The following is a 41,909-nucleotide window of genomic DNA, read 5'->3' on the forward strand; positions in this document are numbered from 1 at the left end:
TACTTTGTCAGCAGTCTGAAATAAAAATACCGTTTATAAAATAAACGGTATTTTTATTTATATCTATTCTAACCTAATAATCTATTTACTATATCACTGGCATCTTGAGCTATTGGTATTATATTTTTCACAAAAGAAATAGTAGTATTAATGCTTGTAAGCAAGCTTAAAATTTTTTTTATATTTTCTTTAAAACTTTTATTTTTATACGCTTCTTCACAAATATTTTTATTAAGCATTATACTTCCTAAGCCTTGTTCTATAGATGATTTTAGGCCATCTATTCCATATATTTTGTATTCTTCTATCTTATAGTATAAATTACTAAGTACATCATTCAAAAATAACTTCAGTTCCTCATTTACCTCTAATTCTTCAAGTTCCTCTACTAAAGTTTGTATCTTTTCTTTAAACTTCATCAAATTTTCTTCTTCAACATTTCTATATTGATTACATACATCTAAAGCTAATGCTAAGCCATTTATAGATATCAATATTTCTTTTGTAATTATAATATCTAACTTGTGTGCATCATCATCTAATCCTATAGCCATAACTTTTTTTTCAAAATTAGTAAGAGATCTTACTAACTCATCTTTCGAATTGCTTTCAATCTTGTTAGTTAGTTTTTTTATATTTTCTATCATTTCAATAATTTGTATGATAGATCTAAATATTTTCTCGTCATCGTTAATATCTAAGTCAAAAACTTGAGCAAGAACTGATTCTACCGTCCTAAATCTGCTTTGTTTATTAGCATTATTACTGCAAAATTCTTTTGATTCACTTAAAATTTCGTATAGTCTAACTGCCGGATTAGTTGATAATACCATACTACCCCCTCCATAAAGTTTGATACAGTTACTAATTCTATACTCTACTAAAGTTATCCTCTTTTTATCATTAATATTAATAATTTTTTAAGTATTAAATATTATTAAATTTAAATTTATATTTAAATATCCCTTTATTATATATAATGCTTTAATTGTTCATTTTATGTATATTTTTAAATTATTTATATATTTTCTTTATTTCTTATTTTAAATTCATTAAAATTTATATTTTTTTATTCGTTATAATCATATTTTTTATATTTAATGCTAATATATAATTAAATGATAATTATATATTTTATGGAGGATTTTATATTGATAAAAAAATTTAATATTAAAGGAGTTGCTCATATGTGGGTTGTTTATGCATTACTCTCAGCTTTCTTTGCCGCCCTTACATCTATTTTAGCTAAAATAGGAATAGCAAACATAAATTCAAATTTAGCTACTGCAATTCGTACCGTTGTAGTCTTACTAATGGCTTGGGGAATAGTTTTTATAAATGGTAGCTTAAACCAAATTAGTAATATAAGTCAAAAAAGCTGGATTTTCTTAATTTTATCTGGTATAGCTACTGGATTATCCTGGTTATTTTATTATAAGGCATTACAAATAGGAGAAGCCTCAAAGGTTGTTCCCATAGATAAGTTTAGTGTTGTAATAACTATGATATTAGCTTTTGTAATATTAAAAGAAGCTATTACTACTAAAACTATAATAGGTGGAATTTTTATTACTATTGGAACTTTTGTTTTAATTTTGTAAATTGCAAAATTTTGCGAAGCAAAATGTTATAAGTGAAAAATGAAAGAGTGAAAGAGTTGAATAAAAAAATTCTTACAGGATTTTTGAATAAAAGGTGATTTGCACCAATTGGAATTTAAGTTTTGCGTAGCAAAACACCCTCAACTTTTCACTTTTTCACTCTTAACTTTTCACTAATAAATTGCTTCGCAATTTAAATCTATCACAAATGTAGTATCTTTCCCTAATTCGCTTTCTGCATAAATTCTTCCATTATGACTTTCTATTATAGATTTCGCTATTGAAAGACCTAATCCATATCCACCTGTTTCTCTAGCTCTTGAGCTATCTATTCTATAGAATCTTTCAAAGATTTTATCTAACTCCTCATTCTTTATACCATCTCCAGTATTTTTAACTATTAACTTTATTCTACTTTTGTCTAAATTAAGAAATACAGATATTTTCCCATTAGGATTTGTGTATTTAATTGCATTATCTAATAGTATTATACATACTTTTTTTATACTTTCCTTATCTCCCCTTACAAATATATCATCTGAAATATTTGTCTCTAATTCAATTTTGCTCTCAAATATAACTGCTTCAAATGTTAATAAAATATTGTTTAATAATTTACTTAAATCAAATATCGAAAACTCTATAATTTCTCTACCAGTATCGAGCTTAGCTAATGATAACATTTCATCTATTAATTTCGCCATTCTTTCAGTTTGATTATTTATATAATTTATCCATTTAATTTGGCTATTTACAGTTCCATCTTTATTAGATAAAACTAAAGATGTATTAGTTCTTATAATAGCAAGAGGAGTTTTTAATTCATGTGACGCATCTGCAATAAATTGCTTTTGTTTTTCAAAGCTTTCTTTTATAGGCTCTATAGTTTTATTAGTTAAATAGATACTTATTAATAATAAAATCACTAAACTTATACCAACAATAGCTATAAATACTTTTAAGAGACTTGAAAGAGTATTTATTTGTGGTTCTCTATCCATTAATATAATCTTAGTTCCCTTAAGAGTAGTTTCCTTCAGATACCCATAGCTATTATCCGCTAATTTTATCCTGTCAAACTTTTTATCTCCTTTAATAATTTTATCTATTGTATTATTTAAATCTTCGCTATCAATTTCTATGTATTTTATTACTGTTGATATTGTATTGTCAGAATTCAATTCTATGATTATGCTTCCTGCCATCATTGGAGAATCGGGTGCCGGTTTACGTGGATTAAACATTGTACTCCTTAATTCTCTTTCTAAATCTTTATCCATGCTTATTGCTGTAAAAATATATATTGTTCCAAAAATTGCTATAAACACTAATGTTAACAAAGACATATTTATAAATATAAATTTTTTCTTTAACTTATCAAACAAAATTACTCCTCCATTCTGTAGCCTACACCTCTTATTGTGATAATGCTTACTTTAGAGTTTAAATATGCTAGTTTTTTCCTTATAAATGAAATATATACTTCTATATTGTTATACTCAACCTCTGAATCAAATCCCCATAGTTTAGTTATTAAATCGTCTTTACTAACTACACATTTAGGTCTTTCCATAAAATACTTAATTATCTCAAATTCCTTTAAAGTTAACCTTATACTTTCAGAGTTAACATCTAAATCATAAGTTTCTATATTTAATCTTATGTCACCATAAGTTAATACATTGTCATTTACTACATTTCCTTTTCTTCTAGTTATAGACCTTAACCTTGCAAGTAACTCCTCTGTTGCAAAAGGCTTTGTTAAATAATCATCTGCTCCACAATCAAGCCCCAGTACCCTATCTTCAATTTGGCTTTTAGCTGTAAGCATAATTACTGGAGTAGATATCCCTGCTTTTCTTAATTGTTTCAATAAACTTATTCCATTCAACTTTGGTAACATAATATCTAAAATTATAACATCATATATTCCTGTTAAAGCATAATCCAAGCCTTCTTCACCATCATAAACTGAGTCAACTGAATATTTATTATTCATTAATATTTGAAATAATGCTTCTGATAATTCTTTTTCATCTTCTACTAATAATAATCTCATACTTATCCTCCTGTATGTTATAAGTAAGGAAATTAGCTCCTAAATTCTATTTGTTTTTATTTATATAATACGATTTTATCATAGAAACCTTAAAATAAAATTAAATATAATTATCTATAAAATAAAAAATAGCTATATCAAAATCGATATAGCTATTTTTTATACCCATGGACATATTTTCTTTTCTAATAAATCTATAATTTTAAAGATAATAAGAGACATAATGCTAAGAGCTAATACTCCTGCAAACATTCCTTTGTAATCAACCATTGACCATGCATTCATTATATAATACCCTATACCATATTTAGTTGCATAATTTTCACTAAAAAACAAAGCTGAAATTGCGATTCCTATACTTACTCTCAAAGCTGAAAATACTTTTGGAGCTATTGATGGAATTATCACTTTTATTATTGTATCAATTTTAGTAAATTTCATAACTCTAGCTGATATTAGTACATCCTTATCTGTTTCTTTCACTGCATCTCTTGTTACTATTAAAATTTGAAAAACAATTATAGTAACCATTAATATTATCTTAGATTTATCATCGATTCCAAACATTACCATAAATATAGGTAAGAATGCTATCTTTGGTATTGGATATAATAAATATACTACTGGTGATATTATTTTATCTATTAAATCACTCATTCCAATAGCTATACCAACAGGAATTCCTATAATTAATGATATCAATATTGCTCCTAATATTCTATACATACTATATAAAATATGATATATAAAATCATTTTTTAATAATCTTAATAATTCATATATAGTAGTTTTAGGAGATGGAACCATGTTACTTCCTATTAATATACTTAATAAATGCCATAATACTACTATAATTACTACTCCATAAAACCCCTTTATTATTTTTAATAATATATCCTTAATCATAAAGCTTCCCTCTTACTTCATTACATATCTCCATATATTCTTGTTTTTTTCTTATATCCTTGTCACCAAAATATTTATTATTAATTAGACTATGAATTCTTCCATCTTTCATGACTATTATATACTCACCTAAAAAAACAGCTTCTTCAATACTATGTGTAACTAAAATCATTGTATTTTTTCTTTTATTTCTTATTTCTAAAAGTAGCTCCTGAATTTTCTCTTTATTTATAGAATCTAAAGCTGATGTTGCTTCGTCTAATAATAATATCTCCGGATTTCTTATTATTGTTCTTGCAATTGCAACTCTTTGCTTTTGCCCTCCGCTTAGTTCCTTGGGATATTTATCTTTTAAACTTATTAAATCTAACTCTTTTAATACATCATTAACTAATTTCTCTTTTTCCTTTTTGGTACAATTATATTTATTTAGTCCAAGTTCTACATTCTTATATACTGTAAACCAATTAAATAACCCTAAGTTTTGTAATATTAAAGAAGTCTCCCCTTCTATTTCTAATTTCCCTTCATAATTAGAAATAAGCCCTGCTATAGTGTATAGCAGGGTTGTCTTTCCACATCCTGATTTCCCTATAATTGCATAAGTTTTCTCTTTTTCAATAGATAAGCTCATTTTATCTATTGCTATTTCATTCTTATACTTAACGGTTAAATCACTTATCCTTATCATATTACTTTACAAATTTTCCTTCTAATAAAGCATCTGGCTTTACTGATAAATCCTTATTTAAAGTTTTTTCAGTCCAGTCTATTATACTTTGTAAATATTCGTCACTTGGAAGGGCTGCTTTTTTATATGTTGGTAATACCATAATATCTTTTACAGCAGGATTTGTATTTGGTATTTTTTCAATTAATATCTCTTTTGCTATTTCAGGGTTTTTATTAATTTCATCTACAGCTTTATTATAAGCTTCATGGAAAGCTGTTATAGTTTTTGGTTTTTCTTTTATAGATTTCCCAGTAAATACTAAGCAATCAGGTGAAAATTCATCATCCATTCCATATATATTCTTTTTTAAACCTTGTAACTCTCCATTTGAAGCTACTGGCTCTGGGAATAAACTCATATCAACTTCACCACTTTTTAAAGCCGCAAGTCTAGCTGGTATCTCATTTATAAATACCTTTTCCACATTATATTTATCTCCAAGCCACTTATCTATTAAATAATTGGAAACACTTACTTCCATCATACCTACTTTTATCTCTTTTTTATCAGTTGCTCCTTCATTTGCTAGTACAGGAAACATTCCGTCTGTCATTGTTGTTGCCTTTATGTCAAACCCACCATCAACATTAGTTGCAACTGCTATAAAATCTGTCATTGCTCCATCTATAGCATTACTTTGAAGAGCACTTTGTCTATTTTGAGCATTAGTATATATTTCTATTTCTACATTTATTCCTGCTTCTTCAAAATATCCATTTTTTTCTGCAATAAGTATTGGGGCTGTGTCCACAGCTGGCATTAGACCTATTTTTAATGTTGTATCTTCTACTAAAACTTCTTCATTCTGTTCATTACCTTTACATCCAATTAAAATAATTGAGAACATTGATATTAAAATTATTGATAATAATTTCTTAAAATTTCTCATTTGTTAATCCTCCTACAAACTTTTAATCATACTTATTATAGTTAATCAGACAAACTATTTCAATATTTTAAAAAATATTATTCCCTAAACTATCAATTCCTTCATTTTTACTTCTTATTAAAATAATTAATACCTATTACATCTCTTACTTCATTAAGAAAAATCACTAATATCCCATAGATATTAGTGATTCTTTTATTACTTCTTAAATTTCAATGTTACTTTAAATAAATCGCCATCTATTTCTACATTTAAATTTCCACCTTGAAGCTCAACAAAACTCTTTGCTATTGCTAATCCAAGCCCTGACCCTTCTGTATTTCTTGATTTATCTCCTCTAGCAAATCTTTCTACTATTTCTTCTGATGTGAAGTCTATTTCATTTGCTGACATATTTTTCAATGTTACATAAACCTCTTCATTGCCATCTACTATATCTATAAAAACTCTTGAATTTGGCATTGAATATTTGACTATATTTATTAATAAATTTTCAAATACTCTAAAGGTTTTTTGACTATCTAAAGGTACTATTACTTTATTTTCTGGGAAATTCCATTTAAACTTTAATGATGATTCTTCAATTTTATCACTTAATTCAAATTGTGTTTGCTTCATAAGCGAAACTATATCCACATTCAATATATTTAATTGCACATTTTTACTTGTTGCCTTACTTACTTCGAATAAGTCTTCTATCAAATTTTTAAGCCTTTGAGATTTCCTATCTAATGTATCTAAATAAAGTTTTCTATTTTCTTCACTTATATTTTCATCCTTTAGTAAATCTATATAAGTAATTATTGATGTTAATGGTGTTTTTAAATCATGAGAAACATTAGATATAAGATCTGTTTTCATTCTTTGACTTTTCACCTCCTCATCAACTGCATTTTTAAATCCTTTTTGTATTTTTTGAAGTTCATCTTTTAATGGTTCAAAAACCTTTAAGTCTTCTTTTATCTCTACATCTAAATTTCCTCCGGCAATTTTATTTGTAGCTTCTAATAAAATATTATATTTTTCTTTTATTTCACTCATATACTTTCTTAATATGAAGAACAGTACTATTGAATATACTATAGCTCCAAATATTCCTCCAAACCATAGAAGACTACAAAACATTACTATTACAAAATTAATTGCTACTAATTTTAAAAGATATTTATTGCTATTTTCATTAAAATCAATTTTGGATAAATTATTCATAACACTTCTTGATTTTCTAATTATAAATAATGTAAATCTACCAACTAAAGTATTTTCTTTTATATACTTTATAATTCCTTTCTTAAATATATGCTTTAATAAAGAAATTGCTATGAAAGCTGAAAATAATAAAGCTATCCAATATATTACATTAATGATATACAAACCATATCTAGAAACTGATTCGCTTAATCCATATATCTTAAGTCCATTAATAACTTCTGTATTATATAATGTTCCATATATAATTTCTGGTGATAAACTGACACATGCTGTTATTGATATTATTAAAGTTGCCAGTATTTCTAAAGGGATGTTTAACAACTTTGATATTATCTTATCTTCCTTAGATTTCTTATAAGAAATTATTAAGGACATTAATATTACTACTGCATAAATAATAATTGCATAAGGAGCTAGCGCATCTCCATAAACCCAATTTCCTATATTTAATGAATTATAGTAAATATCGTCATCGGAATATGATAAGTTTTTAGGTATTCCATAAACTATAGTCACATTTTTAGGATTTATTATTTCTTCTTCATAATCTAATCCCAAGTAACCTTTTAAGTTTCCATTTTTATTACTGTAATAGTTATATCCATATTGATTAGTATTTTTAATATTTACATTTCCTTCACTATCAAATTCAATTACTATATAATAATTGTAATAATTTAATATGTCTTGATTTTTTATGTTACTATTTATGAGTAATGATAAGTCTTGTTTGGTATTTGTTAATTTTTCATTATTTAGATTATCTATTATTAGATAATCTAAATTTTTCAAATCATTAGTTAACCTTGTTTTCAAATTTTTAAATTGTTCTTCATATACTAATAATGTATCTGTATTTTTTTTGACTTTTTCACTTAAATACAAATCACTGTAATTTACTGATTTTCCTGTTTCTTTTTCAATAAGAAGTTTATTCAATACAAAATTACTTTTATATAAATCATGTTGTATATATTCATATCTTGTTCCTTGATTGCTATCTTTAGCTATACTATCTATTCTTTCATATAAAGAAACCATTATTATCGAAAGCATCATAATGATTAAAATAACTATTCCACTTATATAATATTTTTCTTTAGAGTTTTTCAATTTTGTATCCAACTCCCCACACCACCTTTAAATATTTCGGATTTTTTGGATCGAATTCTATTTTTTCTCTTATGTTTCTTATGTGTACCATTATTGTATCTGTATTTATTGCTTTTTCATTCCATACTCTTTCATATATTTCTTCGGAAGAAAATACTCTTCCAGGGCTTTTCATAAGCAATTGAAGAATTTTAAATTCTATAGGGGTAATTTTAACTAAACTGCCATCAACAGTAAGCTCAACTTTGTTAACATTAAGTTCAAGTCCTCCTATACTATAGATATCCTCTTTATTAACTTCTTCTTTTTCTGTGCCAACTAAGTTTAAGTATCTGGAATATCTTCTAATTTGTGAGTTCACTCTAGCGATTAATTCTAGAGGCGCAAAAGGCTTGGAAACATAATCATCTGCTCCTATATTTAGTCCCATTATCTTATCAATTTCTTCTGATTTTGCAGATAACATTATAATTGGAAAATCATACTTTTCTCTTAGTTTAATTGTCATCTGTATTCCATCCATTAATGGCATCATTATATCAACAATAGCTAAGTGTATTATTTGTTTTTCTATTATTTCTAGCCCATCTATACCATTATGTCCTACAAAAACCTTATATCCTTGATTTTTCAAATATATTTCTACTGCTCTAGCAATCTCCTTATCATCCTCAACAACCAAAATATTATATGAATTCATAATTTTTCTCCTTCATTTCTTAATATATAACTATTATATCCTATAAGAACTTTTAATAAAGTTACATCTTAACTTAATAGTATTTCTAAATAATTAAGAAAAACTCTTTATATTTCTAAAGAATTTCTAAAGACCTTTTCCCTTAGTATTCTTCTTTTAAGCTTATTTTTTTGATTTTTAGTTGATAAATGCTTTATATTGCTTTAATTATCTTAGTTAATTTATCTTCTATTTTGTTGCTATTAATAATTAAAACTATAGATACGGCTATTATTATTCCCCATATCCATAATGGTACTGTTATACTTGCTGACCCCATTGCTGATGCTATTAAGATTTCCCATGGCCTTGTAAGTATTAATATAATGAAATATTTTTTAAAGCTCATTCCACTAAGCCCTACTAAAAAATTAATTATATCATCAGGAAAAAATGGAAATAATAACATTAAAGCTATAGTAATTTCTCCCTTTGAAGAATTTATTAAGTTTTCATACTTTTTCAAAGACTTCTGGCTCACAAACTTTTCTGTAAATGCTTTTCCATATATTCTTGATAATGAAAACACGATAGCTGAACCACAAATTATAGCTAAAGTAGTTATAATAAACGAACCCCACATTCCAAATATCATAGCACCTGCTACTGCAGTTACATTACTTGGTATTGGAGCTATAATAATAGATATTAATTGTAATATAAAAAATACTATATAAGCCTTACTACCAAACCCTTCTATATAGGCTTTTAATTGTTCTAATGAAGTCATATATCCTAAAATACCACTATATTTTAAGTATACTACTATTGTTATAACTAAGAGTATTATTAAACTTAAACCTATCTTTTGCTTTGTTTTACTTTTATTCATTAACTCATTCCTTCTTAAAATGATTTTTCTTATTTAAAGATAAATAAGAATTTATTAATTTTAGTATAAGATGAACTTCTTAAAATATTTTTCATATAAAAATAAAGATTTCCTAAATTTAAGCTTAAAAAATCCTTATAAATGAATAATTCATGCAAACTTTTACTTAACCGTAAAATTATTCTTCCAAATCCTTTTTTAATTTCTAATATTTAAAAATTTTTGTTGCTTATTTATCTATTTAATGTTATTCTTATTAGGCAGTTGGTACGTAAAGTGCTAATTACCGTGGAGCTTGGTTTGTCTTTCGCCGGATTACCAAGCTCCACTTTATTTTTATAATTTTATACAAAAGTGGACACATGTAAACTTACTTATTCTGCCGCTTTACTCTAAGAAAATTTAATCTTACATATTTCTACTTAAAAACTGAATGTAGGAAAGGATATAAATATGGATTTTAAAGATTTAAAAATAAATAGTAAACTAATTGATTCATTAAAAAATAATGGTATTATAACACCTACTAAAGTTCAAATGGATGTTATTCCTGAAATAATTAGCAAAAAAGATGTTATAGGAAAATCAAAAACTGGAACTGGAAAAACCCTAGCATTTTTATTACCTATACTTCAAAGAATAGATAATACTTCTAAAAACACTGAGGTTCTAATTTTATCTCCAACTAGAGAATTAGCAATCCAAATAACTGAAGAAGCTAATAAATTTAATATAAATGATATAGGAATTTTAGCTGCTTACGGTGGAAAAGATGTTGGTTCTCAATTAAAAAAACTTAATAAAGGCATTAATTTAATTATTGCAACTCCAGGAAGATTACTTGATCATTTAGAAAGAAAAAGTATAAGTTTAAGTAAGCTAAATACAGTTGTTATTGATGAAGTTGATCAAATGCTTTTAATGGGATTTAAAAATGAAATTGAAAAAATAATGTTTTACGCTCCTAAAAAGCTTCAAACTCTTTGCTTTTCTGCAACTATAGACTCTAAAGTAAAAAAACTAGCTTATAGATATATGAATAATCCAGCTATCATAGATATTACAGAAAATGAAGAATCTGAAATTCCCAATATTAAACAAGAAGTAGTTAAAACTACGGATAGATGGAAGGTAGATGCTTTAGTTAAGATTCTAGAAGAAGATAATCCTTTTATGTCTATTATCTTTTGTAGAACTAAAAGAAGGGCTGATGAACTAGAAGTAAAACTTGCTGCCAAAGGTATAAAAGCTGCTAAAATACATAGTGATGTTCCTCAAAATAAAAGAGAAAAGATAATGAAATCTTTTAGAGATTGTGAGATTCAATATTTAATTGCAACTGATGTTGCCTCAAGAGGAATAGACGTTACTGGAGTTACTCACATATATAATTATGATGCACCAGAAAGCGTTGAAAGCTATATTCATAGAATAGGAAGAACAGCTCGTGCTGGAGATAGTGGTTATACTTGTCTTATTACGGATCCTAAAAATTATAATATTTTAGAAGAAATAGAAAACTATTTAAAATATACAATTCCTGAACGTGAAGTTAATTTTAAATAAAAAAAGCTGCAATTGCAGCTTTTTTTACTTGTAGTTGTAATTTATAATGATCTTCTACTTTAATTTCCAGATTTCATTATTGTATTGTTCAATAGTTCTATCTGAAGAGAAGAATCCGGCTTTACTAATATTAACTAAAACTTTTTTATTCCAAGTTTCTCTATCTTCATAAGCTTTAAATACTATTTCTTTAGTTTTGATGTAATCTTCAAGATCTAGTAATGTCATGAACCAATCCTTATTGATTAATTCTTTATGAAGTCTTGTTAAGTTTTCTTCATCTCCAACTGCTATCATTTCATCGCTTACTATAAAGTCAACTAATTCCTTTATTGCAGGCTTTTCATAATATTTCTTAGAAACGTAATCTGCTTTTTTATAATGCTCTATAACAGTCTCACTACTTTCTCCAAAGATATAAATATTCTCATCACCAACTAATTCATGTATTTCAACATTAGCTCCATCTTCTGTACCTAAAGTTAATGCTCCATTTAGCATAAACTTCATATTACCTGTTCCAGAAGCTTCTTTAGATGCTAGTGAAATTTGCTCTGAAACATCGCAAGCTGGAATTAGTTTAGATGCCTTTGTTACATTATAGTTTTCTATCATAACAACCTTTAAGTATTTATTAACTTCAGGATCATTATTTATAATTTCTTGTAAGCATAAGATAGTATGAATTATATCTTGAGCTATTATATAAGCTGGTGCAGCCTTTGCTCCAAATATCATTGTTATTGGAGTCGTTGGAATATTTCCCTTTTTAATATCTAAATACTTATGAATAATATAAAGTACATTCATTTGTTGTCTCTTATATTCATGAAGTCTCTTAATTTGAATATCAAATATTGAGTTTTCATCTATTTCAACACCTTGAGTTTCTTTTAGATAATTCTTAAGAGCAATTTTATTATTCTTCTTAATTTCTCCTAATTTTTTTAAAACCTCTTTATTATCTATATATTTTAATAAGTTTTCTAATTTAGTAGCATCTTTTTTAAAGTTTTCTCCAATTAATTCACTTATAAACTTAGTAAGTTCATTATTGCAGTGGATTAACCATCTTCTAAATGTTATTCCATTTGTCTTATTATTAAACTTTTCTGGATAAATATCATAAAATGGCTTTAATTCTTCTTCTTTTAATATATCAGTATGAAGAGCAGCAACTCCATTTACGCTAAATCCATAGTGAATATCCATATGTGCCATATGAACTCTGTTATCTTTATCTATTATAGCTACTTTTTCATCATCATATTTAACTTTTACTTTATTATCTAATTCTCTTATAATAGGCATTAATTGTGGTACAACTTTATCTAAATATTCTATTGGCCACTTTTCTAATGCTTCTGCTAATATTGTATGATTTGTATATGCACAAGTCTTTGTAACTATTTCAATAGCCTCTTCCATTCCTATTCCTCTTTCTCCTAAAAGACGAATTAATTCAGGAATAACCATTGATGGATGTGTATCATTTATTTGAATAACTACATGATCATATAATTTATGCAAATCATATCCATTTTCTTCAGCTTCTAATAAAATTAATTGAGCTGCATTACTTACCATAAAGTATTGTTGATATATTCTTAATAAATGTCCTGCTTTGTCGCTATCATCTGGATATAAGAATAAAGTTAAGTTTTTCTTTATTTCTTCCTTATTAAAATTTATACCATCCTTTACTAATGTTTCATCTATTGTGTCTATGTCAAATAAACGAAGCTTATTGCAAGCCTTATCATAACCTGTAACATCTATATCATAAAGGCTTGATATAACCTTAAATCCTCCAAATAAAACTTCAAATTTTATATCTGATTTATTTAACCAACTTTCACTAGTTATCCATGGATTTTTTACTGCCTTTTGTTTATTATTTTCAAATACTTGCTGGAATAATCCAAAATGATAGTTTAAACCTACTCCGTCCCCATTTAATCCTAAAGTTGCAATTGAATCTAAGAAACATGCAGCTAATCTTCCAAGTCCACCATTACCTAATGATGGTTCTAACTCTATTTCTTCTATTTCAGTTAATTCTTTGCCATTAGCAGATAATACTTCTTTAACTTCTTCATAAAGTCCCAAATTAATTAGATTATTTGATAATAACTTTCCAATTAAAAATTCAGCTGAAATATAATAAAGCTTTTTATTTCCCTTATTAGTTCCCTTTTTATTAATAGTTCCTTTTGTTAATTCTAATAAAGCTAAATAGATTTCTTCGTTGCTTGCTTCTTTTATTGTCTTGTTAAATCTCTTTTCTAGAATTTTTGTTAAGTTTTCTTGCACCATTGTTCTATCCCACCCTTAAATAATTAATTTGATTTTTAATAATATTATTTATATTCTTTTAGATTTAATAGGTTCTTTAAACCCTTTACACTTACTATAATATCAATTTTAGATATATTAATTTGTAAATTAATTCTTTTATTTGTATATTGTTTATTCAACTTTATAATAATTTATATTTTTATAAAAAAAGAAAGTCACTAAGACTTCCTTTTTACTTATTTCTAATCCAAGATATAACATACTTATACTTACTTTCTATATTAGGATTTGTAACTTTAAACTCTCCTGAAATTCCTTTTTCATTCATATATAAATTAAGATGACAAAGTGCTATTCCTATATCTATTTTATTCATATCTATTTTTCCGCTATTATATATATGAAGATCATCCTTTACCTTAACGATTCTCCAAGGTTGCTTATTCATTGCTGATGGTGCCAACCTCACCATTTCTAATGCTTCCGAATATTCCTCTGCCACTTCACTTGAAAGTGGGGTATTAAAATCTTCATAAAAAAATATTTCAGAATAACTTTTTCTTTTATTCTTATGATCAGCCATAAGTGATGCTAATAATGATTTCTTTCCTCCTTCATATCCAACCGGAGATACTATTGGTAGTATTTCATTTTCTTTAAGATTAATAGCTTTTGCATACTCACCTTTACTAAAAGTTCCTCCAAGCCATACTGTACCAAGACCTAAAGAAGTACAATATAGTATTACCTTTTCCAAAGTATATCCTAAGGCCTCTAATGCAAATTCTTCTTTTTCACAAGCTGATACTAAATAGTAATTGGCTCCTTTTATAACTCCATAAGTTCCAAGCTTAATTACATCTTTATACGTATCTTTCTTAATTAAATGTATTCTTACCTTTACTTTAAAAGGATTATCTACTTTGCTTATATAATTTTCTATTTCTTCTGTTAGATTTTTAGGTAAAGCTTTATCTTCATAATTTCTAACTGAATATCTATCTTTTATTATTTCTGTTAATGGCTTATTAAATATTAAACTCATACTAACATTACTCCTAAACTTTAATTAATATTTTATACTTTTTAATTGTTTAAAATAATATTATAGCATTTTTCCTCTAATTCTTCTATATATAGTAACATTAGAAATCATTTTACATAAATTATAGTAAGTAATATAAATAATTATTTTGAAGGTGGTTTAATTGAGTAAAATAATTACTCCAGATAATCCTTTATATAATGAGGCCAGGCAAATATGGAATCGCTCAATTCAAAAATATCCTGATTCAATCTTTTATTGTAATAATTTTGATGATGTAAGCAAAGCTGTTTGTTTAGCTAGAAATGGTAAAAACTCATCTTATCTTAAAGTTGTAAAAGAATTATATGATCCTTTGAATATATTTAACTTTCAACAAAGTATAAAATAGAAAAAGACTATATCATAATTAATCCTAATCTTTAATATGATATAGTCATGCTTATTTTTATATTATTTTTTAAATAATGGCTTCCTCTAGGAGACTCAAATTATTTATTATTATTTTTTTATTTCCAACTATACTTATACATCCTTCATTCTCTAATAAAGTAAGTTTTCTGCTTAATGTTTCTCTAGCGATTCCACAATAGTTTGCCATTTCTTCTCTATTTAATGGCAAAGTTATTTCCACCTTCTCATTCACTTCTTGTCCATACTTTTCCGCAAATTCTAATAACATACAGCTTATTCTTAATTCAGGATTATTATTAGATAAATTACTAGTTAAATTTTCTACTTCAATTAACCTCTTATTTAATTCTGAAAGAAATTTTAAAGCTATTGAGGGGCTTTTAAATAATATTTCTTTTAAATCTTCTCTTGAAATTGTGCATAAGCTTGTATTTTTAACTGCTGTTGCAGATACATTACTTGGATGTGGATCTCCTAATATATTATTTTCTCCAAGAAAATCTCCAACAGTTAATATATTTATAATTTGTTCTTTACCAGTAGCTGTATTTTTAGTTATCTTTATCATCCCATCACTTATAATAAAAAGTTTTGAAACCTCATCTCCTTCCAAAAATAAAGTTTCTCCTTTTTTTAGATCCATATGCTTTCTAGTATTTATTATTCTCTCTAATTCCTCTGCTGATAAGGATTCAAATATTGGAACTTCATGTGCATATAATCTACTTGCACATTTTTCACAACAGAAATCACATTTCAAAGTAAAACCTCCTTAGTAAATAGTAACTTATACTTATTATACTACAAATTTGTATAATGAATAGTTTATATCTTTGCTAAGGAGGTAAATATTATTTTGAATTCTCTGGAGTAAATGTACAATATCCTACCATATCACACTTTTCTTTCATTTCTTGCCACTTTCCTTCATCTGTGATAGTTTCTAAAGATGTTGGATATAATATATAATTTTCCTTAAATATATGATCTCTTAACTCATAGCAAATAGCATTTGAAATATCTTTTAATTGCTTTTTATATTCTTCAAATTCCATATTTCCTACAGACCTTCCTAAATCTCTTAATGCTCTTTTCTTCTTTCTTAATTCTTCGTGCTCCATTCTCATTATTCTAGTTGGACCTGTAACACCTAATTCTTCTACTTCTTTAAATAATACTTCTTCTTCTCTTTTATGATGTGGTTCTGCATTTAATAAATTTAAAGCTAATTCTGGAATTTTATTAAATTCTGCTCTTTCTACATCATATTTATCCATAGCTAAAATTACTTTTGTAGTTTCTTCTATTTCATCTAAGAATTTTAATAAGCATTCATGTTCTTCAACCATTGTGTATAAAACATGGCCTGTTGATATATTGCCCTTTAATTTTTCAAGTTCATCTTTTAAAACCAACATATGAATTTCACATAAATGCCTTAATTCACTTGCATTCATTCCATCATCTATTAAACTTTGTTCTGCCATAGATAATTCTAAAGGACTTATTGACTTAACAAGCTTTAACCCTTTTTCCTTTAATTCTTCTGTTAAACCTTGTTCATTTAATTTTGATAAAAATACAGTTAATTCTTTTATTCTATCTTCATTAACAGCTCTATTTACACCATTATCTAAAATAAATCTTTTCTTTTCCATATTATTCACCTCTATACTTTTCTCAAACTTTCTATTAATATCTTTTAAATAAAATATTATTTTCTTTATGAATATGAACAAATAAATCTTTTTCAAGGTCATGCATTTTCATATATAATAATTTAAAACTTGTACATGCCCATTCTGGGGAATTATAGTCATCTGTAATTTCTGCTAATTCCTTTAGTATGTCCCCTGCAGCTTCATGTTCTGATATAAAGCTTTCTATTTCCTTCTTTAACTTTTCTTTTTCTTCTTTATCTTCAATATTTTCAAATTTAATCATTTTTGGAAATAGTATTTTTTCCTCTTTTATTAAATGTTCTTCTAATTCACTCTTTAATGAACCAAAAAGCTTATGAACTTTAGTTAAAACCTCTGGTAAATGATCATAATGTACTTTAAAAACTTTTAATAATAATGGATCTATATCTCTTAATAATTCAAATGTCTTTGCATGATGAGTATTAACTATGTGATTAATTAATTCCTCTGAAGATTTTTCATTCCAATTTACATATGAAGAATTCTCAAATATAAATTCTTCAAGCTCTTTATTTATATCTTTAATAAATGTATCTACATCAATGTTTTTTTCTTTCAATGCTAGTTCTAAATTTTGATTTCCTCCACAACAGTAATCTAATTGCATATCATTAAATCTTTCTACTATTGCTGGATAAATAATAACACATTCTCCTAAAGTTAATTTATTATTTATTTCATTTTTCATATTAATTCCTCCAAACATTTCATATCTTATCTATGAATAGATTATATAAAAAATATAAAAATAAAAATGTGATTTAAATCAAATTTAAAATTTTTAGATATTTATTAAGGAGCTGTAAAAAACAGCTCCTTTCATTTGAAAAGTTATATTTTTATACTATTTGTTGAAGGCATGTTTTTAAATCCTCTTCTGGAGTACTTATTGGTTTAAGTCCAAAGGTATCTACTAAGTATTGTAAAACATTTGGAGATATAAATGCAGGAAGTGAAGGTCCTAAGTACATATCCTTTACTCCAAGAGACAATAATGCTAGTAAATCTGCTACTGCCTTTTGTTCATACCATGATAGAACTATTGATAATGGTAAGGAATTTACATCTGTATCAAAAGCATCCGCTAATGATGTAGCTATCTTTACTGCAGAATAAACATCATTACATTGACCTACATCTAGAAGTCTAGGTAATCCACATACTTCTCCAAATTCTAATTTATTAAACCTATATTTTCCACAAGCAAGGGTTAATATTATGCAATCTTCTGGGACTTGCCTAGCAAAATCTGTATAATAGTTCCTTCCCGGTCTTGCTCCATCACAACCTCCAATTACAAAGAAATGTCTTATATCTCCATTCTTTACTGCTGATACTATTTCTTCCGCATGACTTAATGTTGCTTTATGTGCAAAACCTACTAATATTTCATGTTCCTCTTCATCTTCCTCAAAGCCACCTAATTCAAGTGCTTTATTTATTATTTCTGAGAAATCCTTATATCCATTTTTATCTCTACCTATATGTACTATTCCATCCCATCCAACAACTCCAGTACTATAAATTCTATCTTTATAGCTTTCTCTAGGTCTCATTAAGCAGTTTGTGGTCATAAGTATGCAACCCGGTATATTATCAAATTCTTTTTGTTGATTTTGCCATGCTGAACCAAAGTTACCTACTAAATGTTTATATTTTCTTAGCTCTTCATATCCATGTGATGGCAGCATTTCTCCGTGTGTATATATATTAATTCCCTTTCCCTCAGTTTGTTCAAGTAACATTTCTAAATCTCTTAAATCATGTCCTGAAACTATTATAAATGGACCTTTTTTAATATTTACATTTACTTTATGTGGAGTAGGATGACTATATCTTGTTGTATTAGCATCATCAAGAACTCTCATAACTTCTACAGCAATTTCTCCTGTTCTCATTGTCCAGCGTATTAATTCTTCTACTCCAATATTATCATTAGTTGTTGCTTCTAAAGCTCGAAAATAAAATTGGTCTACTTGATCACTATAAAATCCTATAAATCTTGCTTGATGTCCATAAGCTGATATCCCTTTTAATCCATATAAAATCGTGTACCTTAAAGATCTTACATCCGCATCCATATCTTGATCATACATTATTCCAGCTTTAACTGCATCTTCTAACATTTGTTCTTTAGTTGCACTTAAATTATAAGTAGCTTGCTCTGAGTAGTTACCCTTAGGAGCCTTACTTCTTAGTGATTCTTTTATCTTTTGGGAATCTTTAAGCATTTGTATGTGAACCTCAACATCAAAATTAACATTAGTTAAGGTTGTAAAAAGTCCATTTTCCACGAACTCCACTACTGTTTTATCTATGATCTCTCCTTTATCAATTAGTGGCTTAGCATAACATGCTATTCCTTTTAATTGATATATTAATAGGTCTTGAAGGTTTGCAACTTCTGGAGTCTTTCCACAGACACCCATCTTAGTACATCCCTTTCCCCCCATTGTTTGTTCACATTGATAACAAAACATTGCATTATCCATATTCCTATCTCCTTTCCATATATGAACTTATTATTAGTTATTTCAAATCATTTTATTCATATTTACTATTTTCCTATTAAAATAGTAAAATTCACGATTGCTAAAAACACTCGTGAATTACTTATACTTAATTTTTCTTTGTTCCTATTATCTTTTTAAATCCCATGATTGAAATAATACAATTAACTATAAATATAGCTATACAAATTAGTAAGCTCAATAAATATACAAAATTTAAATTCTCTTTCATAAAATCAGCTAATACATTAATTGCAAAATAACTATGAATTGAGCCAACTGCTAATGGAATGAAATAAAATAATGCAACTTCTCTACTTATAGATTTACTTATATCTTTCTTGGAAGCTCCTATGTTTAGAAGTGTTTTATATTTTTGCTTATCTTCATTTGCATCACTATAAATTTTTATATAAATAATACTAGCTTCTGCCAATACCATTACTAAAAATAAGAATCCTCCAATTGCGTAAACAAATTTCACCCATTCTATTGTTTTTAATTCATATTGTCCATAAAATCCCTGAGTAGTTTCCAAATTAAGATTTTTCCCTATTTCCTCTATTACATTAATTATATTTTCTTCATTTTCTATTTTGATTCCATAGAAGTTTATTTCAGTAGCTGTTTCTCTAAGTTTTTCATATTCATCATTATTTACAATTATCGTAACATAATTTAATGCTTCACCAAAAATCCTGATTCTAGTACTTTCACTTATATTAAACTTAACATCATTTAATGTAACGTCTTTGATATTTGATAGCAGACTCATAAGTGTACCAGGTCTTTCAATATATATAGCATTATTACCTTGCACCATTTCTTCATTAAACTTAACTAAATCTTTTTCATCACCATTTTCTTTTAATATATTAGATAAGTTATCATAAGAAACCACTATATATTCATCATTTTGATATTGAGGGACATCCTTCAATGTACTTTTAATTTTTAACACTTTAGTTTCTAAAGAATACTTTTCTTCTCCAATTTCTTTTAATTTATTAGCTACTTCCTCTGAATTAAACTCATCTTTAGATGAAATTGCTAAAGAATATAAAGTAATATTTCTTTGACTATTTTCATATGTTTTCTTCATTGAAAAAGCTGTTCCAAGAACTGTAGTAGTTGTTGCTGTTAGTATAGCTATAGTAGCGTAAACTGTATAATTTTTCTTAAATCTATAAGCTAAATTATTTATAGTTATAATATTTGCTCCTTTGTATAATATAGATTTTTTATTAATTAATAAATTAAATACTACTTGGAAAACAGCTCCAAACAATCCATAAGTACCAATGCACACTAATATTAAAGTCTTAAGCGCATCAGTTGCTTCTTTATTTACTAAATAATACCCATAACCAATTAAAACTAATGATATTATTGCAACTATATATATAAGAAAATTAACTTTAGGCATCTTTTCTTGCTTTTTACTTGCATTTAAAAGATCTACAATTTTACTTCTAACTATGCTTATAAATCCTTTTATACTCATAAATAAAAAGATACACATAAAAATTGATACAGTATAAATTATAGAATTTATACTTACATTGAATGTCACATCTATATTAAAATCTGCAATTTTAAAAACTATTATTTGAAAAAATTTTGATAAAACAACCCCAATAATTGTTCCAATTAATGATGCACTTACTCCAATCAACATCATTTCAATAAAATATATTTTCCCTATTACTGATGAATCAAGTCCCATAAATGCATAAATACCAATTTCTTTTTTTCTATTTCTTAAAAAGATATTAGATGCATACCAAATAAAGAAAAACATAAATATAACTAAAATGACAGTTATAACTTGCAAAATAAGCTTACTATATTCTTCATTCATATCACCAAGAACCTTCATTGCATCCCCATTCATCATAATTAAGAAATTACTTAAAACAACTACAGAAAATATCATTGAAATAAAGAACATAGTATAAACTTTAATATTATTTTTGAAATTATTATAAGCTATATTGAATACGCTCATTATTTAGCACCTCCTAAAGATGCTAACATATCGATTATCTTACCATAAAACTCTTTTCTACTTTCTCCTTTATTTAATTGGCATTTTATTTCTCCATCACTTAATATATAAACTTTATTAGAATAACTTGCAGTAATAGCATCATGAGTAACCATAACAATAGTAGCCTTTTCTTCTTTATTTGCTCTACTTAATGATTCTAGCAAATCTGATGATGATCTTGAATCTAAAGCTCCAGTAGGTTCATCTGCAAAAATTACTTTTGGATCAGTTATTAAAGCTCTAGCTGCTGCCCCTCTTTGCTTTTGTCCTCCAGATAATTCATATGGATACTTCTTTAAATGCTCCTTAAGACCGAATATCTCTGCAATATTAATTACTTTGTTTTCTATATCTTTAGTTTTCTTTTTTCCTAATGCTAATGGCAATGCTATGTTATCCATTAAATTCATATTATCTAACAAATTATAATCCTGAAATATAAAACCTATTTTATCTCTTCTTAAATTAGATAAATCCTTATTCTTAATCTTTGTTATATCTTTTCCATCAAGAATTATTTCACCTTTTGTTGGTTTATCTAAGCTTGAAATTAAATTAAGCAAAGTAGTTTTTCCTGCTCCTGATGGCCCCATTATAGAAATAAAATCACCTTCATTTACAGTAAAATTTATATTATTTAAAACCCTTGTTCTAAACCCTCTAACTCCATACTCCTTAGATACATCTTTTAACTTTAAAATTTCTTTCATAACTAATTCCTCCAAAATTAACTTTAACTTTAATTTTATTTTAATAGTTTTTTAATTTGGATTCCTTCACTTAACCTTACCTTTTTTATTCTAATGTTACATTTTAGTAACCTTTAAATAATCGGAGATTTTATAAAAGTATATATTAAATAAAGTATATTCACCCTTAATTGATTCCACAGAAATTTCATGTTCTAATTTGTTTAATACCTTCTTAGTAAAATAAAGTCCCATGCCAGTAGATTTATATACTTTATTTCTACCATTACTCCCTGTAAAACCTTTATTAAATATCCTTTCTATATCTTCTTTTTCTATGCCAATGCCATTATCCTTAATGCATAGTTTTATATATTCTCTATTATCCTCTGCATAAAACTCTATCTTTCCTTTTTCTTTTGAGTATTTAATAGCATTATTGATTAATTGATCTATAACATAAATAATCCATTTTCCATCACTATAAATATTATAATTTAAATTACTTGTAACAACTTCCATCTTATTTTTTATTAAGAAAAATGAATTATTTTTTATAGATTTCTTAACTATATTACCTAAATTTTCTTCCTTAATAAATATATCCTCTGAAGCTACCGTAGCTCTACTTCCATAAATAATTGAATTAACTAAAAAATTTATTTTTTCTGTTTCATTTTTTACACTGCTTGCTACAGTATAATCCTCTATATCTTCCGAAATTATATTTAGTGCTGTTATTGGCAATTTTATTTCATGAACCCATTTAGAAATATATTCTTCCATATCACTTAATTTTTCGTCATATTCTTTAGTTTTAAAATCATACTTTTTATCTTTATTATCTATAACTTTATAAATTATTTCCTCTTCTAAAGAGCTTTCTTTAATATCTTCTATAGAAATATCATTTTTATCTAAAATAGATTTATATAAATCGTAGTATTTCTTTTTCCAATTAAAATAAGTAGTATATATCCATATTAAATATATAGCAATTATAATAAAATCTAGGTAGATTAAATCACTTGCTCTACCATTGAATGAATTTATTGAAATCAAATATATGTTTATTACTATTAATAAGGCTATTGAAAATATAATATTTATATTCTTTTCTTTTATAAATCTTATTAAGCTCATTAAACCATATACCCTATGCCTTTCTTAGTTTTTATAAAATCATTCAATCCTAATTCATCCTTAAGTCTTCCTCTTAACCTAGTTACATTTACAGTTAATGTGTTATCACTTACAAACTCATCATCGTTCCATAAGCTCATCATAATTTTATCTCTTGATACTACTTTGCCTTTATTTTTAATAAGTATTGATAATATTTTCATTTCATTTTTTGTTAAATCAATAATATTATCCTCATATTTAAATGTACATTTTTCCACATCTAAAATAGTATCCTTATAATAAATAACAGAGTCCGAAAAAGTATAATCATAGCTTCTCCTTAGTAATGCATTTATCTTAGTTATTAAAACTTCTATAGAAAAAGGCTTTGTTATATAATCATCACCACCATTATTTATTCCCATAATTAAATCCATATTTGAATCTCTAGAAGATAAGAAAATTATTGGCACCTTAGATATTGCCCTAATTTTTTCGCACCAATAAAATCCATCATAATATGGTAAATTAACATCCATTATTATTAAACTTGGATTCTTTTCAGTAAACTCTTCAATTATATTACTAAAATCATCTATTATCTCTACACTAAACCCCCATTTATTCAAAGATAGTAAAAGTTGTTTTGATAAATCTAAATCATCTTCTATTAATAATATTTCTCTCATAATAGCTACCTCTCAGTTATTTTTATGTAAATTATAACATTATGTAAATTTATATTAAACATTATAAAGTATAAAAAAGCTATAACTAATATTATATAGTTATAGCCTTAATTTTATTAAAAAGTACTTTGGTTACGCTAGCCAAAGCTATTACGCCCTCTATACTAATAACCTTATATTTAATTTCTAATTAACTTAACTTCTTTATTTATTAACCTTAATGATTGTTCTTTTATTCCTTCTAATGAATAATTGCAATTTTTTTCTTGTATCAATATTTTCGTTTTTATGCTGAATTCTCTAGTATACATATCAATTATCCTATTTTTGATATAATACTTAAAATTACTTCCACCTAAAACAACTACACTAGGGTTAATTATTGCTGATATTATTTTAATAGTATTTATAATTACTTGAATATACTCATCATCATCTAAATTGCTAATCATCATTGCATTTAGAAAAGTATTTCCAACAGGAATGAATCCAATTTCTCCAGCATATCCATTATCACCTTTTAAAACATTTCCATCTAGTACTATTCCAGCCCCCACCCCTAATGAAGTAAAGCTTACATATACAAGACTAATAGGGTCACATTTATTTTTTTCTATATAATCATTATAAAATGCTAAAGAAGCAGAATTTATATCATTCTCTAATAGTATAGGAACATCAAATCTTTCTTTAAGATATTTTCTTATTTTTATTTCTTTCCAATCTTCCATTCTAATTCCAGATAAATATCCATCATCAGTAACAACTCCTGGAACGCTAATACCAATACCTTCTATATTGTTATAAACTCTATATAAGGCTTCTATTGTATTTATTATAATTTCAATATCTTCTAAACTTCCTATTATTTTAGTATTTTCTTCTAAAACTTCTCCTAAAGTGTTTACAATTCTATAGATTATTTTCTCTTCTTCTATTGATATTGCTATTAAATATCTTTTATTAGGATTTATCTTATATCTTTCAGCTCGTCTTCCACCACTAGATTCATCTAATCCTACAGATATTATTTCATTCATTTCCATTAACTCATTTAAAATAACTCTTACTGTTGTATGACTTAAACCTGTATCCCTAGTAACTTCAGCTCTGGTTGCATTACCTCTAGCCCTTATTGAGTTCATTATTAATGAAGTATTCACATTTTTAAGTTCTGTTGGTTTTCCTGCAATTTTTTTCATTATACGAAATTTAGCTCCTTTAAAATATCACTAGGATTTTTAAAGTTATAATCAGCATCTATTCCATCTAAGTCATCGGCACCCCACATAGCTATACCAAAATCCATACCTGCAGCCTTAGTTGCTTTAAAATCAAATATAGTATCTCCAATATACATACAATCCTTTGGACTTATATTTAATATTTCACTTACTTTTAATAAAGGATCAGGATATGGTTTATGTCTTTTTGTATCATCTGCTAAAACTTCACACTGAATATATTTTTTTAATCCAGTAGGTCCAAAATCTATTTCATATTGGTCTTTCATTTTAGAACTTGCTATAGCACATATGATTCCTTTTGAATTTAGTGTTTTCATAACTTCATCAAAGCCCTCATATAATACAGCACCTTCTTCAAAATCATTTACATACTGTACCCACTTCTTATAAGATTTATCTATGTCCTTAAAACCAAGATCTTCTAAAGTTCTCTTTCCTGCATATGCTTTATATTTAAGCAAATCTTCATAAGAAATGAATTCACCTAGCTCTTCTTTTATTAACCTTTGAAGTGGAATTAAATTCATTCTCTCTGTATTTAAAATTGTTCCATCTAAATCAAAAATAATACATTTATACTCTCTCATATTTATAACCATACCTCTATACTATACTTTTGAAAGTTTCTTTCAAAAGTATAGTAACATATTTATATAAATTAATCAATAAAATTAATTTATATAAAATAAACCAAGCCACAATAAAATGGACTTGGTTTAAACTTGTATATAAATATATTATAATAATTTAATCAATAGTATTAATTATTTCTTATATCTAATCCGTCTCTAAATAATTAGTCCTAATAATAGCTTGTTCTATTCGAAAATTAAATATTCCATAATAACAAACAACAGCATCAAATAAAAACAATTACATCTTATTTAGTGCTTTTTATCTAGAAAATTTAAAAATAAAATACTAAATTATTGTATTGATAAATCCTATTTAATCATATTATTTCATTTTCTAGATAGCCATTTTTTAAATAGTTTTCTTTTAATATTTTTTTCCACAATTCCTTCATATCCTTGTTAGGAACTTCATATTTTTTATGCTTATTTATATATTTAAATTTATACATTTTTGTTAGACTATGATAAGGCAATATATCAACATATCTTATATTTTCATAATCATTAGATATTTTACATATAGCCTTAAAGTGGTCCTCATAATCATTAACACTAGGAATTATAGGGCATCTTAGTATAGTACTCTTGTTATGATTTTTTAATACTTCTATTACTTTATAAAAATCAAATTCTCTTTTTATATTCTTTTTATAGCTTTCTTTTTCAGTTAATTTGTAATCTAACAAATATTCATCTATAAACTCAATTGATTTTTCTATTTGATTTTCAGGATCATATCCACTTATATCTAGACATATATGAATTCCAATTTCTTTTAATTTAATTGACACTTCTTTAATAAACTCAAATTGATTTATAGCTTCTCCACCACTAAAGGTCACTCCTCCACCTGAAACATTATAGTAATCAATATCTTTTATTATAATTTCAATTAATTCATCTGAAGAATATTCTTTTCCATATGTTTCGTAAGCATTGTTAGGACATACATTTACTAATTCAAAGTTTTGATCATGTTTATTAAAGTCTATACTCAATTGGTTATTAATAATTTTTATTCCATCTCCATTTACATGTTTAACACACTTTCCACAAGCTGTACATTTCCTTGGATTATACTTTAATTGAATTTTAGGAGAAATAGACTCTGGATTATGACACCACGGGCATCTTAAATAACATCCCTTCATAAAAATTGTTGTTCTTATTCCAGGGCCATCATTAACAGAAAATCTTTGTATATCAAATACTATTCCTTTTCTACTCATTACATGTCCTCTCCATTATTTCTCTTTGAACATCATCATCTAAATTTACAAATCTTGCACTAAACCCTCCAACCCTTACTGTTAAATTCTTATATGCTTCTGGATTATTATATGCTGCCACCAAATCTTCTTGATTTACTATATTCACCATAAGTTGTGGGCCGCCCTTTTTAAAATAAGTAGCAAATAATGCTTTTATTTTCATTCTTTCCTTATTAAACATAGTCTTAGAAAATTTAATGTTCTGAACGCTACCTGCATGTATATCTGCACGTATTTTAGCAAGAGAATTTAACATTGCTGTTGGTCCATTAGTATCTGCACCACTTTGTGGATTATTAGCATTACTCATATACAATCCAGCTATTCTTCCATCTGGTGATGATGCAGTTGCCCTTCCCCATTCTGTATTAACTTGATTATTTATAACAACTACTAACCAACTATCTAGCCCAACTTTATTAGCTTGCTTAGCAACTTCATTACAAGTAAACTCATGAAGTTCAACTGCTATAGAGTCAATATAGTCATCATCATTTCCAAATTTAGGAGCATTAATCATTTCTTGTTTTACATTATTATATCCATCAAAATCAACTTCTAATACTTTTTGAATATCTGTTAAAGTATATTTTTTTTCATCAAATACTAATTTTTTGATTGCACCTAAAGAATCTGCAGCATTCATATTCCCATACATTTCATTTGTTCCACCTAGATACTTTACTCCACCATCTAAAGTCATTTTTCCTCTTCCAATACAATCATCAGTTAATATACTTGTAAAAATGAATCCTACTTTTTCATTCATTACTTTATATGAATAAGCATGAGCATCAGCTGTTAATTCTATATAATATCTTAATAATTTCTTATATTCATTAAAGAATTCATCAAAACTTTCTATTTCATTCATCTTTTTTATTTTAAGTGTTCCATACTTATATTTATAATCCCATTGATCTATTCCATCATGTATCATAATTGTTAAAAGCTTTAATAAGTTAATACATGTATTTGGAGTACCTACACTTTGCCCTGAAAGAACAAATTCTCCACATCCAAATGGAACATATTGCTCTGCTGTTTTCATATCTACATGCATTGTTTTAGATACTGCTGGAATATTTACATCATCATTATATAAAATAGGATAAGTTGTTCCTTCTCCAATGCAGTCTAATGCTAAATCATATATCTCTTGATTCATTCCCTCATAAATTCTAAGAGTGAATTGTGGCTCGACTAGTTTTGCTTCTTTAGTTGCTCTAATTGCTAGCTTACAAAATACATCTGCATTCTTTTCATTTCTTCTACCTTTTCCACCAACAATAACTCGTCCATTTACATTTGTTCTTTTTACTTCAATAAGTCTCCATTGTGATTTAATATATTCTATTGCTTCTTCTTCAGTAATTATATTATTTTCTAAATCATGAACTAAATAATCTCCTAAATAATCATCCATTCTACCATAATTTACAACACCTGATACTGATGAATATAACCATGCAAGTTGCATAGCTGATATAAATGAGTTTGGTTTATCATTTTCAATTGTATTTAATGCAACTAATAGCTTTTCCATTTGCATTCTTCTCATCTCAGAAAGTGTATCTTTTTTTAGTTCTTTCTCAACTTCTTCTATATGATATCTAACTACAACTTGTAAAAGCTCAAGTGCTTCAATCATAGCATCATATTCTTTTTGTGAATCAATATTAATTTCTCTTTTAGTATTTATTATCCTCTTCAATCCATTTATTCCATTATCTAATAAAAGGTTATAATTCAAATACATTCCGCTAAAACGAGCTGTTATAATTGCTGGAAATAATACATCCACAAACTTTCCTAAAATATTTTCTTGTAATTTATCCTTATAAAACACTTCTCTAGTGTCGTTTTTCGCCCAGTACTTTTTTAAATATTCTATGTCATCTTCATAATTTTCTCCAAGCTTCTTTGAAAAATAATCTAACTTTTCAAATTTACAATAATGTCCTGGTCCCCCAACTGATGTTACGCTTCCAAATCCTATTGCTAATGCATCATATCTTCCTAATATCAAATCGTCTTCATACATAGGTCTAAAAACTTTAGGAAAAAGAACTTTTAAACACTCAATTTCTCTTTTTAACTTTTCGCTATCATCATATTTTTCATGAACTTTTGTATATTTTAACATTGTTTCTAATTGTTCTAACTCACTCATATATAACGGTTCCTTTGGCGCAACTGCTACATTAGTATCATTTCTTTTTAACTCTCTTTTAATCATTACTTATTCCCCCAGTCAACTTGTAATTACAAGTTAATTCTATATCAATGAGTTCCTTCCGTCAAGTTAATTGATTAAAATAAATTTTATAAATAAAAAACTATCCTAATGTATTTTTAAATAATATTAGGATAGTTTTTTATTTTATCTAACAGATGCAATAGTAATTGAATTGTCCGTAGATATTTCTCTAGTATATTGAGCAAGTATTGATTTTGTTAAATATACCTTATGTTCAATCTCCAAAATAGCTGAATCTAAATCTATTTCTAATATTTTAGAAACCTCTTCATTTGATTTTATAGCTTTTATAGTTTTTATATCATGACTTACATTATAGTGTTCTTCCATATATTTAAAAACAGACTTCTTTAAGACTTCCTCATTAAAATCTTTAAATAAATAACATGGCATATATGTATATTCTAATATTCTTGGTTCTCCTGAAATAATCCTTAATCTTTTAAAATAAATAAATTTTTCCTTCTTATCCACATTAAAAGCATTACATAATTTCTCATCACCTTCAATTTCCTTACAGAAAAACACTCTATTTTCTATCTTGTATCCTTCATCTTGCTTTTCTGATAATGTTGTTAATTTACTTTGTTCATAGAACTCTGGAGGATTAACAAATATTCCTGAACCTTGCCTTGAATGGACATATCCTTCATTTTTTAGTTTTGATATTGCCTTCCTTAATGTTGGTCTACTTACACCATATTTATGGCAAAGTATTTCTTCTCCCTCTAAGGAAGACCATGAAGAATATTCTTTTCTTATTATTTTATTTTTTATCTCTTCATAAACCTCTACGTATTTCATATTGCCTCCAAATATATATGATATTATTATTTTGTCATAAAATTTTTCTAAACATTTATACTAAGTATACCATACATACTAAAAAACCAAAAATTTTTATTTAACAAATTAATATTTACAAATTAGTATTTACAAATCTTCTTTTTTGTCTTATTATTTTATTGAAAACGAAAACAAGGGGGAATAATCTATGAATAAAATTTTTTCAAAAGACTTAATCCAACTTAACATTAAGTCTAGTACAAAAAATGAATGTATAGAAGAGTTAGCATCACTTCTATATAAGCAGGGGAAAATTACTGATGTTAAAAAATATCTACAAGACGTTCATAAAAGGGAGGAGGAATTTTCTACAGAATTAGAAAATGGGGCTGCTATACCTCATGCAAAATCTATTCATGTAAAATCACCAGCTGTTGCTATCGGTATAAGTAAAAAGGGGATTGCTTTTGGTAGTGACGAAACTAAAAAAACTCATTTAATTTTTCTTATAGCAATGCCAGAAAACTCAGATAATACTCATATTCATACTTTATCAACTATTACTAGTAAGCTACTTGATGAAAATTATGTTACTAAAATGATTAATTCTAAATCTATTGATGATTTGATTTACCTTTTAGAAAATAATGCACAAGAAGAAGTATCTGTTACCAATAATAAATTTCTTATAGGTGTTACTGGTTGCCCAGTTGGCGTTGCTCATACATATTTAGCTGCAAAATCTTTAACTAAAGCAGCTAATGAAATGGGATATTCAATAAAAGTAGAAACTAACGGATCTATAGGTGTTGAAAATGCTCCTACAAATGATGAAATTGACAGAGCTGATGGGATAATAGTTTCCTGTGATAAAGAAGTAGATATGGCTAGATTCATAGGCAAAAGGGTTGTTGTAACTGGTGTAAAATCAGCTATAGACAAGCCAAAAGAACTTATAAATAAGGCATTAAATCCTTCTACTCCTTTATATACTTCTAAAAATACTTCTATGAAGCGATCAAATGAAGAGGATAAAGGAAAAAGTACTTTTTATAAAGCCTTAATGAATGGTGTATCCTTTATGATACCTTTTGTAGTTATAGGTGGTCTTATGATTGCTGTTTCACTTGCCTTAGGTGGTGAACCTACTCCAGGTGGACTAGTTATTCCTGAAGGAAGTATATGGAACAAAGTTTTAAGTATTGGTGATATCGGATTTAAATTAATGATTCCAATTTTGGCAGGATATATTGCATATGCAATTGGTGATAGACCTGCACTTGCTCCTGGTATGATAGGTGGATGGATTGCAAATAATGGTTCTTTTTATGGAGCTGATGCTGGAGCAGGTTTTATAGGCGCTATTGCTGCTGGTTTATTAGTTGGTTATTTTGTTTTATATTTTAAGAAAATCAAGTTTCCAAAAGCTATTGAGGCTCTAGTTCCTATAATGATCATTCCAATCTTGGGTTCTTTATTTATTGGATTTATATTTATCTTTATAATCGGTGCCCCTATATCATCTCTTATGAGCTGGTTATTTGATACATTAAAGAATATGTCATCAGGTAGTATGATAATTCTTGGTTTAGTTATAGGATTAATGCAAGGATTTGACATGGGTGGACCTTTTGGTAAAGTTGCCTTTATGTTCTCTGTTGGTTTAATTGCAGAAGGTCAATATCAATTTATGGGAGCTCAAGCAGTTGCTATTCCTGTTGCTCCACTCGGAATGGCATTAGCTACATTCCTTGATAAAAAGAAAATATTCTTTAAAGAAGAGGAAAGAGCAAATGGTAAAGCTGCTCTAGCTATGGGATTAGTAGGTATATCCGAAGGCGCAATACCTTTTGCCGCTAGCGACCCTCTAGCTATAATCCCTGCAAACATGATTGGTAGTGCAGTAGCTTGTATTCTTGGATTCTTATTTGGAATTACTAATACAGTTGCACATGGTGGTCCAATTGTTCTTTTATTAGGAGTTGTAAATAAACCTATTATGGGCTTATTATCTATGGTTATAGGCACTATAGTAACTGCATTTCTAACTTTAGTTCTAAAGAAATTTAGATTAAATAAAAAAACTGTTAAAGTTAAATAACGTTATTATAATATATTTATCAATAAAATATTAATTAACTATGCTAAGACTTTAATTAAATAAAAATAATTTTAGGGATAGGTAATAGCACCTATCCCTAATTCATTGAAACTATAGTTATATCAGAATTATATTTAATTTGCTTGCTTATTTGTATCAATAAGTTATTGCAATAAACATTATGAGTTGTCTCAATTGAATTAGTTACTTTTTCTGGTGAGTATTCGTTTATTATGTGTTCTGAATCAATTAATACACTTTTAAGCTCTTTTCTATCATGAGTCAATGTAAAATTCTTATCTTTTTCAAAATAATTTAAGATACTTCCACTACATTTATTTTCATCAAAATCTTCAAATATATTCTTAGGTAAAAATCCTTCTTCATAAATGACATTGTCATCAGTTTTAATTATCCTTCTATACGTATAAAGAAATTCTGAACTAAAATAGTTCTTCATTTTATTTTCAATAATTCTACAATCTATTACAATTATTGAATTTATTTTGCTACTCTCAACACTTAATGATGTAATTGTAGTATTTAAATAAAATTCTCGTGGATTAATATAATAACCCTTACCTTGTTTAGAATTAATATAACCTTTTTCCTTTAATTTTTTTAAAGCTCTCCTTACAGGCTCTCTTGAAACATCATATCTTTTACATATTTCATTTTCAGAGATCAATAATTCTCCTTCTTTGAACTCTCCATTTAAAATTAGCTTTTTTATTTCTTCATATATATAATCCTTCTTAGTAGTCACTTCCTCATCTCCCTTACCTTATGTATCATATATAAACAAATATTATTATTAATAATTTCTTTATGCAACGAATTATATTTATTATACCATAATAATTTGACCTTTAACTTTTAACTATTATAAATTAATAGGCATATAATTCGACTCCACTAATAAAAAATTGAAGAAGTCTTATAACTAAAACCAAAAGTCCTAACCGATTAAGCTAGGACTTTTTAGCAAATCTCTATAATAGTTCGCCATATCTCTTTATAAAAACTTTTTTTAATAGCGTTACTAATATCATATAAAGTATTATTATTACAATTAAAAAAGGAAAATAAATTGCTGGCATAGAAACCATATCCAATGCTTTACCAAAGAATGTATAAGGAATTATAGTTCCTACTGCAATACCTAATGTTGTTAGTGTTGTGAGTTGCCATGATGCTCTACTTTTAACAAATGGAATTCCTGGTGTTCTAATCATATGAATCACAAGTGTTTGAGACCATAATGATTCAACAAACCATCCAGCATGAAATAATCCCATAAATCCTAATTGTTGCGCTTCATTTAATATATGATATTGTCCACCAAATACAAAAGGACAAATAAAGAAATACATCAAAGCATAAGTTGCAATATCAAAAACTGAGCTTGTTGGGCCAATCCAAAACATAAATTTACTTATTGAGCTTGAATCCCATTTACGAGGTACTCTTATATAATCTTCATCAACATTATCCCAAGGAATAGCTATACAAGAAATATCATAAATTAAATTTAACATTAGTAATTGTATTGGTAACATAGGTAAAAATGGCAAAAATATACTTGCGACTAATACAGAAAACATATTTCCAAAATTTGAACTTGCTGTCATCTTTATATATTTAATAATATTAGCATATATCTTTCTACCTTCTACTACTCCATCTTCTAATACCATTAAATCTTTTTCTAATAAAATTATATTCGCTGATTCTTTTGCTATATCAACTGCTGTATCAACTGAAATTCCAACATCAGATTCTGTCATAGCTGCTGCATCATTTATTCCATCTCCCATAAAGCCAACAGTATGTCCATTTTTTCTTAAAGCAGAAACAACTCTTGTCTTTTGATTAGGAGAAAGTTTAGCAAATACATTTATTTCTTCTACTACTTCACTTAATAATTCATCATCCATTTCTTCAATATCTGATCCAAGTAATAAATTATTTACCTTTATTCCAACTTGCTTACAAACAGAGGATGTTACTGCATCATTATCTCCAGTAAGAATTTTAACATTAACTCCAAAATCTTCAAGAGCTCTTATTGCATTAGCTGTACTTTCTTTTGGTGGATCTAAAAATGCTAAATATCCTATTAATACCATATCTGATTCATCTTTTACTGAAAGCTCCCCTACGCTTGATGGATTGTTCTTCTGAGCAATTCCTAATATACGCATTCCTTGACTATTATAACTAGAAACAGTCTCTAAAATTTCTTTTTTAATTTCTTCTGTAATAGTTTCAATTTTACCCTTATATTCTACATGAGAGCAAACTGATAACATTTCTTCAATAGCACCTTTAGTTATTAATTGAGTTTTTCCTGCTTTATCTTCAACTACTACACTCATACGACGACGGCTAAAATCAAATGGTATTTCATCTACTTTCTTATAATCATGCCATAACTCAATCATATCTTTTTCATTTGCATGATTAACTATAGCTATATCCATTAAATTCCTTAATCCTGTTTGATGATAGCTGTTTAGAAAAGCATGACGTAATACTCTATTATCTTCATTTCCTTCAATATCAAGGGAATATTCTAAAACCACCTTATCTTGCGTAAGTGTACCTGTCTTATCAGTACAAAGAACATCCATTGCACCAAAGTTTTGTATAGCATTTAAGTCTTTTACTATTACCTTCTTCTTTGACATAGAAACTGCACCTTTTGCAAGGTTTGCTGATACTATCATAGGTAACATTTCTGGGGTAAGCCCTACAGCTACTGAAAGTGCAAATAAAAATGCTTCCATCCAATCCCCTTTAGTAAATCCATTCATAAATAATACTACAGGAACCATCACAAACATAAATCTAATTAATACCCAAGATACTGAATTTACTCCTTTTTCAAAGCTTGTAGTTACCTTTTTCCCTACCAACTGCTTTGCCATTGAACCAAATATTGTATCATTACCAACGTTAATTGCTATTGCTATTGCTGATCCACTAATAACATTACTTCCCATAAAGGCCAAGTTATTTAGCTCTATCGGATTTTTACAATCATGAGTAATGGCTGTATCTACTTTTTCAACAGGCTCACTTTCGCCTGTTAAAGATGATTGACTAATAAATAAATCTTTTGCTTTTAATATTCTAATATCTGCTGGAATCATATCTCCAGCAGCAATATGGATTATATCCCCAACTACTATTTCACTAATAGGAATTTCCTTTATTCCTACTCCTTTACGTTCTACACTTATAGTTGTTTTAACCATCTCACCGAGTTTTTCAGCGGCTTTATTTGACTTTGTTTCTTGAATGAAGCGAAGAATACCGCTTACTAAAACCATCGAAGTAATTATAACAACTGATGTCGCATCTCTCTTGCTTGAATCAACTATCATTATATCTGTTACAAAAGATATAATTGCTAAAATTAATAAAATAATAGTAAATGGATTAATAAATGACTCTATTAGTCTTTTTACTAAAGAATCTCCCTTTTGATGAGTAATTTCATTTTTACCATATTCTTCTCTCATCAATTCAACTTTAATTTCTTCATAGCCACTATAGCTTGTATTATACTTTTCTAAAATACCTAATTCATCTTGCTTTGAAGATAAAATTAATCTATTAATTCCTGAATTTATTTTTATTTCATTTGTACTTACTTTTTTAAATATTTTCTTTTTCATAGTCCTATCCTCCTAAAAATTTTTAGTTTTTTTATAGGTAAGACATAGATCCAAAAGAAATATTATCCCTTTAATTATTAAATTTAGAATGAAACTCGCTACTCACATACGTTCCTAGGAGTAACTTCGATTAACTAAATCAAAGATTTAGAATCTCAGTTAAGAGGAATAAATAATGTATAAGCCACTACATCATAGTTCCCAACATTAATTAAATTTATATTTTCTATTAGTGGATCTATGCACTTACTACTCTCTTCATCCATTCCTCTCACCTCCTAAAATTCAAAATATCTATAATAAATATAAAAATGGATTTGAAAAATAAAAAACCCTTACCACAATAACTTAATGGTAAGGGAAATAAACTTACAAGCTTAACACAATCCTAATAAAAGGTTGCGCAAAAAACATAAAACAGAAAACTGCTTTATCATCGTTCAAGCTTCAGCTTCACAAGGCGATGAAATTGCATTAGTCTATGCCTTGGCTTCGACATAGACTGCTAACCTTCTCATAGTGTCTCCACTATTTTGCGGCAGCAACCCTTATCCTTGTGGTAACCTCACCTACCGAAAAATATTAACTTTTCATTTCTTCTTTATCATATGCAATGATTTCAAAAATGTCAACCCATTTTATATAATTCATACTTAATTTACATTTAATTCATATAATCTACTATGTGATTTTATTGTAATAGATATTTAAAAATGTTACAATAACTCTTATTAAGTTTTGCTTAACTGGCATTGAATACTTAGTGAAGTTTAACGCAGTTTAGGTGACCTTAATACTAAGGAACATCTACTGCACTTATCTGAAGTATATGTTCCTTAGTATTAATTGTTAATTATGAATTATTAATTGAAAAAGGAGGATTTATGAATAAAAAAACAGCATTAATTTCTACTGGCGCAATAGGGGCTTTATCTATCGGTGCCTTAGGACTTATAGGTAATTATTTTTATAACTTAGCACTTAATCCAAATACTTCGAAAGATTCTATTTTTGGAACCCCAGAAGAAGCAAAATCTACAAGTGGAGAAGTTCTTAATAAAAATGTAGATTGGCTACTTAATAAATCTAATTTTTCTAATGAATATATAAAATCTTTTGATAATTTAAAGCTTCATGCTTATAAAATACTAAATGAAATTCCTACTAATAAATGGATTATAACTGTTCATGGATATACAAGTAAGGGATTAGATATGAGTGGTTATGCTAAAAACTTTTATGAAACTGGTTATAATGTACTAATTCCAAATCTAAGAGGTCATGGTAAAAGTGAGGGTAGTTACATTGGAATGGGTTGGTATGATCGATTAGATATTACTAAATGGATAAATTTAATTCTTAATATTGATGAAAACGCACAAATAATACTTCATGGTGTATCAATGGGAGCATCCACTGTTTTAATGACTTCTGGCGAAGATCTTCCATATAACATAAAAGCTATTATAGCTGACTGTGGATATACGTCTGTTTGGGCTCAATTTTCTCATCAATTAAATGTACTTTATTCACTACATAGCTTTCCAATAATGAATGCTTCATCAGCTGTTACAAAGCTTAAAGCTGGCTATACCTTAAAAGAAGCATCTGCATTAAAACAAGTAGCAAAATCTAAGACTCCAATATTATTTATTCATGGAGATAAGGATGACTTTGTTCCTTATTCAATGATGGAAGAACTTTATGATGCTACAATCTCACCAAAAGAAAAATTAACCATAGAAGGTGCCGGACATGCTAAAGCATCTAAGGTAAATCCTGAACTTTACTGGTCTACAATAGAAAACTTTATAGATAAATACTTAAATTAGTGAAAAGTGAAAAAGTGAATGCATATATAGGTGCAAAGCAACTTTTATTCAAAAATCCTGTAAGGATTTTCTCCTTCACTTTTTCCCTTTCCCCTATTTCACTATTTTGCTTCGCAAAATATTAATTATATCCGTTAACAATTAAGTCTAGTTTTCCCGTTTCAGGATCTATTGCAAGTCCATGAATTGAAATTCCTTGTGGTGTTAATGGATGCTTTTTTATTAAATTAACGCTATCTTTTATAGATTCTTCAACTGAATCAAAGCCATGAAGCCATTTTTTTATATCTATACCTCCATTTTGAAGTGTTTCTAAGACTTCTTTTGTAATCCCCCTATCAATAGCCTTTTGTAATAAATTATCTGTATTTAAATTGCACATTCCACAACCATGATGCCCAATTACAAATATTTCATCAATATTAAACTCATATATTCCAACGATTATACTTCTGATTACGCTTCCAAAAGGGTGCATAATTGACGCTCCAGCATTTTTAACAATCTTTGCATCACCATTTTTCAAATTTAATGCTTTGGGTAATAAATCTGTAAGTCTAGTGTCCATACAAGATAAAATAAGTATTTTTTTCTTTGGATTTTTTGAAGCTATATATTGCTCATAATCTTTGTTTTCAACAAATCCTTTATTGAATTCTAATATATCATTAAGTTTACTCATTATATTTCCTTCCTAAGTTCATTATATTTATATGATTAATTAAAAATTAATATCTTACTAAATATTACTATATTATTTAAAATAAAATACTAAAATTAAGATCATATATATCTTTTAATCATTTTATAATAAACCTATAGTTTTTCATATAGTTTTTTATGTGAAATTACTTTATCTTTTTTTATTTCATTCAGCAAGTCTTTATATTCCAAATCTAGTTGTTCCTTTTTCTCTTCGTTTACTTCTAGGGATAAACGTGAAATAACTTCTGTTAATTTATTTTTTAAAACTAATAATTCATCTTCACATTTCTTTTTATTACTATCAAATTCCTCGTTATTATTATGTTCTAAATAAGAACTATAATTTCCATCAAATTCATGTAAACCCTTATCTTTTATTTCAATTATATAATTACATATATTTGAAATAAATCTTATATCATGAGACACCAATACAATTGTCTTATCAGTGTTTCTTAAAGCATTTTCTAATGCTTCTATAGATTTAATATCTAAATAATTCGTTGGTTCATCTAGTATTAGTATATTATTATCTGATAAAATCACCTTACATAATCCTACCTTTACTCTCTCCCCTCCACTTAAATCTCTTACTTTTTTATTTACACTGTTATCTTTAAACCCAAATTCACTTAAATTAATTCTTATAAAAGTTTCATCATAAGATGAATCCTTCTTTATATTTTCTAAAATGCTTTTATCATCATCTAAAATACTTTGAAATTGATCAAAATATCCTATTTTTACAGTGCTTGAAATCTTAACTTTATCATTATTATTATTTACTATATATTTTAATAAAGTTGTTTTTCCACATCCATTTTCACCTATTAAAGCAATTTTTCTTCCTTCTTTTATTTTTAAATTAACATCATTTATTAATAATTTATCTTCCACATAAATTTTAAAAGCTTTTACTTCAATTGGATACTTAGAGTTTAATTTCATACTTGGTACAATATTAATTATAATTTCTTTTCTTTCTTTTGGCTTTTCTTTAGCTTCTAAATGATCTATTCTGTTCTTAATTGATTTTATATTATTATCTATATTCTTCTTTCCTCTTTGATCACCCATTTTTATGGTTTTAGCTTCTGATGGACCCATTCCTTTAGGAGCTTTTTTAATTCTATCTCTAAGTACTTCTTTTTCTGATATTACTTTTTCTAATCTAGCTTTTTCATGAATATACTTATTATATTCTCTTTCGCTTACTCTTCTATTTTTTTCTTTTTGATTTATATATTCACTGTAGTTTCCATTATATAAAGTCAGCTTTCCTCCTTCAATTTCGATAATTTTATTACATAAATCATCCAAAAAATTCCTATCATGAGAAATAATAAGTAATGTTCCTTTGTATTTCTTAAACATTTTATTTAAAAGCTTAACACTTTCAACATCTAAATTGGAAGTTGGCTCATCTGCTATTATAAGACTTTTATTTTCTTCAAGTGCTTTTACTATCCTCATCTTGACTTTTTCACCTCCGGATAAATAATCATTATATTCAGTTGGAACATTAAATATACCTTTTAATTTTCCAGCTCCTTTAAATTCGCACCTTTCTTCTCTTTGACTAATATAAGAATAACTATCCGTAAGATAATAAGAGCCTTCATCTGCTTTTACTTCACCTGTTAATATTTTTATTAAAGTTGTTTTTCCTGTTGCATTCTCCCCTACAATTCCTATTCTATCCCCTTCAAATATTTCAAACTTATCTATATCTAACAATAATCTATCTCCATAATATTTCTTTAAATTATTAATGCTTGCTAGTTTCATATTAAATCCTCCATATACAAAAATATAAAAAAAGGATGCTGTAAAAATTACAATTCACAACTATCCCGATTAAATCAATTCTTCATCAATATTATTTGATTTATAAATTAAATGTATTCTATTATAATTTATTGTTTTTTCTTTTTTAAATAATTTAATAATATCACTAGCTTTTGGACAAGATATATATTATGATTATAAAAAATACAAATTTAAGGTGGTACATATATGACAGTTTATGCAATAACATTTTATTTAAATGAAGATTCTCATTCATGTGATTGCGATTCTCACGATCATGATCATGAACATCATCACCATCATCGTGATGACTATGATATAGTTGGAACTATAAAAACACTTGGAGCTTGGGCTAATTTTATGCCTGACAGCTACTTAGTTAAAACTGACGTTTCTGCTAAAGAAATAGCAGAAAAAATTAAAGCATTCTTACAACCTAATGATTTACTTTTTGTAACTAAAGTTGATAAGAATGATGTTGAATCTTTAACTCCTGGAGTTGTAGATTGGATAAAGGCTTAATTGTAAAAATTTAAAAAGGGTTAGATTTATTTTAGATCTAGCCCTTTTTCTTTCTAAGTATTTTTTATAACGATATCACTTCATTAATCATAATTTTCTAATTCATAAAGTCTATTATATAATTAATTCTGAAATAAGGTATTACCTCCTACATTATCTTTAAAACTATCTTATACAACATCTAACTAATTTTTTATTATATACAATAAAGCCATTATTGTTTTATAATTAAATAAGTTTTAAAATTTTACAAAAGAGGAGGATTTGAATTGATAAATGCGTTAACTATATTTATTTTACAACTTATCTACGTTCCACTTTTAACATTGAGGACAACATTTGTTGTAAAAGGTAAGAAAGCTCAAGCTTCAATGTTTGCTTTTCTTGAAGCTATAATTTATATAGTAAGCTTAGGTATTGTTTTTTCTGATTTAAGTAATTTTCTTAATATAGGTGCTTATATACTTGGATATGGTATTGGAATATATATTGGAGGAATTATAGAAGAAAAGCTTGCTATCGGATATAGAACTATTCATGTAAATTTGACTAGCTATAATCAAGAATTAATTGATATGTTAAGAAGTTTAAAATTTGGAGTAACCACTTATACTGGTGAAGGAATTAATAAAGAAAAACGATATAGACTTGAAATTGTATCACATAGAGTAAGAGAAAGTGAAGCTATCTCAATAATTCAATCTATGGAGAAAAATGCTTTTATAGTTTCTTACGAGCCTACTCAATTTAAAGGTGGATATATTACTAAACATCTAAAAAAGCTTTAACTTCATGTCAGGTGCATAAAATAAGAACTATTCTTTCTAAATCTATATTAGATAAACTGAGTAAATTTAAAATGTGAAAAAATAATCAAAAAATTCT

At 26.7% G+C, this 41,909-nt stretch carries 35 protein-coding genes and 1 riboswitch; of the genes, 7 read left to right on the forward strand and 28 right to left on the reverse strand.

Annotation, left to right across the window (positions count from 1 at the left end):
• Positions 1-68: 68 nt before the first annotated feature.
• Positions 69-833, reverse strand: coding sequence for a hypothetical protein (locus AAT22_RS17445; protein ID WP_047002178.1), 765 nt, complete (start codon positions 831-833; stop codon positions 69-71).
• Positions 834-1,187: 354 nt separating this feature from the next.
• Between AAT22_RS17445 and AAT22_RS17450 the strand changes: the two genes are divergently transcribed.
• Positions 1,188-1,601, forward strand: coding sequence for an EamA family transporter (locus AAT22_RS17450; protein WP_047002204.1), 414 nt, complete (start codon positions 1,188-1,190; stop codon positions 1,599-1,601).
• Between the two features lie 173 nt (positions 1,602-1,774).
• On the opposite strand, the gene AAT22_RS17455 is transcribed toward AAT22_RS17450, so the two are convergent.
• From AAT22_RS17455 to AAT22_RS17490, 8 genes are all read right to left on the reverse strand, one after another.
• A complete protein-coding gene (locus tag AAT22_RS17455) occupies positions 1,775-2,986 on the reverse strand; it encodes a HAMP domain-containing sensor histidine kinase (protein ID WP_047002179.1) in 1,212 nt (403 codons plus the stop codon).
• Positions 2,987-2,988: 2 nt separating this feature from the next.
• Positions 2,989-3,660 carry a response regulator transcription factor gene (locus tag AAT22_RS17460; RefSeq protein ID WP_016208334.1) on the reverse strand — a complete coding sequence of 224 codons (672 nt, stop codon included), beginning with the start codon at positions 3,658-3,660 and terminating at the stop codon, positions 2,989-2,991.
• 159 nt (positions 3,661-3,819) lie between these two features.
• Positions 3,820-4,566: an ABC transporter permease gene (locus tag AAT22_RS17465; RefSeq protein ID WP_047002180.1), complete on the reverse strand. Its 747-nt coding sequence runs from the start codon at positions 4,564-4,566 to the stop codon at positions 3,820-3,822.
• On the reverse strand, positions 4,559-5,257 hold the full coding sequence (locus AAT22_RS17470) for an ABC transporter ATP-binding protein (RefSeq protein ID WP_047002181.1): 699 nt from the start codon (positions 5,255-5,257) through the stop codon (positions 4,559-4,561). Before AAT22_RS17470 ends, AAT22_RS17465 begins: the two co-directional genes overlap by 8 nt.
• Before the next feature lies 1 nt (position 5,258).
• On the reverse strand, positions 5,259-6,188 hold the full coding sequence (locus tag AAT22_RS17475; protein ID WP_047002182.1) for an ABC transporter substrate-binding protein: 930 nt from the start codon (positions 6,186-6,188) through the stop codon (positions 5,259-5,261).
• A gap of 198 nt (positions 6,189-6,386) precedes the next feature.
• The gene (locus AAT22_RS17480; protein ID WP_052954007.1) at positions 6,387-8,525 is read right to left on the reverse strand and encodes a histidine kinase dimerization/phospho-acceptor domain-containing protein; all 2,139 of its coding nucleotides are present in this window, start codon (positions 8,523-8,525) and stop codon (positions 6,387-6,389) included.
• A complete protein-coding gene (locus tag AAT22_RS17485; protein ID WP_047002183.1) occupies positions 8,500-9,213 on the reverse strand; it encodes a response regulator transcription factor in 714 nt (237 codons plus the stop codon). Before AAT22_RS17485 ends, AAT22_RS17480 begins: the two co-directional genes overlap by 26 nt.
• A gap of 193 nt (positions 9,214-9,406) precedes the next feature.
• On the reverse strand, positions 9,407-10,084 hold the full coding sequence (locus tag AAT22_RS17490; protein ID WP_047002184.1) for a VTT domain-containing protein: 678 nt from the start codon (positions 10,082-10,084) through the stop codon (positions 9,407-9,409).
• A gap of 453 nt (positions 10,085-10,537) precedes the next feature.
• Between AAT22_RS17490 and AAT22_RS17495 the strand changes: the two genes are divergently transcribed.
• Positions 10,538-11,650, forward strand: coding sequence for a DEAD/DEAH box helicase (locus tag AAT22_RS17495; RefSeq protein ID WP_047002185.1), 1,113 nt, complete (start codon positions 10,538-10,540; stop codon positions 11,648-11,650).
• Between the two features lie 54 nt (positions 11,651-11,704).
• On the opposite strand, the gene AAT22_RS17500 is transcribed toward AAT22_RS17495, so the two are convergent.
• Both AAT22_RS17500 and AAT22_RS17505 read right to left on the reverse strand, forming a co-directional pair.
• Positions 11,705-13,966, reverse strand: a complete 2,262-nt coding sequence (locus tag AAT22_RS17500) for a glycogen/starch/alpha-glucan phosphorylase (RefSeq protein ID WP_047002186.1) — start codon at positions 13,964-13,966, stop codon at positions 11,705-11,707.
• 214 nt (positions 13,967-14,180) lie between these two features.
• Positions 14,181-14,993, reverse strand: a complete 813-nt coding sequence (locus AAT22_RS17505) for a nitroreductase family protein (RefSeq protein WP_047002187.1) — start codon at positions 14,991-14,993, stop codon at positions 14,181-14,183.
• Positions 14,994-15,156: 163 nt separating this feature from the next.
• Here AAT22_RS17505 and AAT22_RS17510 point away from each other — a divergent pair, with 163 nt between their 5' ends.
• Positions 15,157-15,384: a BBE domain-containing protein gene (locus AAT22_RS17510; protein ID WP_047002188.1), complete on the forward strand. Its 228-nt coding sequence runs from the start codon at positions 15,157-15,159 to the stop codon at positions 15,382-15,384.
• A gap of 69 nt (positions 15,385-15,453) precedes the next feature.
• On the opposite strand, the gene AAT22_RS17515 is transcribed toward AAT22_RS17510, so the two are convergent.
• From AAT22_RS17515 to AAT22_RS17575, 13 genes are all read right to left on the reverse strand, one after another.
• Positions 15,454-16,167, reverse strand: coding sequence for a Crp/Fnr family transcriptional regulator (locus AAT22_RS17515; protein ID WP_047002189.1), 714 nt, complete (start codon positions 16,165-16,167; stop codon positions 15,454-15,456).
• 91 nt (positions 16,168-16,258) lie between these two features.
• The gene (locus tag AAT22_RS17520; protein ID WP_047002206.1) at positions 16,259-17,065 is read right to left on the reverse strand and encodes a DUF438 domain-containing protein; all 807 of its coding nucleotides are present in this window, start codon (positions 17,063-17,065) and stop codon (positions 16,259-16,261) included.
• A gap of 34 nt (positions 17,066-17,099) precedes the next feature.
• Entirely contained in the window at positions 17,100-17,798 is a 699-nt protein-coding gene (ric, locus tag AAT22_RS17525) for an iron-sulfur cluster repair di-iron protein (RefSeq protein WP_047002190.1), read from the reverse strand.
• Positions 17,799-17,949: 151 nt separating this feature from the next.
• Positions 17,950-19,602, reverse strand: coding sequence for a hydroxylamine reductase (gene hcp / locus AAT22_RS17530; RefSeq protein WP_172655035.1), 1,653 nt, complete (start codon positions 19,600-19,602; stop codon positions 17,950-17,952).
• 127 nt (positions 19,603-19,729) lie between these two features.
• Complete coding sequence (locus AAT22_RS17535) at positions 19,730-21,628, reverse strand: FtsX-like permease family protein (RefSeq protein WP_047002191.1); 1,899 nt, start codon at positions 21,626-21,628, stop codon at positions 19,730-19,732.
• Positions 21,628-22,380: an ABC transporter ATP-binding protein gene (locus AAT22_RS17540; protein ID WP_016208352.1), complete on the reverse strand. Its 753-nt coding sequence runs from the start codon at positions 22,378-22,380 to the stop codon at positions 21,628-21,630. The genes AAT22_RS17535 and AAT22_RS17540 overlap by 1 nt, the downstream gene beginning before the upstream one ends.
• Before the next feature lie 96 nt (positions 22,381-22,476).
• The gene (locus tag AAT22_RS17545; protein WP_047002192.1) at positions 22,477-23,502 is read right to left on the reverse strand and encodes an ATP-binding protein; all 1,026 of its coding nucleotides are present in this window, start codon (positions 23,500-23,502) and stop codon (positions 22,477-22,479) included.
• Entirely contained in the window at positions 23,502-24,173 is a 672-nt protein-coding gene (locus AAT22_RS17550) for a response regulator transcription factor (protein WP_047002193.1), read from the reverse strand. The genes AAT22_RS17545 and AAT22_RS17550 overlap by 1 nt, the downstream gene beginning before the upstream one ends.
• Positions 24,174-24,352: 179 nt before the next feature.
• Entirely contained in the window at positions 24,353-25,375 is a 1,023-nt protein-coding gene (locus AAT22_RS17555) for an ROK family protein (RefSeq protein WP_047002194.1), read from the reverse strand.
• Positions 25,375-26,019, reverse strand: coding sequence for an HAD-IA family hydrolase (locus AAT22_RS17560; RefSeq protein WP_084820801.1), 645 nt, complete (start codon positions 26,017-26,019; stop codon positions 25,375-25,377). The genes AAT22_RS17555 and AAT22_RS17560 overlap by 1 nt, the downstream gene beginning before the upstream one ends.
• A 353-nt stretch (positions 26,020-26,372) precedes the next feature.
• Positions 26,373-27,284, reverse strand: a complete 912-nt coding sequence (locus AAT22_RS17565; protein WP_047002195.1) for a glycyl-radical enzyme activating protein — start codon at positions 27,282-27,284, stop codon at positions 26,373-26,375.
• Positions 27,277-29,565, reverse strand: a complete 2,289-nt coding sequence (locus AAT22_RS17570; protein ID WP_047002196.1) for a pyruvate formate lyase family protein — start codon at positions 29,563-29,565, stop codon at positions 27,277-27,279. Before AAT22_RS17570 ends, AAT22_RS17565 begins: the two co-directional genes overlap by 8 nt.
• Positions 29,566-29,709: 144 nt before the next feature.
• Positions 29,710-30,390, reverse strand: coding sequence for a GntR family transcriptional regulator (locus AAT22_RS17575; protein WP_047002197.1), 681 nt, complete (start codon positions 30,388-30,390; stop codon positions 29,710-29,712).
• A gap of 190 nt (positions 30,391-30,580) precedes the next feature.
• Between AAT22_RS17575 and AAT22_RS17580 the strand changes: the two genes are divergently transcribed.
• On the forward strand, positions 30,581-32,473 hold the full coding sequence (locus tag AAT22_RS17580) for a fructose-specific PTS transporter subunit EIIC (protein WP_047002198.1): 1,893 nt from the start codon (positions 30,581-30,583) through the stop codon (positions 32,471-32,473).
• 97 nt (positions 32,474-32,570) lie between these two features.
• On the opposite strand, the gene AAT22_RS18680 is transcribed toward AAT22_RS17580, so the two are convergent.
• Positions 32,571-33,239 (reverse strand): GntR family transcriptional regulator, encoded by a 669-nt coding sequence (locus AAT22_RS18680; RefSeq protein WP_052954008.1) that lies wholly within the window; start codon positions 33,237-33,239, stop codon positions 32,571-32,573.
• Positions 33,240-33,465: 226 nt separating this feature from the next.
• Complete coding sequence (gene mgtA / locus AAT22_RS17590; RefSeq protein ID WP_047002199.1) at positions 33,466-36,156, reverse strand: magnesium-translocating P-type ATPase; 2,691 nt, start codon at positions 36,154-36,156, stop codon at positions 33,466-33,468.
• 425 nt (positions 36,157-36,581) lie between these two features.
• Positions 36,582-36,740: riboswitch (M-box (ykoK) riboswitch) on the reverse strand.
• Between the two features lie 300 nt (positions 36,741-37,040).
• On the opposite strand from mgtA, the gene AAT22_RS17595 reads away from it, so the two are divergent.
• On the forward strand, positions 37,041-37,988 hold the full coding sequence (locus AAT22_RS17595) for an alpha/beta hydrolase (RefSeq protein WP_047002200.1): 948 nt from the start codon (positions 37,041-37,043) through the stop codon (positions 37,986-37,988).
• A 121-nt stretch (positions 37,989-38,109) separates the two neighbouring features.
• On the opposite strand, the gene AAT22_RS17600 is transcribed toward AAT22_RS17595, so the two are convergent.
• Both AAT22_RS17600 and cplR read right to left on the reverse strand, forming a co-directional pair.
• On the reverse strand, positions 38,110-38,670 hold the full coding sequence (locus AAT22_RS17600) for a carbonic anhydrase (RefSeq protein ID WP_016208360.1): 561 nt from the start codon (positions 38,668-38,670) through the stop codon (positions 38,110-38,112).
• A gap of 134 nt (positions 38,671-38,804) precedes the next feature.
• On the reverse strand, positions 38,805-40,481 hold the full coding sequence (gene cplR, locus AAT22_RS17605) for an ABC-F type ribosomal protection protein CplR (protein WP_047002201.1): 1,677 nt from the start codon (positions 40,479-40,481) through the stop codon (positions 38,805-38,807).
• Between the two features lie 228 nt (positions 40,482-40,709).
• Between cplR and AAT22_RS17610 the strand changes: the two genes are divergently transcribed.
• Both AAT22_RS17610 and AAT22_RS17615 read left to right on the forward strand, forming a co-directional pair.
• A complete protein-coding gene (locus AAT22_RS17610) occupies positions 40,710-41,024 on the forward strand; it encodes a hypothetical protein (RefSeq protein ID WP_047002202.1) in 315 nt (104 codons plus the stop codon).
• Positions 41,025-41,293: 269 nt separating this feature from the next.
• Positions 41,294-41,812: a DUF5698 domain-containing protein gene (locus tag AAT22_RS17615; protein ID WP_047002203.1), complete on the forward strand. Its 519-nt coding sequence runs from the start codon at positions 41,294-41,296 to the stop codon at positions 41,810-41,812.
• Positions 41,813-41,909: the final 97 nt, after the last annotated feature.

This window comes from Clostridium sp. C8, assembly GCF_001010885.1.
In the GTDB taxonomy this organism is placed as follows: Bacteria; Bacillota; Clostridia; order Clostridiales; family Clostridiaceae; genus Clostridium; species Clostridium sartagoforme.

What these genes read in the sequence shown, in the direction of transcription:
- AAT22_RS17445 (WP_047002178.1), bottom strand. Translation starts at nt 833, where the DNA reads ATGGTATTATCAACTAATCCGGCAGTTAGACTATACGAAATTTTAAGT.
- AAT22_RS17450 (WP_047002204.1), top strand. Translation starts at nt 1,188, where the DNA reads ATGTGGGTTGTTTATGCATTACTCTCAGCTTTCTTTGCCGCCCTTACA.
- AAT22_RS17460 (WP_016208334.1), bottom strand. Translation starts at nt 3,660, where the DNA reads ATGAGATTATTATTAGTAGAAGATGAAAAAGAATTATCAGAAGCATTA.
- AAT22_RS17465 (WP_047002180.1), bottom strand. Translation starts at nt 4,566, where the DNA reads ATGATTAAGGATATATTATTAAAAATAATAAAGGGGTTTTATGGAGTA.
- AAT22_RS17470 (WP_047002181.1), bottom strand. Translation starts at nt 5,257, where the DNA reads ATGATAAGGATAAGTGATTTAACCGTTAAGTATAAGAATGAAATAGCA.
- AAT22_RS17475 (WP_047002182.1), bottom strand. Translation starts at nt 6,188, where the DNA reads ATGAGAAATTTTAAGAAATTATTATCAATAATTTTAATATCAATGTTC.
- AAT22_RS17485 (WP_047002183.1), bottom strand. Translation starts at nt 9,213, where the DNA reads ATGAATTCATATAATATTTTGGTTGTTGAGGATGATAAGGAGATTGCT.
- AAT22_RS17490 (WP_047002184.1), bottom strand. Translation starts at nt 10,084, where the DNA reads ATGAATAAAAGTAAAACAAAGCAAAAGATAGGTTTAAGTTTAATAATA.
- AAT22_RS17495 (WP_047002185.1), top strand. Translation starts at nt 10,538, where the DNA reads ATGGATTTTAAAGATTTAAAAATAAATAGTAAACTAATTGATTCATTA.
- AAT22_RS17500 (WP_047002186.1), bottom strand. Translation starts at nt 13,966, where the DNA reads ATGGTGCAAGAAAACTTAACAAAAATTCTAGAAAAGAGATTTAACAAG.
- AAT22_RS17505 (WP_047002187.1), bottom strand. Translation starts at nt 14,993, where the DNA reads ATGAGTTTAATATTTAATAAGCCATTAACAGAAATAATAAAAGATAGA.
- AAT22_RS17520 (WP_047002206.1), bottom strand. Translation starts at nt 17,065, where the DNA reads ATGGAAAAGAAAAGATTTATTTTAGATAATGGTGTAAATAGAGCTGTT.
- ric (WP_047002190.1), bottom strand. Translation starts at nt 17,798, where the DNA reads ATGAAAAATGAAATAAATAATAAATTAACTTTAGGAGAATGTGTTATT.
- hcp (WP_172655035.1), bottom strand. Translation starts at nt 19,602, where the DNA reads ATGGATAATGCAATGTTTTGTTATCAATGTGAACAAACAATGGGGGGA.
- AAT22_RS17535 (WP_047002191.1), bottom strand. Translation starts at nt 21,628, where the DNA reads ATGAGCGTATTCAATATAGCTTATAATAATTTCAAAAATAATATTAAA.
- AAT22_RS17540 (WP_016208352.1), bottom strand. Translation starts at nt 22,380, where the DNA reads ATGAAAGAAATTTTAAAGTTAAAAGATGTATCTAAGGAGTATGGAGTT.
- AAT22_RS17545 (WP_047002192.1), bottom strand. Translation starts at nt 23,502, where the DNA reads ATGAGCTTAATAAGATTTATAAAAGAAAAGAATATAAATATTATATTT.
- AAT22_RS17550 (WP_047002193.1), bottom strand. Translation starts at nt 24,173, where the DNA reads ATGAGAGAAATATTATTAATAGAAGATGATTTAGATTTATCAAAACAA.
- AAT22_RS17555 (WP_047002194.1), bottom strand. Translation starts at nt 25,375, where the DNA reads ATGAAAAAAATTGCAGGAAAACCAACAGAACTTAAAAATGTGAATACT.
- AAT22_RS17560 (WP_084820801.1), bottom strand. Translation starts at nt 26,019, where the DNA reads ATGGTTATAAATATGAGAGAGTATAAATGTATTATTTTTGATTTAGAT.
- AAT22_RS17565 (WP_047002195.1), bottom strand. Translation starts at nt 27,284, where the DNA reads ATGAGTAGAAAAGGAATAGTATTTGATATACAAAGATTTTCTGTTAAT.
- AAT22_RS17570 (WP_047002196.1), bottom strand. Translation starts at nt 29,565, where the DNA reads ATGATTAAAAGAGAGTTAAAAAGAAATGATACTAATGTAGCAGTTGCG.
- AAT22_RS17575 (WP_047002197.1), bottom strand. Translation starts at nt 30,390, where the DNA reads ATGAAATACGTAGAGGTTTATGAAGAGATAAAAAATAAAATAATAAGA.
- AAT22_RS17580 (WP_047002198.1), top strand. Translation starts at nt 30,581, where the DNA reads ATGAATAAAATTTTTTCAAAAGACTTAATCCAACTTAACATTAAGTCT.
- mgtA (WP_047002199.1), bottom strand. Translation starts at nt 36,156, where the DNA reads ATGAAAAAGAAAATATTTAAAAAAGTAAGTACAAATGAAATAAAAATA.
- AAT22_RS17595 (WP_047002200.1), top strand. Translation starts at nt 37,041, where the DNA reads ATGAATAAAAAAACAGCATTAATTTCTACTGGCGCAATAGGGGCTTTA.
- AAT22_RS17600 (WP_016208360.1), bottom strand. Translation starts at nt 38,670, where the DNA reads ATGAGTAAACTTAATGATATATTAGAATTCAATAAAGGATTTGTTGAA.
- cplR (WP_047002201.1), bottom strand. Translation starts at nt 40,481, where the DNA reads ATGAAACTAGCAAGCATTAATAATTTAAAGAAATATTATGGAGATAGA.
- AAT22_RS17610 (WP_047002202.1), top strand. Translation starts at nt 40,710, where the DNA reads ATGACAGTTTATGCAATAACATTTTATTTAAATGAAGATTCTCATTCA.